The sequence below is a fragment of the Paenibacillus anaericanus genome (genome assembly GCF_003994475.1).
In the GTDB taxonomy this organism is placed as follows: Bacteria; Bacillota; Bacilli; order Paenibacillales; family Paenibacillaceae; genus Fontibacillus; species Fontibacillus anaericanus.
On record NZ_RZNY01000029.1, the window covers coordinates 1 to 57671 of the forward strand.

Below are 57671 nucleotides of genomic sequence, written 5' to 3' on the forward strand. Positions count from 1 at the left end.
ATTCATAAAGAAGGCTGTCGAGACTTTCTCGACAGCCTGAGCCCCATTTCTGGGGCTCTTCCCTTTCAATACGTTGTGGTTGGACTTAGCGGATAGAATAGTGATAACTTCATCTCAATGCGCGTACCAACAGCGAACATGTATTCACCCGAATTTTATTATTTAAGGCGACGGGTCAATACCCAGAATAGAAGAGCCAAAGCACTGACAATTGCACCTAACAAGCACACTCCATTCCAGCCTGAGTAAACATAGATACTGGTAGATGCGATTGACCCGGTGGCGCTACCAATGGAATAGAAAATCATGTAACCAGCAGTAAGCCTACTGCGTGCCTCAGGGCGCAAAGTAAGGATCATGCTTTGGTTGGTGACATGTACGGCTTGTACTGCCAGGTCAAGAAGGACAATACCGACGACTAATGCGAGAAGCGAATGTTGAGTATAACTTATTGGCAACCATGATATAAGCAACAGAATCAATGCCACGCCTGTGGTCCTCTGCCCTAAACCTCGATCAGCAAGACGACCTGCTCGCGCTGCTGCTAACGCTCCAGCAACTCCAGCAAGACCAAACGCTCCAATCGCAGTATGTGAAAGAGAAAGCGGCGGAGCGCTGAGAGGCAGCACTAGGGAAGTCCAGAATATACTGAAAGCGGTAAAAATCATCAAAGCTAATGCAGCACGGATTCGCAGGATTCGTTCTTGTGCGAACAATGTGAGCAGTGAATGAAGCAACTGTAGGTATGATAATGATTCTCTTTTCTGCTCATAATGCGGCAGTACCCTAAACAATACACATGCCATGATTAGCGTTAATACCGCAGAGACAAGGTAGACAGATCGCCAACCGGCTAAATCCGTTAATACGCCAGCGAAGGTTCGCGCCAGTAGAATACCAATTACGATTCCACTTGTCACAACACCCACGGTACGCCCACGTTCGGCTGGGGCAGCCAAAGTTGCCGCGAATGCAACGAGCGTCTGTGTCACTACAGCAAGCAATCCAACCGCAGCTATGCCTATAAATAACACCATGCTGGTGGGGGCGGTGCCAACCACGATCAAAGCCAGCACGGATACTAACATCTGTCCAGCGATCAGCCAACGTCGATTTAATAAATCGCCGAGGGGCACTAGCAATAGCAGTCCAAGTGCGTAACAAACTTGAGTGATTGTAATAACAATGCCGACGGATGAATGAGTAATACCGAACTCGTTTGAAATAGCGTCCAGCAAGGGTTGCGCGTAATATATGTTGGCGACTGCCAGTCCGCAAGCGATCGCAAATAAGAGTGCAACATTGCGAGATATTAAAGATGCGGGCGCTGATTCTGATGATATAAGCGCCTCTTGAGCTGGTTCAACGTGTTTGCCTATATAATCCACGGTAATGACTTTCGGTTCTTCAACAAACTTCCCCAAAGATAACGACTCCTTAAAATTATGTTTATCAGATTTGTAAAATAAAATACTGATTGGTATGAAATATTGCCTGATAAATATAACTCTAAAAAAAGATAACTGTCAAGAGATTACTGTAGAGGACAGCTGAACTGGAGCGAGAACTCTTTTTATTCTGATAATATATAGGATTTAAGAGATGTAAAAGCTTAATCTTATTGACAGGATACTCTTCACATAATAAAATTATAATATACCGTTCGATATGAAAAGAGGGAGTTACTATGGCTCGACGACGCGAATTTGATGAGGAAAAGGCATTGGATGCAGCTATGCAACTATTTTGGGAAAAAGGGTTCGAAGCTACCTCTTTAAGCGACTTGACATCAAGAATGGGCATTCAGCGTCCAAGCATATACTCCACCTTTGGAGACAAAAAAGGATTATTTGAAGCAGCGTTGCGAAAATATACGAGTTCCCATGCTGCCTATGTTCGCGCCAATCTTCAAAACAATTCTTCTGTTAAAGGGGCATTCTGTGCCTTTTTTGAAAATATGGTGGCAAAAGAATATGAAAAAAGTCCGAACTGGGGATGCTTTTGCATCAATTCGATGGTGGAACTTGCGCCTCATGATGAGAAATTTGAAATCCTAACAAGAGAACATCAGATGTATCTCTCGGTAATATTCCAAGAAACGATTGAACGAGGTTTGCGCTCAGGTGAGCTTGATAGCGGTATTAACGCAAAGGGTTTAGCGCAGACACTAGTCATATCGTTAATAGGACTTACTGTGTTCATGAAATCTCGTCCTGAACGAGTATTTGTTGATAATTGTGTGAAAGAAATACTTACATTGTTAAGATAGAATCAAAAAATATGGGAGTGCCATTATGATATCAGCAGAAGTAGTGCGCTATTTTTTGGAGAAGGTTCGTTCTGCTCGGGAGTTGGACGGTACACAGGTTGATGGCAGACCGTGTGCTTACCCATCAGATCACTTCAGAAATTGAGGTGACCGTAGAAAGGACTCCTTCTAGCTATGCGGATCATGTCCGTGAGATGATTGAGGCATACGGATCGTTAGCCTAAGCATTCAAGAATTCCTAGTCCAAGATGATCAGGTCTATGTGCGTTGGAAACAAGTTGGTTACCATATCGGAGTATGCGGATTGTATCCCCTATCGCCGATCATTGCGTCTACGAGCTGATCCTTCTCGTATTTGGGTACAGGCGTGTGGAGTAAGTGGTATCTCCACACAGAGGACGATGACGAGAAGACGAAGCGTGTCCATACGCTCCAAAAAATCTATGAAATGAAGACCAGCCCTGCGCAGGGTTGACTCTAAAAAAGAACTCCGAAAACCCTGAATGTAGTGGGTTTTCGGAGTTTCTCTCATTACTCCCATTCGATCGTCGCCGGCGGCTTACTCGTGATGTCGTAGACGACGTGGGGCACTCCAGTCGGTGAATCGACAGTGGAATTATCAAACGTTTACGAGGTCACATCGGAAGCTCCGATGTACGTCATCGTCGCTGGAAACTTCCTGGATTCCTGCCGACATTTTGCCTTAACTTCTTGGACTTGAGCTTCAAGGCTGTAGCCCTGCAATGCTTGCTTCTCAGTGCTCACTCTGATGTAGATGACAGCTCATGGCTGCGCTAACCTGCCCGTTAGCTTATCGACACTATGCTTATTCTGTAATCATGCCATACGCGGTAATCTTCTTAATTCTACGTGCTACCAGCATCGATATTAGATACGAGAATGCAACAATGCCAATGCAAAGGATCACGATGGTCGGAACATGTACTTTAAATTGGCAGTTTGAGATGCCCATGCTACGAACTAATACAGAAAGCAGAGGATTGGTTCCGATACAGCCTAGCAATCCACCCACGGCCGTTCCCACAATGACAACAGGAGCAAAACTTAATGCAATTTGTGTCATCAGTTGATAGGTTGTGTACCCCATCGCTTTATAAATACCCAATTCCCGTTTGCGTTTTACGATCATCGTTTTGATCACGAGATACAGAATTAAACTAACGACAACTGCAGTTACGAGCAGTACGATCACCACGACTGAATTCATCGCGGAACCAAAGTTAGACAACTGTGCTTCTCCCAGTTCACGCAAGTTTTGGACTTGTACGAGCTGATCTCCAAAAGTAGCTTTTACTTGCTCTATAAATGCTTGACTTTCCGTACGTTCTGTAGGATTGAGATATACATTAATGGTTGACAAATGATAGTCAGGAATCAGCTTTTGCATACCCGCTAAAGTGATATAAGCTACCTTTCCGGAATTATTCATCGTCTGTGTCAGTCCAGTAATCAAGTATTTGTCAGTCGTATCACCCAACTTCACTTCAATGGAATCCCCTACCTCCTTGCTCAGCGTATCCGCCATAACCCCCGTAATCACAACCTCATTATCATATAAGGGTAATCTTCCTTTATAAGCGGATAGGTAATCCATTTTACTGTAATCATCCGACACAAAGGTTGCCATGTCTATTCCACCCATAATTAAGGCTGCAGAATCAATTTTTGATGTTTTTCTCACGCCATCCATCGCCTCAAGCTGTTCAACTAAATCTTCCATATCAGTCGTCCCTTGTGCAGTCACGGCAGCATCCGATATTTCAATTCCAAGCATGTTATAAAAAGCAGTGTTGTCGACAGAAAAATTATAATAGCTAATCATAGCAAATGCAGACGCAAACGTGACACCAATAATAATCAATCCAATGATGATATTTTGTTTCATATGGGTAGCCATGGTTTTGCAAGCTAAAATCCACGTAAGTCCACCCTTTGCTTTGTTCAGCGGGAAATAATTTCGCTTAAAGCTGTGTGTAAGTATACCGCCGCGAAGCGCAACTACAGGTGGAAGTTTTATGATCTTGCGACTTGATATCAAAGTAACAATTAACAGCGATCCGATTACAAGCAGGATACTCACAAGATCCCTGCCCGGTTGAAAGCCACTCTGCCACACAATACCTGCTAAGCTAGATAGAGTCCCACTAAACAAAGGAGTTACAACATAAGACAGTACTACCCCGATGATTGCACCGATCATACCGATACAGGTGAATTGCAACACCATCGAAGCGATAATTTGTTTACTTGTATACCCCATTGCACCCAATGCCCCGATATTCGTCAGCGTATCATCAATACTGTTCACCACGCGGAATCGAATCACGATTAAGGATACAATGACAATAATTCCGGCAAAAGCAACTAATACCATAGAAATGATACTAATCATCATCATAGATGCCATGGCCATACCCGGCATATCCATATCATATGTATTACCAAACGATCCGATGGCAGACAGCTTTACATCGGTATTGTTCTTAAAGTCACGCAGCAATAGCGTAGATTGATCCACATCATCCAGTCTTATCGATAACAATTTACTGCTTGTCATCTCTCCGATAACATCATACATCCGCTGATACGCTGTATCCGGTAAGAAGTACTTCATAGCTGCTGCATTAATTGTCCCTAGCGTAGGTGACTCATAGAAACCCTCAATGGAATAATTAAATTCTTGCTCAAGATAGGTGAACTTTATAGAATCACCCAGCTCATACCCCCCATTTTTCATAGAGAGAGGCACATAAATGACATTGTCCTTCGCTATCTCTTTCCCTTCAACCAATTGAAATGGAGCCATGTTCCGTTCTTGATCAGCATTTAGAAATGCCCCACCTAGACCCATTTCGTTATCGCCAAATTTCATGCTCACATTGCCTAAATACATCATATCTTCCGTCTCAACTTCGTTTACTCTGGAATCACCCTGAAAAAAGTCTCCATATGCCTGCTTGTATTCCTTTTGATTCAAAATAACGATGGCATGTGGACTATGGCCTTCTTCGATTTTATCAAGGTAGAACGTATCCACCTTTGTATAAATACCCAGTCCTATGTTTAACAGAAGTGTGGCAATTAAGATCAATAGGCCAAGCGAACAAGCCGCACTTTTACTTCTCTTTATGTTGGCTAAGGCAAGATTAAGAAGATTCATCTTACCACCCCATTTCAGCCAAAAAGGACTGTAGCTGTTCATTTCGTGCATGATAATCCTGGGCATCGAATGCGCTTAGTCTCAACTCTCCGCACATAATACCATCTCGTAAGTAAAGGATTCGATTCCCTCTTAATGCTGTTTTCATATCATGAGTAACCATGACGATACTTTGTCCATTACGATTCACTTCAGTCATGACATCCAACACGCTAGTACTAGCGGCAGAATTGAGTGCACCCGTTGGCTCGTCTGCAAACACGATTTTGGGACTATTCATTAATGCTCGAACAATACCTGCACGTTGAGCTTCGCCGCCAGAAAGCTGGCTTGGAAATTTACCCCACGACATTTCTGCTAAGCCCACCTGCTGTAGCAACTTTTTGGCTTTCTCCGTCATTTCCCGTTTGTTCTTGCTCACCAGTAGGCCACTCGCCAAAGCATTATCTAGCACGCTCATGTTATCCAGCAGGTGGACCTGTTGAAATATAAATCCACAATGATTTCTTCTAAAGATGGCTAGCTGATCGTTATTCAATTTTGCGATTTGCTTACCCTCGAAATCGATTTCTCCCAATGTGGGTTTATCCATACCGGAAAGTGCATATAGTAAAGTTGATTTACCTGAGCCGGAGCTCCCCATAATGACTGTAAAATCTCCCTCAAATAGATCGATATCCAGGTTTTTCAGCACATGTTGTTGATGGCCCCCACTGGAGAAAGTTTTACACAATTTTTTAGTAGATAATAGAATTTTAGACATGATGACCGCATCCCTTATTATAAAATTTCAACGATGATATTAAATTAAAAAAGACTGTAACGTTGATTACAGTCCTATCATACGATGGAAACTCTTAATGGATCTTTGCCCAATTCTTAACCAATCCTTAATTATGAAAATACCTTTAAGAAAGAGGAATTTGTATCATAACGCTGAATCCGTCTGTCCGGTTATAACAGGTAATATAGCTTTCCATCTTCTCCATAAGATATTTAGAAATATATAGACCAAGCCCCGTACCTGATTGCCCCGTGACATCATGACCACGATAGAATTTATTGAATAAGAGCGGCAATTCATCCTCAGGAACACCCATTCCATAATCCATAATTATGACTTCTAAATAAGAGCTGGCGATCTTAAACGTAATCCGAACAGAGGTATTCGCATATTTGTATGAATTACTGAGGATGTTATCGAACACCTGTTGAAGACGAGCTGTATCCGTGTGAATAATACATTCTGGAATGTCATCCCATTCAATTTTTCCGTAATAATTACTACTTTCAATGAGTTTCTGTAGCGCACTACTATGCTCATCCACTACGGTTACTTTTAACTCTTCGAGCTCTTCTAAGGTCGCATGGAACATGTCTGTCACGAGTAGATCGATTTGCTCCGCTTTTGCATAGATGGTGTTAAGCTGTTTGCGTTCTTTCTCACTTGTGGTCAGCACCAGCATCAATTCACTCACAGCTTTGATGGATGCTACAGGGGTTTTGATATCATGGCTAAGACTTGCAACGAGTTCCTTTTTACTACGGTTTGCATGGTATTCGCTTTGACGTGCCGCCGCCAATTCCTCACGCATCATGTCAAAACTTTCGCTAAACGCACCAAACAGGTTGTTTTTATCTATGTCCAAAGGGATATCAAGATTGCCATTCGCTACATTTCGGGCGAAATCTTTGAGCTTGTGAAAAGGGCGTACAACGGTCCGATTTAAATACCTAACATAAGCGATACTTAGTAGCGCTACCGCCAAGAAGGCAGCTAATATCACGATGAGGAGCTCTTGCTGCCATTGTCGAAGGATATTATTACTGTTATTAGGTACAATCACTTTCCCGACTGTGGTTCCGTTAACCACCACATCGACGATTGTGTCTCTGTTCCTGATACCCTCATTTACGCTGCTAGCGAGATGATCTTCTGTTGTATAAAGTACCTTCTCTGTCAAATCCATGACTACAAATGGTTGACTTACGTTACTATAATCTCCCTGATCGATATACTCCCAATGGCTTTCAACTTGTTTCACAATGTTATTGATCGCAACCGTATCCACGTTGGTTTCTATTTGTCTATTCATCAACAACACTGACACGGTAATGCCTACCCCTAAAATAATAGCGATGAACCCGATCATCCACTTTGATTTCATACCTGTGGTTCCTCAAATACATAACCCGTTCCCCACACGGTTTTAATATACCTAGGCTCGTTAGGACTGACTTCTATTTTTTCGCGCAAATGACGAATATGTACGTTCAACGTTCCATCGCCTGTGATAGAATCACCCCACACCTCGCGGAACAATTCCTCTTTAGGTACAATGCGATTCTTGTTATTCACTAAATAAGCTAACAACTTGAATTCCATAGATTTAAGCTTAATCTCTTCGCCATGAACATGGACACGGCACAGATTTGCCTCAACAACAACAGGGCCACATGTTATCCTATCCGATGAAACGTTCTGTTGAAGCTGGCTTCTTTTCAATACTGCCTTTACTTTTGCAAGTAAGACGCTAAGCGTATAGGGCTTTTGGATGTAATCATCCCCACCGATATTGAGTGCAATAAGAATATCATCATCGCTGGAACGCGCACTTATGAACAAGATGGGGATTTGCGTCACCTGCCGCAGTCTTTTGCACAGATCAAAACCCGATGTTTGACCCAAATTAATGTCTAATAAAATCAAAGAGGTTTCGTTTTTTTCAAAAAACGACATACACCCTTCCGCACTGGTCACGTACGTGGACTCCACATCAAACATATTCAAGTATTCGCTTGTTGTCTCCGCTAGAGCTATTTCATCATCAACAATTAAGCAATCATACTTCATCCATATTCCCCATTCATATATGTAATGAAAAGCTTCCTCTATTTAAATTTAGATAGGTTTAGTAGCTTCTGAAGTAATTCCAGGAAACGCGCATAAACCCCCTTATTTTTATGTACAGCGTAGGTCTTATACCCCGCACCCTTAATTTCTAAGCCATTTAATTGGAAACCAAAACAGCAGCCCCCATCTATTCCAATCTTCTTATCGCCGAAATAGATCTTTGCTGAATTATGTATACGTTTTGTTGGTATATGTCCAAACACGATCGTCTTATTTAAAAGATTTGCATGATCTAGGAATTCTTCACTTCCCCACAAAAAAGATCGATCCGGTTGTGATCGGAAGTCCCCTGAAAAAGTAGGATCAATGCCCGCATGTACAAATATATGTCTATCATCCTCGGAATAAAGCGGTAATGATTTCAAAAAATCAATATGATGTTGATAGTATAATTTGATAAAAGTTTTGGCTTTATTATATTCGGGATAGTTAAACCCCTGCTTGAACCAGTCTGTACCGACATAACTTTTCAATGTGGACAGACCCCCATTTTCAATCCATATCGCATTTTCATTACTTTCCATTGCATCAATAAACATTTGGTCATGATTTCCGCGTAGTGCAATGACGTTCCCTTGTTCTACGAGTTGGATCACCTGTTCAATAACTTCCTTGCTCCGAAGACCTCGATCACAATAATCACCCAGTAGAATCAATTGATCTACTGACGGTTTATACTTTGCTTTGTTCAATAACTCAGTAAATTCATCGTAACAACCGTGAATATCACTAATCACCAGTTTCCTCATACCTCAAATCCCTTTCAATATATCCTATTAAAGACAAGATCCACCCTATCTTATCACCCAACTACATGAGATGTCTGTCAAAAATGTATATTTGCAGTGATGTACAAAAGGGATTACAATCTGAGGTAAACGTGTGTCTATTAGTAAATAATTGATCTAATAGTGCAGAAAGGAATCTACTTATGTTTCGCTCCTCCTATTCGATCCGTTCAGAAGAAGCTACGATGCTTCTATTTGATTCCATGGGTTGGGAACTGATCCAATCCCCTGCATATTCATTTGACGGCCAGACTAGGTCTGAGACCAGTAATGTCATTTTTCAATATACGCTGTCTGGAGAAGGCCGGATTGAAGTCGATGGATCGGTCCATCGTTTAACGAAGGACAACGCTTTTCTTGTGACCCTACCTAGTATGCACAAATATTATTATCCGGAAGAAGGTACGGAGCCTTGGGAATTCCTATGGTTAAACGTACGTGGTCCCTTAGCGATCCCATTATGGAATCAGTTAATTACGCATTGCGGCCCCATTGTTCAGCTCCCACAGGAATCTTCGCCTATCCGTCTATTATGGAGTATGTTTGAGGATATTCAGGTGCATGAGGAGAGAAATCTCCATGCCTTATCGGCAAAAGCGTTTCAATGGATATTATCGCTAGACAGCTTATTGAAGAAACCTACTATGTTAACTGATCATATTAAAAATGAAAAGCTTCATACAGCCGTTCAATTTATGAAAAATAATTTACACATGAATCTGAGTTTGGACGATGTTGCTGATCATATCGGTATTTCCAAGCATCATCTTTGCAGACTATTTCAAAAAAACCTCAACCTATCACCCTTCGAATACTTAAGAAGGCGGCGGATTGAGGCAGCGGCATCCAAACTCAAAACAACAGATTTAACGATTAACCAAATCGCTGTTGAGACGGGATTTGATAATGCCAGCTACTTCGGCAAGGTCTTTCGTTCTTACTTTGGGGTCAATCCTCTAGCCTATCGGCAGCAGGACGTGGAGTTTTCGGCCAAACATGTGTTTTTTGAAACTTAGCCTATGCAGATACAAAGAGGGCATCCCAAGCCATTTTTATGGCTTTTGGGACACCCCATATCCGCTTAAATCTCTTTTAATACAAAAAGTTGGCTTCTGAAATCACCCTCCAAACGTGGAATAGAGAGTCCGAAGTACATCAATTCATCACCTCTATATACCTCACCGTTGTGTTGAAGACAATACGATTTATCTGGATCGAGTCCTTTCAGACGTAATCTGTTTAGCGGTGCATTGGGCTCGGCAAGGACCTTAAAGTAAGCAGCAAAAGCTTCTTTCCTGTCCTCTGATACAAACATCCACGCCGTCTCATTCCCTTCAAAAGGACTGAGCAACCGATAGAAATCTCCAGACTGGATCAGCATGCGAAGTTCCTTATACTGCGCAACCTGCTGCCGGATGTCTTCGCACTCCGATGCAGAAAGTTTGGTTAGATCCAGTTCATATCCGAAATTTCCAGACATTGCGACATGACCACGCGTTTCCAATGGGGTATTCCGTTGAACCTGGTGATTTGGAATGGCTGAAACATGGGCTCCCATGGAGCTTGCAGGATACACCATACTTGTTCCATATTGAATCTTCAATCTTTCAACTGCATCCGTATCATCGCTAGTCCATGTCTGAGGCATATAATACAACATCCCCGGATCAAATCGCCCACCACCACCGGAGCAACTTTCAAATAAGATGTGTGGGAAACGGGTAACAATGCTCTCCATTACCTCATAAAGTCCAAGGATATAACGATGCCCCGTTTCGCGTTGACGTTCAGGAGGAAGCAAAGCGGAACCAATCTCCGTCATATTCCGGTTCATATCCCATTTCACATAAGTAATCGGCGCCGATGATAACACAGAGCTGACCGAATCTATGATATAGTTACGTACATCCTGGCGCGATAAGTCCAGAATTAACTGCTGCCGAGCCAATGTTCTTATATGTCCTGGCACATGTAGACACCAGTCTGGGTGCTCACGGTAAAGATTACTGTTGGGTGACACCATTTCCGGTTCAAACCATAAGCCAAATTGCATTCCCATCGCCGTAATATCTTCGCCCAGCTTTCCAAGTCCTTCAGGAAGCTTACGTCGATCCTCAACCCAATCTCCCAGCGAGTTATCGTCACTATCACGCTTCCCAAACCAACCGTCATCTAGGACAAACAACTCTAAACCAAGCTCTTTACCTGCGTGGGCAATTTCTTTTATTTTGTCCGCGTTGAAATTAAAATACGTTGCTTCCCAGTTATTAATGAGAATCGGTCTTTGCTCATCACGGAATTTGCCTCTACACAGCCTTGTTCGATACAGCTTGTGATAGGTTCGTGACATTCCACCTACCCCTTCAGCTGAACGTACAAGCACGGCTTCAGGAGCCTGAAATGCATCGCCCGGTTCTAGTAACCACTGAAAATCAAATGGCTGAATGCCTACACCAACTCTAGTCATCCCGTATTGATCCACTTCTGCCTGCGCTAGAAAGCTACCGCTATAAACAAGACTAAATCCGTAAACCTCACCGTGATGTTCCGTCGCATCTTTGGCCAACAAAGCCATAAACGGATTTTGTTGATGGCTGCTGGAGCCACGTTTGCTATCTATCCGATGAATTCCGGGTACAAGTGATCTCTTATGTACATGGCGTTCTCTGGCCCACGTACCCGACAATTGCAGCATGTCAAAGTCGGAATGATGGAAATCAACATTAGCGCTTAATACTCGATTCAGTACAACCTTGTCCTGTCCTAGGTTCTCGATACGTACGGATCGTGTGATTGCATCCAGATTGTTGAATGCTGTGTACAGAAGGGTCGCTTTTAGTCCACTTTTCACATCAAGCAGAACTATTTCCAGCGTATCCGCTTCATCTTCACTCTCAACATACGAAGAAGGTAGTCCCTCTAAACGTGGCTTTCCCTTTCTTACTGTATAACCTTCATAGCGGAAATCAGTCACTGTCGTACCATCCTGCAAGTAGACCTCGAGTGCTGGCTCCCGGAAATCCCCATTACCGTAGGATGGAAATTCGCGGGGCAGAGTATCTAGAGAATAGGTCTTATCCTCTTGAAGAAAACTTGGACTGAATGAGGCTCTTTCCACTAAATCTAGTGGATGCTGGAAGGACTCCCCTCCTAGCTTTGGGCCCCAATAGATATGGGCTGGAATTCCACCCTTAACGATTTGAATAATATAGCTGGAATTGTTGGATCGCAAATGAAACACGCGATTACTGTTATCATAATAAATGGACATGATATCCTCCCCAAATATAAAAGATTGTCGTATACCACAGACTTAATTTATTTAAACAGTGGCTTTAAGCCTTATTCTAGAGGCTTTGGAAAGCGTCTTCAATCTGAATATAAAAACATCTTGTAGTAAAATATTGATCTTACTTAAAAGACGTGGGCTCTTGGTGTGAACACTCGCGAACAACCAATACACCAGTCCCCAATCCCAAGTTATTCTAAAGATATTCCACAATTGAATCTTTTAACCTGTCAATGAAGTCTATATAAAAAAAGTAGTGAGTATACCTTTTACCGGTATGCTCACTACTCACCTATAGAAGTGCCAACTGCGGGTCACAGTTCCTATCACGACTTATCTGAAATATTTCCTAGAGGCTTGTTTCTAACTTCAACACTTCAAAAATAATTTTTGCGGCTTGCGCACGTGTTGCAAGATTCTTCGGCTGGAATTGTCCATTGCCGGTTCCTTGGATAATGCCATGTTCACTCATCACATGCACAGCATCCTGGGCATATCCCGAAATAGATGAGTCATCGGTGAAGGTGTTGTTGTAGGTCGTCCCAACGTTTAGCATCTTTAATGTAATGGTAGCACGATACACCAATACTGCCATCTCTTCTCTAGTTATTGTAGCATCACCATCGAAGGTTCCATCACCTTTGCCTGTAACAATACCCAATTGTTTAGCAGTCGATACCGAGCTAGCATACCAAGCGCTCGGAGAAACATCGGTAAAACTACTATCTGAATGTTCCCCAACCAAATCCAGTGCATTCATCATCATGTGCAGGAATTGTGCACGCGTGACAGACTGATTTGGCTTAAACCTTCCTTCTTCAAATCCATTTACCACTTGTCTGGAAGCCAGTGATTCGATCACATTACGTGCCCAATTAGCTTCTTCAAGATCCACAAATGAAGCAGCAACATGAACTACAATATAACTTCCTGAATGGGCCGGTTTAAACTTGATCTGCCCCGATTGAACATCGTATACTACCTTCTTAACAATTTCTAACTTACCATCAGCTGATTTATGATACACAACTACATGATGCGCTTGCTCACCAGCTTTTAATGAGTAAGGTAACTCAATCGTTGTAATTTGAGCCGTTTCAGCATCTGATAATATCCGTCCATCAATCGAAAGTTGATATTGATAAATAGGTTCAGTCTTCACGATATTCTGAATTTCATAAGAAAGCTCTTGTGCTGCGATTATGCTCAAGCTTAACTCTAGTTTATCCTTTGCGTTGGTCAGCAATTGTTGCAGGTTCTCGTTGCTCAGCTGCCAGGTTACTCCTCCTGCTTGAAGTACAACATTCTCAACACTTGCAGAAGTCGACTTCAGCGGCTGAACAGGTATTGAAATTATAATGTTATTTAACTTTTCTTCCTTGCCAATAGCTTCAATCAACAAGGTCTTATCCTTGAGTGACTGTAATGCCTGTTCCAAATCCTTAATCGACAACTCGGCAGTTGCCTTTCCATTCTGATCAAAAATAACGGTTACCTCAATTTGTCCATCCTTAATAACTGAGGTACTCCCCTTGTTCCCCTGTCCTGGATTTGATCCAGAGTCGGGTACTGGTGTCGGCGTCGGTGTTGGAGTCGGCGTCGGTGTTGGACCAGGATCTGGTTTAATTATTTGAGTTGTAGCATTCACTGCTACAGACAAATCAGATAGTCCGGCTTCATTCCAAGCACGTACCTTGTAGTAGTAGGTCGTTTTTGCTGTAAGACCTTTATCCACATAAAGGTTCTCAGGTACGCCTGTTACATTAAGCTTAATAAACTCTCCATCTTCATCTGCAGCGCGATAAACATCATACGTTACTGATCCAGGAACAGCATCCCAATTCACACGTATTGAATTGGTTCCAAGAACAGTTGCCGTTACCCCCTGTGGTGCAGTTGGTAACAACTCGTCTGCTTCTGTTGTCGCTGAAACGATGGAGGATCTCTCCGATTCTCCAGTACTATTTACCGCAGTGATCTGATAAGCGTACAAAGTATCTGCATCCAAACCTGCGTCATTATAGCTTGTTTCTGTAATTGGATTTTCGGTGATCCGAATAAAGTTATCATCCGCATCACTACGATAAATATGATATCCCGTTGCGTCACTTGCCAAATCCCAAGAGAGTTGAATTGATTTCCCATGGGCTGTCGCATGAACCTCTACAGGTGCACCCGGTACTTCTAATTGAGCAACCACATTCACTTCAATTTCTTGAGTAAACATCATTCCCCCATTAAGGTTTTCAAAGGAATCTACATATACAGTAATACTAGCACGGCCCGGCTGATGCGTAGTGATCTCTCCGGTCTTTGAATCAACGGATGCTACTTCTGGCGTATTGGACAACCAATAAATCGGTCTATAGTCCGAATCCCCCTGAAATACCGTAACACCCAGTTTCAATGTCGAATCTACTGCCAAATTAATTTTCCCATCAGTAGGTATACCGATACCATCATATCGATACATCTCAATCCCTTCAACGTAAATGGGTGCCTTGATACCAATCACTGCAGTAGCTGTCAGGCCACTATCTGTTCTTGCTGTGATCGTGACTGGCTTGATTTCTCCACCTTCACCATTGTGTTGTTTGGTAATTACAATTGCTGACTGACCATTATTGACGATGGTAGCAAGGGTTTCGTCACTAGATGTCCAGCTCACATTTTCATTGATAAAGGATGGTTGGAGAAGGGCCTTCAACTCCAAAATATCCGTCATTACAACCGTCTTGGTTGTCTCGTTCAATTCGATTGAATCCGCTTGTGTTACAAATTTCCCCATAGCACTGAACTCGGCGATAGCTGGCCAGGTTGTACCAGTCTGTTGAGAAGTTTCATTTATTGAAACTCTAATAAATTTACCCTTGGTTCCTTCAGGAAGCAGGTGCGACACATTTTTAGAAGCACTGAATTGACCTGAATTATCCACTACTTTTGTATAGTTCGTACCATTATTAGATACTTCAACTATATATTTCTGAGCACCCCAGAATTCCATATCGATTTGATTAATTTCAGCAATATTTCCCAGGTTAATCCACCATGAATATATTTTTCCCGCTGACGGAGCACCCGGTGACCAGGCAGTGCTTACATTTCCGTCAATTGCGTTACCGATGGGATGCTTTGCATTCGTCAGACTTGCTCCCATTTCCTTGTTCAACTGGAGTTTATCCGTAACAGAAACAGCTGCTTCTGCCGCATGACCGCCGTCCTCTGTAGTAACAGTAATTATAGCTGCTCCCGGATTGCTAGCTATAACAAATCCATCTTCATTTACCGAGGCTACTGCTTCGTCCGATGATGACCAGACCACGTTGGCGTTATCTGCGGACACGGGCAGAACTGTAGCTTGAAGTTGCTCATACTGACCTGAGGTTAGACTTAATTGTGACTTATTCAGTTCCACACCTGATACAGGAAGATTATCAGCGACTATTACACCTACCGTAATACTCGCTCCCCCGTCTGCCGAAGTAATCGTGAGTGTTGCAGTACCATCTGCGACGGCTGTGATTAAACCATCAGTTACGGTGAACACTTCCAGATTACTCGAAGTCCACTGAAGTGATTTATTCGCTGCGTCCGTTGGCAACACATTTGCCACAACAGTTTGTGACCCACCCGCACGTAGTTTAATCAAGGTTGTATCTAACTCTATAGATTCTACCTTTACAGGAACTACCGTTACCTTGACTGTGTCCTTAAAATCCCCATCATCTGTTAGCACATTGATCTCAGCTTCTCCTTCAATTATCGCTGTTACCAATCCACTCTCATCTACCTTCGCAATATTCTCATCACTTGACGACCATTTAACACCTGGGAAAGAAGCATTATCTGGTGTTATGATAGCCTGGAGTTGTTTGGTTCGGCCGAGCCCAAGTTCAATATCGTCGGACTTAATCTCGACATTTGTTACATCTACTTTGGTAGCTTTCAGTTTAAACGACTGAATCGCATTGCCATCCGCTGAAGCAATGGTAATATCAGCCTCTCCCTTATTATGAACAAGAAGAGTGACCTGCTTAGTCACATCCAACTGCTGTAACAACACTCCTGGATTAGCACTTTCAGCAGCCTCACCCAGAAAACTCGCTACTTCAGGGTTAGTAGATGTATAGATCATTCGGTTATCCGTCGGTTGATTAGAAGCTTTCGCTTCTATTGTAATCCGATCACCTACAATTGCCGAAATCTCGTTATCTGTTCCCAACTGAGGTGCAGCTACGACAATGGAACTTGCTAGTTCTGGAGACGAGACAATAACCTTTCGTGTAGCAGAGTACCCACCATCCACTGTTGTTGCCTCAATTGTCGCTTCTCCTTGTTTAAGGGCAGTAACAATACCCGCTTCATTTACCACGGCAACAGATTCATCGTTTGATGTCCATTCGATGTTGGTGTAAGCAAATTGATTATTCGGATATACCGTTGGAACAACTTGATTGCTTTGTCCAGCGAACAATTTGAGATCGCCCGCAGGCAGATCTATACCCGTAACCGCAGTAGGCTCAACCGCATAAGTCCCTGATATCCCACTGTGAGACAATTTGCCATTCAATGGCTTGGCTGATGCCTTGCCACGCCACAGGTAGGCATATATCCCATCGGAGGCATGTCCATCATAAGTAAATAGGGTTCGGTTATCAATCGTATTTCCATATTCGGAAGTACTTCCTCCTGGAATCCATGGACTGAACCATTCCCCATGGCCCTCTCCCTTGGCAATCCATTCAGCTGCCCAATAGAAAAATCCAATTTCTGCATCATAGGCATTCGGTACATCCCGGAAAGTCTGCATATATTCAAGCAACCAGTTGTACTGACCACGCTGTGATACTTCATAATATTTGTTACTCATTGCGGAGCCATTACCAACTGGATCAAAGTTATCTCTCGTATGAGCGAGTGCGGTTTCCGAGAAAATAACATCCTTACCCTTCCATTTGTTCAAATTGTTATTAAGCATCGATACAATGCTCCCGCTTTCGCGTCCACCGTACAAGGAATAAGCTTCTCCATCCCATTTCACACCACTAGATGAATTTGCGTCATACCATGAGTTAGTCGTATCAACATCATATCCGTTATTTAGATGTAGAAATCCTCGCGTCGTTGGTGAGGCATCCTTTACCGCCTGATATGACGCATTTATTAGCTTCGTAAAACCCGTTCTGTCCTTAGACGAAATTTTTCCTTCTGGCCAGACAACACCTGAATTTTCTTCGTTGCCCAATTTCACTGAATGAGGTGCCACGCCCTCATCTACTAACGACTTAATGAAATCATAGCAATAATTGTACATCGTAGTTTGCAGCTGATCCAAATCCTGATTGAACCATGATAGCGGTTTCCAGGCTTTAGCTTGGCTCATCCAATTATCACTGTAATGAAACGATACTTCAAAATCCATATGATGCTGTTTGGCCCGCTTGCCAATTTCCAACGCCTGTTCCTTACCAAAATAGCCCGGTATCATTTGAAGCGGAGCAAAAACCGTACCTAAGTGAGCCAAATCATTTATATATGTAATATCACTTCCTTGTTTTGGAAGATCATTACGAAGTCCCGCCTGATAATCCTTCCATTCATCTTCCTTATAGATATAATTTCCCGCTTCTACAAAGAACATAGAAGTTACAGCATTAACACCCCGATTTCGCATAATATCGAAGAAATCTTGTTCAACATTGTTGGCTTTATATTTACCACCGAAGTCTTCAACGATCATGAGAAATGACACATCAACACCTTTAACAATGGTGTTATCCATTTCAAACAAATCTAGGCTATCCGCGTAGCCGTAACCAGAGCCATCCGCTGTTCTTTCAACATAAATTGTTGCGGTTGTTTCGGCAGGTCCTGTGCGGAAGGCTACTGGAAGCAACGTGTAGCCTGTTGTCGCGGATGGGGCAACGCGTGACTCCTGAATCCCTTCCACGCCAATTCTCACTCGATCAGTAGAATTCTCCACCTTTGCACGAACGGTTGCCACATAATCCGTGTTCGGCTTTACGGAAACAGTCTGGGCAACTTTAGACCCTGTACCAAGCTTGGCTGCATAGTTTCCAGCATCCGCTTGTCCAGGAACTACGGATACGTCTCCGGTAACAGTCCAGGCATTTTTGGTTCCGCTTTCAAAACTCCAATCTGCAAGTGGATTATTATCTGAATGCTCCATAAAGAACTCCACTTCATCAACTTCAATGGAAAGATTTGCTGGAGCATCTTTTAAATAGATACCAATGGTTGCTTGACCGTTGTATACAATTACATTTCGAATAACTATTTGGTTCCAATCTGAAGCGCTTTCAGCAAACAAATTGACAAAGGCTCGCATCTCTGGGCTTCCTGTATTTTTGGCTTCAAGGAAGGCCGCTTGCTGTAATGTACTACTGGACGGATTAGGTGAAGATGTTCTAATCTTGGCAGTTAGTGTATAAGTTCCTTGCTCCAAATCCGTAAATACTTGATATAAGCCAACTCCCGGATTCTCAAAGCTGCCCGCCTGTTTGGTCGATGTCAGTCTCGCTGAAAAATTACCCTCACTGCCGCTTGCTTGCGTAGTTACTGTACCAGAAGTATTCAGCACCTGCCATCCTGCGGGACTTGAAGTAATACTACCGTCCTGCTCAAAGCTAGGGTTAGCCATCAGATTGGAACTTGCCGCAGATACCCTGTTATGAGTGGGCCCCCAAAAGACAAAAGAACTGAATAATAGTAATAAGCTCAAAGTCATGGCTGTTGTTCTTTTTAATCTTGTATGTATCAAATTTTGTGCCTCCTTTTATACATGGGGATAGGTATTGTTCTCCTGTATATAGCTTCATAAAGAACAATCCTATCCCCATAATTTCATTACTTATAGTCTGTAAGTCTGCAAATCTACTAATCTATGTTTCCTATTCCAATTCTCGCTTGGCAACAAGCACCTCATACGGTTCCAAGTCCCATGCCTTGCTTAGATCAACGTTGCGTGTAACAGACATCCATTCAGCATCTAGTGAAGGAACTGATGCTGACTTGAAGGTAAAGTTCTGAACAAACAAATATTGAACCTTATCATTAGAACGCGCAACAGCATATACGCCCTGTGGCATTTTGACATCCACGGGTCTAGTCAGCGTCAATGCGTCAATAAGATCAGAATACAAATCGTCATAGAAACCCTCTTCAAAGTGACTAGCAATATAGTAAGTTTCACCCTCACCAAAGCGATGATGGGTAAGCGCAGGTCTTCCAGCGTAAAAGTCATCATTATAGACCATTAACGACTCTGCCCCCTCCAGATGAAGGAGATCGCACAGTTTACTACATGTATAAGAGCCCTTCAGAGAACTTCCCTCTGATCCGCCGAAAGCTTGGATCACTCGCCCACTATTCTGCTCATGGTCATAGAGTCCATCGATTTCTTCACTCACTACCCCAGCAACATCACTTAATTGATGCGGCGCAGTTCCGAGGAACACTAGGTCATTTTCATTGACAATCCCACTCCAGTAGGTCATCACTAGGGTGCCACCCTGCTCAACAAATGCACGGAGTTTCTGCTCAAAACCACTACGCAACATATAGAGCATAGGAGCAATCACTACCTTATAACCGGTAATATCGCACTCCATATCAACAAAGTCTGTCGTAATACCCTGCTTCTGTAATGCACGATAATGCGATTGTACTTCTTCTATATAACCCATTCCTTTGTTGCGCGGGCCTTGTGAATTCTCAATAGCCCATTTGTTCTCCCAGTCATAGACAATCGCAACTTCAGCCTGTGAATTGGTACTTGCAACGTCCGATAACTGCTGCAATATGCCCCCAAGATCTGCTACCTCTTGAAACACACGGGTATCTGAGCTGCCGTCATGTGAGACAACCGATCCGTGAAACTTCTCACTGGAACCGCGGCTTTTACGCCACTGGAAATATTGCACCGAATTTGATCCATGCGCAATCGCCTGCAGTGAAGACAAAATATGCATGCCTGGTTTCTTCAGCTTAGAGACACTCTGCCAGTTCGTCATACTTGGGGAGCTCTCCATGAGTAAGAAAGGCTTCCCTTTAATGGACCTCATGATGTCATGATTCATCGCAGTATCTATGGCAATATCGAGATCTGCCGTCTTATGCCAAGTCGGATAACTATCCCAGGACACGATGTCGACGGTATCTTTGAATTTGAAGTAATTCAAACCGTCATAGTAATACATGAAGTTTGTGGTGGCCGGTAGCTCCGGATTGTACGATTTCACTGCGGCGATTTCATGCTGCATGAAATCAAGCGTCTGATCTGTAACAAACCGCCGCCAATCTAGGTTCATACCGTGCGTCCCATTTTCACCGTGTGGTGCAGGCGACTCGATCTGTGACCAATCCGTATAGGTATGACTCCAGAACGTAGTCCACCACTGCGCATTAAGCTGCTCAAGTGTTCCATATTTTCGTTTAAGCCATGCTCTGAACGCATCCTGACATAAATCACAATGACAATCTCCACCATACTCATTCGAAACATGCCATAGCTTAACCGCTGGATGGTTTGCGTAACGCTTCGCTAGTCCTTCATTTATTCCTTTGATCTTTTCACGATATATAGGAGACGTATAACAATGGTTATGACGCGCTCCATACAAATTTCTATGCCGATCACTCGAGACCCGCAGCACTTCAGGGTATTTCTGTGCAAGCCACACTGGGCGAGCTCCAGACGGTGTCGCCAGGAAAATAGAGATGCCGTTATCATGGAGTGATTGAATCACCCCATCCATCCACTCCCAGTTATAATGTCCTTCCTCAGGCTCCAACGCAGCCCATGAGAAGATGCCCACTGACATGACATTACATCCGGCCTTCTTCATATACTCTATATCCTGTTTCAATACCTGCGGATCATGTAACCACTGCTCTGGATTGTAATCTGCTCCATGCAGCAATCTATCACCAAATTGTGTATTCATATCCATCACCTCGATCTGTTACTTTACTGAACCCAACATGCCTTGTACAAATTGCTTCTGCAACAGGAAGAAGATCAGAACTGTCGGCAACGTTGTCACTACGATAGCTACCATAATGATTCCGTAATCCGGATTGTACGATGAAGCAAGCGACGAAACTATAAGTGGTAAAGTCTTCTTATCCTGAGTCTGCAGTGCTATCAACGGCCACAAGAAGCTGTTCCAGTAATTCATAAAAGTAATAATAGCTGCTGCCGCATATGTCGGTTTCATCGTCGGCATATAAATACGCGAGAATAACCGCCACTCGCCTAATCCGTCAACTCGTCCTGCCTGTAGTAGCTCACGTGGAAATGACTTCGTATTTTGCATAAAGAAAAAGATCATGAACGCAGTTGTAATGGATGGTAGTATAACCGCTGATGGTGTATTTAGCATTCCCATCTTACTAAACAAACGGAATAACGGAACCATAACTGCCGCAAATGGCATCATCATAGAAAGCATGAGCACTCCGAACAAGCGATTTTTACCTTTTGAACGATAAATCTCAAAGCCATAACCCGCCATGGAGCTTAGTAGCAAAGTACCGATTGTACCCACAATCGCAATAATGGCAGAGTTTCCAAATGCAGCACCCAGATTAGTCATATCCAGTAGCTTTGTAATATTATCAGAGAGCATCGATCCAAAACTGAACTTACCTTTAACGATATCAGAGGAGCTATTCGTCATACCGATTAACATCCAGAGAAAAGGAAATAGCGATATCACAGATACGATGATTAGAAACAAATGAGTCCCTGCTGCGCTCAGTTTCTTCATTCCTTCTCACCTCCTACTTTAAGCTGGAGAAATGCAAGTATGGCAACCATAATGACTATGGCATAAGACACTGTTGCTGCATATCCAAAGTTAGGTGTATAAACGAATGATAGATTATAAATATATTGCGATATCGTCATCGTTGAATTACCAGGGCCGCCATTCGTAATATTCACAACCTCATCGAACAATTGTAAGGTTCCATTCGTTGATATGATCGCTGTAAACAATAGAATCGGCTTTAACATTGGAACTGTAATTTTAAAGAATTGTCTGATCTTCGAAGCACCATCAATAGATGCTGCCTCATAGATACTAGGATCAATATTTTGCATCGCTGATAAATAGAAGATCATGTTATAACCTGTCCAGCGCCAAGTAATTGCTGCAATAATGACCACACGTGCCCAAATCGGATCCATGAGCCAGGCAACTGGCTCTTGGATTATATGAATCGACATTAACATCTGGTTCAGAACACCGTCTACGGCAAAGATACTTTTAAACAATACGGCATATGATACGAGTGATGTGACACATGGTAGAAAAATTGCCGTACGATAGAAACCTTTGAAACGAAGTTTTGGCATGTTCAGAAGGAATGCAATTACCAGTCCCAAAGCCAACATGATCGGCACCTGAACAATCAAATATAACAACGTATTCAATACAGCTTGTTTGAACATGGGATCTGAGAACAAACGTATATAATTGTTCAGTCCAACATAATGATATACGGTTCCTTTGCCCGACTGGAAAGACAATAATAACGACTGAATCATAGGGTAAAAACTGAATAATATAATAAGCGCTGATGGCAATATGACGAATTGCCATCCCATCAGGGAAGATTTATTTTTACTGCCCATAGGTAATCACCTGCTAACTTTAGATTTATTGCACCTGTTGTTCAAACAATTTCTGAATGTTAGCTAAGCTTTGCGTCAAATCTGCTCCATTCAAGATATTAGGCAATTCGTTCTTAAGAGCATCTTTTGCTTCTTGTGTATACATACCTAATGTAATACCTGGAACTTCTGTAGACCATTTCGTAAAGTCACTATAAATCGCTTGGCCACCGAAAAATTCCGATGTTTGACTATAAGCTTCACTTGAGAAGGACGGAATATAAGAACCTACACCACCATTTTCATTCAAGAAACGCTCGTAGAACTCACTGCTTCCACCAATTGTTTTCGCCAAGAAGTCGATCGCCAAATCTTTGTTAGCAGAGCCATCTAATACGAACCAGCTAGATCCGCCCTCGTTGGAAGCATTTACAGCACCTTCTACACTCAAACGTGGAATCGGAGCCACTTTCCATTTACCACTTTGATCCTTGGCATCCATAATCGAAGCGACTTGCCATACACCAGATACGACAGTAGCAACATCTCCAGCGTTAAAGCTTCCTACAAATTCACTCCATCCTGTTACAGGCTTAGCAATCCCGGAATCAGCAATTGCCTTGTAGATGCGAAGTGTATCTGTCATTGCTGGATTATCCACGAAATTCCCTTTGTTTTCTGGTGTGATGTACCAAGATCCGCCAGATTGAAGAAGAATCGAAGTTAACGCTTCATCGTTCGGATTAATCGTAGCCATGTATTTCCCTGTTTTCTCCTTCACAACTTTACCAATCTCGATGTATTCATCCCAAGTAATATTCTCCAGGTCTTCGGCCTTGTAGCCAGCTTGCTCTAAGTAATCCGAACGGTAGAACATTCCTGTTACTCCAATATCAAATGGAACGCCATACACTTTGTCATCAATACGAAGCGCATCAACCTTGTATGAAGAAAATTGGCTAAAATCTACTTTATCTGTAAAATCAGCGAATGTATTCGGATAGGAAGTAACATATTTTTGAATATTCGGATCGTTAACCAAGATAATGTCTGGAAGTCCTTCCTTAACCCCTGCTGCTAAATTGGTATTTAGCTTTTGCTCGAGATCGGTTTTCGCCATGTCAACGATTTCAAGTTCGAAACCCGGATGCTCTTTCTTATACAATTCTTCGGCTATTTTTAATGCAGCCCCGTTAAATGAAGGGTCCCATGCCCAAGCAACAACTTTTTCTGATTTTGTAGTACTTCCGTTACTCTTGTCTGTATTTGCAGAGTCGGACTTAGTGGACCCGCAAGCAGCTACTAGTGAAGCTGTCAACGAAACCAATAACATTACGGATAATAATTTTTTCATTCTTTACAACCCCTTTTTATGATTGTTTTGTAAGCGCTTTATGTGGTGATGTACTCATTTTAGGAAAATTAAAGCACGAAGTATAATAATAATTCGCTCTATATTAGCAGTAATTATTGCTCTCCAAGTAAATACGAAATTATCCCTAGTAAAAATTATGGATCATAGTATTTATTTTTTTAAATCAAATTTGAAACTATCCAACCGTACCTTTCTATTTCAGATTGTTATATGATGAAGATATTAGAGCGAGTTCAAAAAGTCAGGTTTTCAGCACCAAGAAGGTTGAATAAAGCTAGGGACAGAGGAGCGGAGCGTAGGCAAAACCTCCGTGAGCACCGAAGGTCCCGGCTGAATTCAAGATTCGCTGTCGAATATACTCCTTGTTTTACTTCGTGATCAAAAGATGACTTTTTGAACAACCTCTATTACAACATGCAATGAGGTGTATTTTATGAAAGAACAATCCGCAACTTATCGGGTCATGATTGTCGACGATGAGGCTATCTTGCGCACAGGTATGTTACATCTGTGTAATTGGAGCGAGTATGGAATTGAGATCGTCGCCCAGGCCTCCAACGGCCAGGAGGCGCTGCAATATATTGAAAAAGTTCACCCACATGTAGTGATTACCGATATTGTCATGCCGATAATGGACGGTGTAGAACTTACCAAAATCATTCGCATGCAATACCCTGAAATTAAAGTTGTTGTACTTAGTAGCTACAGTGAATTCAATTATGTGCGTGAGGTATTCAAATACGGTGTTACAGATTATTTACTTAAACCCAAGGTATCTTCTAGTGAGTTAATTTCGCTAATTCAATCCTTATGCAGTGACCTGGATCTCGTAAGCCTTGGTAGTCATTCTATTAAGAGTGACCCTTCGCTATTATTAGCCCAATGGCTAACCAACGATTCAACTCAGGCGGAGGAGACGCTACAAGAAATAACACAGCATTTCACATCAAGGTACTTTCGCATAGCTAAAGCTTCTACAAACTTAATTCTATCTAGAACGAACTGGACTCATAGTCAAATGGAACAAATCTTGATCGAGCTTGCGACAGAGCATTTAGCCGGTCTAGCTTATACATGCGTCTTTCTTAACAACGAGTTTCTGCTGCTCATCAATTATGAACTAGAGCAAACCGAGGCCATTTCATCCGCCTTGCAACGGTTCACGGATCATGCCAGAGAATCACTGGTTTATATTTCTTTCGTTCTCTCAAACGCATTCGAAACTTTCAATCTAATAAAGAAAGAACACGAACGCCTTACACCTTATCTTGGCAAACTCTTATATTTCCCTGAACATACTCTTGTAAATGAGGATATCATTCTCGTACAAAGTGATAAGATATTTTTTGACCAAACTCACTTTACAACAGCGTTACGAATTTTTGCATTTGATGAAGCAAGCGCAGAATTGAAAGCGTTTTTTTCGACAATTAATTCTAATCAGTCTTATGATGAATACAGCTTAAAGCGCTTTTGCCAAAACCTGATTTATACAGCAATTAATATGCTTGAACAATTGAAACAACCGATATCAGAGCTTAATTCATCCAAGCTGAAGCTATTCAAAATGATCGATCAGGCCTTTGATATCCATGAGTTAGAGAACATCCTGCTTGCGTTTCTGGATAATCTTAAAGGTATTGTTCGTCACTCTGATCAGCAGCAATCTATGATTATCCAGCAAGTTTATGATTATGTAAACGAGAACTATGCGAACGATATTTCATTGACTGAAATGTCCAACAAGCTCCACTTAAATTACAGCTATTTATCGTCTTATTTCAAACAGCGTACGCATGAGAATTTAACCTCATATATTAACCGGGTTCGGACAGATAAAGCAAAGGAACTACTTCTTGATTATAAACTTTCGATATCTGAGATCAGCCGTTTAACTGGATTTTCGGAGCATAACTATTTCTCTAAGGTGTTCAAGAAAATGACGGGAATGACCCCTGTGGAGTATCGCAATCAAATCTCTCAATGAAGTCAGGTGAACAACATGTTGCGAAAGAACAGCATTTTTATTAAGATTCTTATCCTGATGCTTGGAGGTACCCTTTTTATTTCTTTCCTATTAACGCTGGCGTCTTCAACAATATCAGAGCGTATTCTACTAAATCAGGTTATCCAGAACGCATCTGCCAATATGAATCTAGTTAAGGATGACTTGTTAAAATATAACGACCAGGTCGTCAATACGATGTTACAGATCAATAGCAGCAGAGAATTTAAAGATTATATTACCAAGCCTACAACTACATCTATAGAACATATTAATCTTGTCATCACTCTGGGCAGATACATCGATGTTTATAAAGATTATTTGAGTCCGGACAATTCTCATATCATCGTTTCTGCACTTCCAGGCAAAGGCGGAAGACATTATTCAAGCAATGCTCTGAAATGGGACAAGATCCCTCAAGATATCGTATCAAAATATATGACCGTTGACGGGACGATTCCAAATCGCATTCGATACTACAGCAGCCCCGATTTATTTGTTGAATCGGTTCCCTATGACAACTATATCTTTGCAACTAAACCGTTGGTGGACAGTGGGACGGGGTGGATGTATGGATACGCAGCAGTTGTTATGGATGAACTTAATATTTATCGAAAGTATAGTCCTTATATTTCAGAAGGTATTCATATTTCATTAATATCACCTGATGGTACTATATTGTCCAGCAGTGATAAAGACTCCATCAGCAAGAAAGACTTAACGCTCCTCTCCACCGCTACTAACGTTTCTCAGCAGCACGGAGGCATACTATCTGATACCGATGACAAACAAACCTATATTTCTTACTATTTACCGGAATTCAACGCATATTTGATAGAAGAAATTAATCAACTAACCGCTTTCGCTCCGTTATATACGATTTCATCTAAAATTATTAAGGTGGTTGGCATTGTACTCATCATCAGTATGTTATTTGTCTATTTCGTTAGCAAACGTATTACCAATCCACTAAACAAACTGGTAAAAACAATGAAAGCCTCCAAAGGGGATGATCTTAAATTTCATCCGTTACAAGAGGGTGGCAGCTATGAGACCAACGTATTGACCAAATCCTATAATCGTATGATTAAAGAAATCGACCAATATACAGAAAAACTCGTGTACGAGCAGCAAGAGCGCAGAAAAGCCGATCTCAATGCGCTTCAAATGCAGATTAATCCACACTTTCTGTATAATACACTCAGCTCTATTAAATATTTGGCCAAAATGCACCGTACGGATCAAGTAGACCAGACCATTAATAGCCTGATCTCTATGCTACAGAGCACGCTCGGTTCAACCGAAGATCTGATATCCATTGAAACCGAAATTGAAATCCTCAAGCATTATGTGTTTATTAACCAGATTCGTTATGGAGATCAGATTGAGGTCCACTATGAAATTATGGAGGACTGTCTACAACTCATGGTTCCTAAACTCATTATTCAACCATTTGTAGAAAATGCTTTCTTCCATGCTTTTCCGGGATCTGTTAATGGGAATATTCATATTTTTATTCGGAGCCAAGAGGAGAATATCCTAATTGAGGTTATGGACGACGGGGTTGGCATGTCTAGCAACATGGACGAAGTTAACGAACGAAAAAGACACCATTTATCTGGGATTGGCATTCAGAATGTCCATGGCCGAATTCAGTTATTATTCGGCTCCCAGTATGGTGTCCAAATCGAAAGCGAGGAGGGCTACGGTACTTCCATCAAGATTACGCTTCCAGTTATACAAAATCATGATGTTCAGGAATAAAAATAGCGCCACTCTCTTGAAATTCAGAAATTATCTTATCAATTGCTTCAGCAACCTAAGCGCTGACCGCACACGCGGACGTTTAAGATGCTCCTGCACATAACGATATTCTGTTAATTCAACGCCTGCATCACGCATCGCATAGGTAAAATCATCGTCAAAGGGTAGCCTAGATTCCCATATACGTTTCTCCCAATGGGGAATATTCGCCAGCATCCACGAATCTTCCATACCCGGATGAATATAGGTTTCACATACACCATCAGGGAGCTTATACAGTTTGTCGATGATCGACTGTTTGAAACTGTCATAGGTCTCCCCTTCTTGTAAGCCAAAGGGATGCGACAAAAGATAGTCTGGAATTTGTACACCAAATGTATCCGCGAGCGCCGACGCAAGTGCGACTGGACGTTCAATGTTACTCAGCGAGCCTAGAAGCGGATCTTCAGCATGGATATACCGGAAGAATCGCGATGGCAATCTCCAGCGTGATATTCTCCAAAACGTCTGTGGGAGCAAGCTGCGCCCGGTTTCCATTCCATATAGGCTTCCCATATGATTATCGACATGGCTGATCGTAATACCGGACTTCTTAACCAGCTCATATTGTGCATTGATCTCTTTCACCACGGCACCGGTCTGGGCACCCTGCTCAAATTCCTTCACCGTCTTATATTGATGACCACTCTCATCATGTAGAGATGGATGACCTGTTAAGCTACTCCATCTCAAGGCATCAAACTCACTTGTCATCGTCAGATGAAGCCCCACATTCTGCTTCCGTCTACGGGCACTCCAGGCCGCAGCTTCTTCAAACCCAGGAGCTACAGCCATGATGGTTGCTGAAGATACTTTACCTTCTTCCAACAGATGCATGATGGCTTCATTCATAGGAGCACTTTGCCCGAAATCATCACAATTGATGATTAATCTTTTGCTCAATATCGTGGTCTCCTCTCTTATTTTTCGAAAAATCGAACTTGACTGTATAAGAAATAATCACCGCTATTGCTAATAAACAAAGAGGTACGATACTCATTAAATAACGGAATGTTGATGTTGGATCAGGTCCCGGATTATCGCCACTTTCATAGCCAAAAATCATACCTACTACGAAAAATGCTAGTGCCGAGATGAGTCCGCTTGAACGTGTAATAAATCCACTGACAGCCGTATAAATACCTTCTCTTCGCAATCCTGTTTTCTCCGCATCCTCGTCAATAATTCGACCGCCTACGATCGCTGGAGTAACAAAGAATCCCGCCAATCCGAAACCAAATATTATGCCTGCTACGATACCGCTGACCAGATTACTACCAAACCAGAACGGAATCACAGCTAAGCCATACACAATAAGAGACAATCGCCATGCTTTGACCCCATCCATTTTACGAATGATCCAGTACCATACGAACACTAATGGAATAACCGAGATGAAGACAGCCGCCAACATGATGGATACTTGCGCTTCTGTGATATGAAGTACATATTTGGCGTAAAAAGGCATGATCGAGCTAACAAGTCCATTCACAGTTTGGGCAAATGAATTCGAGAAGTTAAATACCCAGAATTTTTTATTCTTAATCGTTTCCTTGAATGCAGCAACCAACTTGAGTGGTTTACCCTCTTCTGGCTCTCTCTTCTCTTTGACACTTATCATGCAGATGAACATAAATATACCGAAGACACTTGCAAATACGATGGCCATACTGGAAAAGTTGAGTGCCGTGTAAATAATAGGGGCTACTACAGTCGCAATAAGTAACGCTACAACCTGATAGCCCTGTTGAATAGCAGAGGCTTTGGCACGAATACGATCTCCACGGAAAAGTTCTGGGAATAAAGCTCCATAGTTCACCCACAGTACAGTAGCAACCGCCTCATATAGAATAAGCGTTACTAGAAACCAGGTGAATAGTCCATTTCCCGATAATCCGCCTGGAGGTGAGAATACAAGTATGAAAGTGATCATAAACAGCGGAATTGCCCCAAATACCCATGGCCTACGGCGTCCAAAGCGGGTATTCGTTCGATCCGACCAGTAGCCGAATAATGGATTATTCACCGCATCCCAGATTAGGAAGATCGTTCGAGCTAGTGTAGCAAGTCCAATCCCAAGACCTAACTTCTCCACATAGAAATAGCTATAAAATGAACTAAATGCCTGACTGGGAACCATCATTGCAAACATACCTAATGCAAATGTGTATGGCGAATTGATCCATTTAGCCTTCAAGCATATCCCCCCTAAATGGTAGAAAAATATTGCCTTGTTTCATACTATTCAACAAATTGACCATCTAATCATATCCCTTCATATTCATGTTCTAGAATTGGATAGCATCACGGCATTCTCCCATATTTACATATATTCTGTAGGATAAAGTTTCCAATAACTAATACTACCAAATTATACTTCTGCTCTCTCAATTCTGACAACAATAATATCAATAGAAGATAGCCAAAATTAAAATACCCCCTATTTACACATCAGAATGTTAATTCTTAAGTGCTTCTAAGGGGGTATAAATAAATAGAAATCAAATCGTTACTATACTACTCTTTGTCCTGTTACTACACTTTGTCCTGTCAATGAATAAGACACTTCCTGTGTAACATCTCGACCGCCGCGGAAATTGGTAATTAGAGCACCTATTGTATAAATGGGGCCCCATGGAATACCCCACCAACCAAATAACAAACTAAGTAACGTAAACCCTAAGCCCTTTCCAACGGAACTCATATGCGGCTTTATGTAATATATGCTCGAATTTCTTCGAAAGGTCATGAAAATAATAGAAATACAATACGAATAGACTACAAATCTCCCTCCTTGTTGCAATTGCATTTCCAGCGATTCTTTGGATATGCCATCCAATCCGATAATATCCATATTACTCCCCCTCTAGTCCACTTATTTACACAAATATCCAAACAGATTGTAACAGAATATCCACATACTTCAAAGGTAAATATTCTCTGTTTTCAATTAACCGGGTAAGCTTTTTAGAGGGTCTATCATTAATTTTTGGATAAAAGGAATAGGGAGTTAAACTATGTCTGATATAAGTAAACTAGCGGAGGGAACGAATGATTTCGGAAAAGCGGTAACGGTCGCCTTGGTCTCCGAATTTCACCCACTACTCGAGTTCAATCCAGAAATTTGGAGACCACAGCGATTGAAGATACGGTCCGTTCACGGAGTGTACATTAGAACACCTAACTTACACCTTAAACTTCCCTACCATTTCCTGAAGTTCACCCGCCATATTACTTAATGACTCTGATGATTTCGATATCTCTTCCATTGAACGATATTGATCCGTAACCGATTGCGAAACCGTGTCTAATTGAGTGGATCCCTCTTTCACGATGCCCACGACTTCTTGCATAGAAGCAGATACCTCTTCTGTTCCTGCGGACATTTGTTCCGAAGCTGCAGAAACCTCCTGGATCTGTTCATTTACATTTTGAATGGACTCTGTAATTTTATTAAATGCTTCCCCTACTCTTTCCACCCGTTGTACCCCTATACCCACTTCAGCAATGCCATTGTTCATGGAGCTTGAAGCTTTGCCGATGGCCTGCAAAATTTCGTTAATTATATTGGAGATCTCCCCCGTTGCACTTCCCGTTTGCTCTGCTAATTTCTTAACCTCTCCTGCAACAACCGCGAATCCCCGGCCATGTTCACCTGCTCTAGCCGCTTCAATAGAAGCATTCAATGACAATAAATTCGTCTGATTAGCAACTACAGATATAAGCTGAACCGTTTTGTTAATGGCATGGGATTTCTCTTCAAGTGAACGAATCGTTTCAGCTGTGTCTCCAACTGACTTCGCCACTTGATCCATTTGGATCACAGCCTCTTTAATATCCTGATTACCACGGACAACCTCTTCAACAGTCATATAAGCCGCTTCAGAAACGCCAGCTGCAGAACTAGCAATTTTCTGAATACCTACCGACATTTCCTCCATTGCGAGGTTAGTTTGGCTCAATGCTTCAACTTGTAGATCCGAGCCTTTTACAACAAAGTGAACCGACTTGGAAATCTGCTCAGCAGCTTGTGTTGATTCATGTGCAATCGCTGTAAGTTCTTCGGAGGAAGCAGCCACATGTTCTGTCGTTTCCGAAATCTTACGTACCATGATCGCAAATGATGCCAGCATGTCATTAATACCCCGTTTAATCTGTTCGATCTCATCCTGCCCTTTGATTCGTAATTGCTGAGTTAAGTCCCCCGCTGCTACTTTATGCATCACATTCGAAATTTTCAGCAACGGACGTAAGGTAAGCATGGACATGAGTACAGAAAGGATGGCTACGAACAAAAGAGAAATGCTAATAAAGATAATTGCATTCTGTCTCATCTTGTCTACAACTTGATACACTTCATCTTGCGGGGCTGTGACAAGGAGTTTCCACCCCGTAGTTTCTATCGTATGGAACGCCGCTTCTTTCCACTCGCCCTTTTCAGGATATGTTATATCCCCGCTATCATTCTGAAAAACACTACTTTGGAAGATCTCAATCTTTTCAGGAGTAGCCAAAGTCTTGTCCGTATAGTTCTTTCCAATCTTATTACTATCTGGATGAGCTAGATATGTCCCATCTTGGGACAACAAGAAACCATAACTATTCTCGCCTAGTTTAATTCCCTTAATCAGATCCATCAATGTGCTTGCATCAAGCTCTGGTTGGATCGCTCCTACAAACTCACCCTTTTCATTGATAATTGGCACATCAAAGAAAATAGTAAATTTATTCGTACCATCAATTTGAGTAATGTTAGAAATAACTGATTCTTTACTTTCTCTTACAGCCATTATATTGGGGAATTTTGAACCATCGATTTCTTCCCCATTAGAGCTCGTTACATATCCGTCTTTATCAACAAATGAAATCACGTCTATATTTGGATTACTTTGAGCCATGATCTTCAAAAAAGGCATAATATAACTAGCGTCTCCCTTATTCATTTCGGGATTCTCTTTAAGTATCTTTTCCACGGAGGCAATTTGTTCTTTCAACCAGTCGTTAATAGAATCCGCCTCATTAATAGCCGTACGCTCTCGTTCACCGTCTGTCTGCTTCTCTAAAGTAGAACTAAACTGTGATAATAAGATGAAGGTCACAACCATGAGCGGAATAATTGCTAACACAAGAAATATTCCGGTTAGCTTTACTTTCAATGAATCTAACTTTCTTAGCCACACTTTCAATTTTACTCCCACAATTGGCCCTCTCCTTGTCATGTCATGTTGATATTTACAAACCATGATTCTGCTTATAAATATGTACCACGACTAATATCGGTAAAATTTGAAGGGTTTGTTATACTAAGATTCGTAACCCCACAAATTACTACAACGTCTTCTAGAAAATATCCATGAAATAGTATGGCGAAGTAAATTATCGCAATTGGATACCAGAGTTGAGAGATCAAACACTTACGCTCGACCATTGCCATTTTATTAATTTCCATATACTTATTAAAATCGTCAACCTAAAAACCTTAATTTATAAGGTTTTTTTATGTTTTTATTTTTGTGAAGAAATTAATTTGAGGTTTGCTGAAATCGCCGAATTGAAGAAAAGGTATACGTTTCTTATAATCACGATGATCGAGTTCGTTACTGTCTATATCGAATGAATACTTCGGAGGTTGAGAGGAGAGTGAGTGATCGGTAATCCACTTATCAAAAACTTGTAAGCGCTTTATATTGTGGATTTAGTTCATTTTTTTTAGAAAAGCTTATATCTTGGTGGGGGCTTAGAGGGTGTCAGTTCGAAAATATGAATTAGTTAAGGAAGGAGATGTAAGTAATGAAATATATGCGTCTTGTTATACCAGTTATCGTGTTGTGCCTCATGATTACCGCTCCATTGAATGCAATTGCATCAGGGCAAACTAGGGCAATTACTTCTACAATTAGCATGGAGTCGGATACGAAACGAGTAACAACGGGTGATAAAGTAACGGTCAAGATTGTCGTTCGTGAGGTCTCTGATCTATATGGAATTCAATTCCTTATAAAGTATGACCCTTCTAAACTGTCTTTGGAGGATGTAAAGCCGCTTGGAGACTATAAAGATTTTAGCGGTCAAAAAGTCGATCATATTAATGGTACGATTTTGCTACCCGTACTTCGCGAGGGAGCATCCAGTACATCATCAGAAGCCCTTCTAAACATTGCAGAGCTTCGATTTACTGCCAAGGCGGCCGGTAATGCGAGCCTTGAAATACAACAACTCAAAGCGATTTCGAGCGATACCTATCAGAATACTGCAGGTTATAAAGATCTCCGGGAGTTTGCCATTACTACCAGTGGGGTCTTGAATATCGTAATTCAGAACTCAAGCACAATCGATCCCAACCCAAGTCCTGGTACGAGTCCAAACCCGAGTCCTGGCACTGTGACTACGCCGGGGTCTGAAGCAAAACAGAAGCTACAAAGTGTGGCAAAAGCGCTCAACGAGCAGAAGCCTCAACAAGCACTTGATGAATTAACTACGCTGCTCTCGAAAGGTGTCAGTGCCCTTTCTGTTGCGGAACGCGAGGAATTGAAGAGCTTAAGTCAACAACTACTGCAACAGTTGCAGGAAAGCGTTCAAACAACAATAGATTCTGCAGTCAACGCTAATAAGCTTGATGATGAGTCATTAATAATGGCTATACAAGCGATTAGTAAACTGACTGGACTTGCTACAACACATAATTTGCAACTACCAGCCGATAAGGAAGTCCACTTGCAACTGGCAAAAGGTAAGGCCGGTGCCCAATCTCTGTTGGTAACACTGAGTCAGGCTCAATTACTGGAGCAGTACAATGTTTCTCTCGTTCTTAACTATGATGCAACTAATTTACAGAAACATAAGTTGGGTGTATACCTGTGGAACGAATCTACTACTTCTTGGGACTACATTCGGAGTGCCAAGCAATACAAAGATGGGTTCAAACTCTCCACTAACAAACCTGGTATCTATGCAGTGATGGAGTTTCCAACAAATTTCGCGGATATAGATATGATTTACAAAGAAGCTCAGCATGCAATTGAGGCTCTATCTGCTAAGTATCTAATGTTGGGAACAGGAGATAACAAGTTTTCTCCTAATAAAGAGATTACACGAGCTGAATTTGTCGCTTTGGTAACTCGCATTCTAAATCTAGATCCATTATCTCAATATACAGATTCTTTTAAAGATGTTGATTTGAAGGCTTGGTACGCGGCTGAAGTGAATGCTGCTAAGAAAGCAGGGATCATTCAAGGGGATGGATCCAACTTTAATCCTAATGAGAAACTAACGCGTGAAGCCATGGCTGTCATGCTAGTAAATGCGGGTCTATTAAATACGAAAGCACAGGCAACAGACAAATTTGCGGATGATGCCTCCATTAGCGATTGGGCCAAAGACGCTATTTATCAAGCTAGAGAAAATGGTCTTATTAAAGGAGTTGGAAGCAACATCCTCTCGCCTAAATCCAGTGCTACTCGTGCGGATGTGGCAGTGATCCTGCTGCGCCTGATCGAACAACAATAAGGAGTGAGTCTATTGAAAATATTACGAAAAAAGATATTTGTAATTGTTGCCTTAGCGCTCATGGTATCTTCTGTCTTCACAGGCTTCCGGATCTCAGAGGTTAGTGCAGCAGATGAAGCGACTCAAACAATCAAGATTCCGTTGGTTAACCCTGGTTTTGAGGATGCAATTGGAGCGGATGGCAAGATATCTGGCTGGAATGTTAATTATACAGCTTCAGCAAATGTGTCTCATGCCGTCAGCACTGAACAAGTTAAATCAGGCAACTCTAGCCTGCATTTACATGACAATTCGAACTCAGAAACGATTATGATTACTAGCGAGAAATACGAAATTGTGGCTGGAAAAGTATACACACTGAGTACTCAGATTGCGCCAAACAAACCATCGAACTATTCAAGTGGATCAATAGGTGGATCTATTTACATCAATTACTACAACGAGAATGGTGAAGAGGTTAAGGCAGCATCCAAAAATAGAGCAGACTATCCTACAGCAGATAAGTTCGGCATATTTGCACCGCTCAGTTTAATGCTGGAAGCACCTGAAGGCGCAAAATATATAACGGTATCCGCTGCAGTAACTGTAGCATGGGTAGGCGACACCTATTTCGATGACTTCCAACTCACTTATGAGGCCCCTACAACCACACCAAACCCAACACCTCAGGACGGTATGATCCATATGGTTAATGTTGGTTTCGAGGATGAAGTTAGCTCCGATGGGGAAATTCCAGGATGGACGGTCAGCTATACAGCGACGGCAAGTACGTACCATGAATTAGATGATTCATTTGCATACGAAGGAACACATAGCTTGAAGATTACCGATCTAGTGACCTCAGCTAATGTTCTTTTAACGAGCAATGATTATGCGATCGAAGAGGGTGTAGAATATACCGCTTCTTCTATGATGTATTTAGAGGACCCAACGGTTGCGGCTTCGTTATTGCTTCGATTCGTTGATATTAATGGGAATGAAATACCGGGTGTAGAAGGTCTATTCCACTTTAGATCGCCGAAGAATGAGTGGTTTGAAGGAGAGGTTAAGGCTGTAGCGCCAGCTGGAGCTAAATATGCGCGTGTGTATGCTTCTGTGAGTAACTTCTTCCAAGCAGTTGCTTATTACGATAATTTCAAAATAACATACGAGGTTCCTGAAGTTCCTGAGGTCCCTGAAGTTCCCGGGGATACAGAGGTCAGTGATGGATCACCCATAACCGTTGAAGTCCCGATTCCAAACGCTGGTTTTGAGGATCCAGTGGGTAGTGACGGGTTAATTCCAGGATGGAGGCAATGGTGGGTTCCAACTGAAAATGCTAAGTATGAACTTACCACAGAGAAGAAATATGCCGGGAATTACAGTGTTAAAATTATCGACTCTGTAGAGAACGCTGGTGTAATACTTGAAAGTGACAAATTGGCAGTTAAAGCAGGCGTAGAATATAACGCATCAGTCATGCTGTATATGGAGGATCCAACAACTGCAGCTTCTTTATTGCTTCGTTTCTATGATGTGAATGACAAGCAAATCGGAGCAGAAGGTCTATTTCATTTTAGATCGCCAAAAAATGAGTGGTTCCAAGGGGACGTAAAAGCCATTGCTCCTGATAACGTCAGTTACGCGAGAGTCTTTGCATCCGTAAGCAATTTCTTTAAAGCCGTTGCCTATTACGATGATTTTAAGCTTACCTATCAACAGGAAGCCATGACACCTTCTCTTGTAGCCCCTGATAATGTTGGTAAAAACCAATCCTTCACAGCACAATTAGGCGCTAATCATGCAGTCAATCTCAATGCCGCTAAATTGAGTTTGGCGTATGACACAAGTGCTCTAGAGATTCTAGATGTTACGATACATCCGGATTTTACTAGCAGTCAAGCCGGGTCCATAACCTGGACGAATGAAAATGGCCTGCTTACGATTCAGGCTGCACAACCAGGAAATAATGTGGTGAGCGGAAATGTCGGAATTGCAAATGTAGAGTTTAAAGTATTGAATAAACCAGGAAATACCGTTCTTTCACTCAAAAGCAGCTCAATTCTAACATCCATAAATGGTGGCAACTCAAGCAGTGTTACTTTTACAAGTGATGTAAAAGCAAGAATGACGATTATGCTGAGTCTAGAAGATGTAAATCATGACGGGGTTGTTAGTCTGCTAGATCTTCTATTAGTAGCTAAAAACGTAGATAAGGCACTGGATAGCACAACTAAAAATTATGACGTCAATGGTGATGGAAAGCTTGATGCTGTCGATGTCACGCTGTTGGCTCAGTCACTAGCAGATAACTAGAATCCATAATAAACAATCACATTGATACAACATTATTTAAGGAGGGCTACGATGCATAAAGTACTAAAAAAGTGGATGATGTTATCAATTGCATGTTTATTGATTACATCTGCCACCTTGTCCGTCGCTCCGACTGCGAAAGCAGCAAGTGAAGATACTATTTTAAAAGGGCGAATATTTGGAGATCCAGAATCTGTTGCTACACCGATTACCAGAGCAGGAATCTCGGGTGCAATTGTTGGCAAAGAAGATGGAAGAGATGTATTCTATACGACTGTAAATGCTGAAATCGCTTCTTTTCAAGTTGTGGATATTAAAACGAATACGCTCCTTTATAACTTTCCACTAGAAGGAATTCAGCAAGCATGGAGTCATGTGATTACACCGGATGGTTCGGTTTATATTGGTGGAATTCGTACATCAGGGCAATCAAAAGGGATTTTATTGAAATACTCACCTGAAACTAAGACGGTCGTCTCTATCGGTGAACCTATTGCCGGGGAGAAATCGATTTGGTCTTTGACGGTAGATGATCAGGGGAATGTGTATGGCGGAACGTTCCAAAGCGGCAAAGTGTTCAAGTATGATCCAGTTACCAATAAGTTCACGGATTATGGAACAATGGTTGCTGGACAGGAATATGTTCGCTCTATCGCTTATCATGACGGCTATATCTATGCTGGAGTTGGAACAACAGGTAATGTTATTAAGCTAGGGGTGACTACAGCTACTCAGGGGTATAAGCAAAGTATAGCTGCTGATCTTCCTGCACTGCTTGGTGTAACCGCAGCTGAGGTACCTTTTGCATACGATATGGCTGTTGTGGGCGATCTTCTTTTCGTTAAGTTCCAGGGTGGCGACATCATGACACTGCTCTTCTACGATTTGGATGCACAGCAATGGCTGCCAAATAAAGTTGGAAAGGACAGCGTGAACGGTACAGGTGTAGGTGTATTCTCCTTTGCTCAATTAGTTACTCGTGATAACAAAGTGTATATTCCAGCTAATGGATTTCTAACCGAACTGGATCTTACGACTTTTGAAGTAACACCTCTTGTTAAATATGGAACCTCATTAAGAGGAGCTGGCTGGATAGAGTTTGATCATCTTGATGGGTTTGAAGGCGAATCCTTGGTTTCTATGAAGGCAAATGGTGATATTGCAATCTTTAATACAGCTACAAAAGCCTTATATACAATGCCATCCGCACTTATTGGGGCACCTAACCCAATTCATAATATTGAGGTTGGACCGGATGGAAATCTGTACATGTCAGCATACCCAGCAGGCATGGGTGCGGTATTTAACCCTCGTACATTACAAACAACAAATTTGATTATGGAGCAAGCAGAGGGTATGGTGGCCTATGGAAATGATATGTATTTAGGCATCTATCCTGGCGGCCATGTATATAAAATCGATACAACACAGAGCACTCCTACCGCTAAAAGCGTATTTACGATTGGCGAAGATCAGGATCGCCCCTACATCATGAAGGTGATGGAAGATAAAATTATAATGGGAACGATACCTGGTTATGGTCAGCTTGGCGGAGCTCTTACGATTTTTGATCCGGATACGGTCAAATACGAAGTATTCCGTAACGTAGTTAAAAACCAAAGTATTGTGGGTCTTGCCTACAAAGATGGTTACATTTACGGATCAACGACGGTTCATGGCGGTCTCGGTACTACCGCTACAGAGAGATCGGCAAAAATATTCGTGTGGGATGTTGCAAACAAACGCAAGGTAACTGAATTCACCTTAGACATTCCTGGACTCAGTAATCCACCTATGATTAGCGGTTTGTCGGTTGGTCCAGACGGCAACATCTGGGGAGGCGTAAATGGTATTCTCTTCAAGATGGATCCAACCAATTATGATATCATCGATTACAAAAATATTTATACTGACATTAACAATTATGGTTTGTGGCGTCCGTATCATACGCATTGGGGTAAAGATGGACTGCTGTACATGGACTTGGCTGACCGTATTACAGTGATCGATCCTAAAACGATGGAACATGTGCGGCTTGTAAAGGACAGCATTGAAGTGAAGTTTATGACGATTGCCGAGGATGCAAACGGTAACGAAAATATATACTTCGCGGATGCCTCCGATATGGGCAGCCTCAGAATGATTCCTGTTGCAGATGTTGAATACGAGCAAGCGGGTAAGCTGAAGCTAAGCGCTCCAGAACGTGCTGAATATAACGAGACAATCTCGATAGCGCTAGAGACTGACCAAGCCTCAGAGTTGTACGGTTTCAAAGCAAACGTCCGCTATGAGTCTGACAAATGGGATGTTGTGAGTGTGACTAGCTCAACAGCATGGAGCAAAGAAGGTATTCTAACCTGGTCAGCTAAAAATGGTGTCATTTCAATTGTTGGGACACAAATCAAAAATAGCAGTCTTAATGGAAATACCTTAGTTGCGAATATTGAGTTAGTAGCTAAACCTCTAAGTGCTGCATCTGTATTTACATTGCTGAAAGATTCGGAAATGATTCGAGCAGATGGAGATACGACAGGACGTACTCACTTACTTGGAACGGATAGAACAGCATCTGTCATTATTGGAAGCCCAAATCCATTAGATATTAATGGTGATGGTAAGGTTGATTCACTTGATTTGATGCAGATTGCTTCACAGATTGGTACAGCACTTCAGGACGGCAATCGCCATATGGATCTAAACGGTGATATGAAAATTGATATCGCAGATCTGGCACTTGTTGGACTAGAAGCACTAGAATAAAGAGAGTCGCTACTATTTCAACTCGTTCTTTGTGAAAAACAAAAAACTCTCTCAACCTAAGGTTGAGAGAGTTTTACTATTGTAAAACTAATATTTAATCGTAATATAACTGCTTAAACTACCCATTTTCAATTGAATTTAACAACTCCATTATCTTTTGCCTATTATTCTCATATTCCACCATGTTGTTATATTGCACTTTCCATACATAGGTATCAATAAAATGAAACAGCAATCGATACGTATCTATTTTTAATGCCTGAGTAGTATCATTCACTTTATCATGATGGCCATAACCTTTTAAGAAGGGTTCATTCGTAATCCATGGACTTGCAAACTCAAAATCCACATCGCCAAATAACGCTCTATCTGCATCAATGATAGCTGCAAGCTCATATTTATTCGTGATCGTATCTAGTCGAACAAGTATATTCCCTGCCCATAAATCAGCATGAATAAGTTGAGGAATAGTTATATTCTCGTACAGCTTTGAATGGTCTTCATATATCTTAATGATTCTGCTAACCACATTTCTATCAAAAACCTCGAATTCCAGGCACTTTTCTCCTGTCTCCATTGCCTGTACTCGTAAGAAATCATCCCAGCGATCGTACCCACTACCCTGCTGAATATCCGATAACCTACCGAATTTTGCACCTGTAATAGAATGGATCTGCGCAGTCCATCTACCCGCTTGTTCATACAATTCATCCTTAACGTCTTGTGGAATACTGTCATCTGATAATGGAACGCTCTGTATATATTCAGTTATCATATAATCTCTATTCACAATACTTTTAGTAGAATCACACACAAGAACTCTAGGACAAGGTATTTGATTCTCGGAAAACAATTTATACACTTCTACTTCGGCATTCATTAAATTTTGTTCAAAAGGTAACAGGTACTGCCTGTTCACGGGTCCCACCCTAAGAATGAATTCACGTAACGGCGAATCCAAAATCAGCTTGTAGGTTGTATTAAAGAGCCCGCCTTTTAGGAGGGAGAATTCGATATTAGTGAATGAGCCAAAATGCTTATGGGCGATCTCATAAATCTTCTGCGCAGATAACTCTTCATATAACTTGGAGTTTACATTCATTCCGTATCTCTCCTACAAGGTTAGTGATAGAGCAAGTGAAGTTATAAAGATGTATTTATATTTTTTGTAGAAAAATCCACCAATTTGTATTAAATCCATCAATATATATTTCTTTACACCCTTTTAGCTCTTGAAGCCATCCTCTTGTCATAGGAACCATTGTTTCGAACAACTCTGGCGGATAACCCCAATCCAGGTCTAACTGAAACATATAATGGTTCATGGCTATAATTCCATCTTTTCTCAAAGTTCTCAGAAGCGTGCTTATTAATCCTAAGAAGGGTCCTTTCGCATGCTCTTCCAGTGTGCTTTGTGTTATTTCCTGTTGAAGAATTTTAATCATTTTCGGTAGGGTCTCCATCCAGTCTGAATAGATTGTGTCTACTCCCACTCTTTCACATAATATAGCTTGTATAACATCATTAATGGCGTGCTGAAAAGCTATTATTCCCACAACTTCAGGCCCTAAATGATTTTCAACAGAAGCTGCATCATCTTCAATAATTTCTACCTCTAGAGGGAGATCTTTCGTTTTATTAAGTAAGCTTTTATTTAATGCTTTGTTCATATTAGCTGTGAAATAGTGGGCATCCGGATGTGTACGTGCCATAACTTGTGGAATCATATCAGCATCCCCAGTAGCAACCTCCAATAGCTTTAGGTTGTCATCAAGATATAGTTTTTTTAAAAGCTCAGCCCATCTTGCTCGGAAATAAACATCATTAATTATTGTGAAATTGGCTATAGGTTTTTCCAACAACTCTTTTAACTGTGTCTCTATTTCATTTTCAGTGAGTAAGCGAAATGCTTCAATTTCTGTCTCATTTAAATAAAGTTGAGCGCTTTCTGGCATTAAAGGCAACCATCGTTCAAAACTATCTAAAGGTATCATTAGTTAACCTTCCTTTCGATCGAATGTAGGGGTTACCAAATTTACAATCCTGAACTTTTGATATTTGATATATCATATTAGGATCAAAGCCTATATTAAGATATGCCATCTTGTTTGTCTAGCGCTTTTATTTTCTATTTTAATGAGTTTCGAAGCGATTACTCCTAAATTCAGCTTGAAAGGTCGTATATTTGGAAGTAAATAGTCCCTTAGCAATAGATAGCGAACTAAAGAATGTAGGTCATTTCATGCATCACATATGTCTTATCTATTGCTGAACCACCTATTCTATCGTATATTCTACATAATAACTTATTTTCATCAAAGAGGAAACATACAACTTGACTCACCCATTCCAAATATGGTATATCAAATTAAGCAAGGGGAATCACAATGGAACAAATTCCGTTATATCAACATATCGTAAACGCTCTTAAGGCGCAGATTGAATCTGGTGAACTAAAGATTGGAGATCAGCTCCCAACCGAAGCTCAAATATCGAAGACCTACAACGTGAGCCGGATTACTTCAAAGCGAGCTTTAACTGAGCTTGAGAATGAAAATTTGATCTATCGGGTTCAAGGAAAGGGAAGCTTCGTGAATGCTATGGAGTCCTCCCCTCGCCCCGTCACTAAGACCAGTAAAGAAATTTTACTCATTCTTCCATTCAGCCACAATCCAGGTCTTGGGGATTATGAGAAGGGCATCAACGAATATCTCATGGCGACAGACTACACATTAAACATTCAGTCCAGTACGATTGTCAGCCAATACAAACTGCTAGAGGCCGCACTTCAAAGTGCCAACTCGGGTCTGATCTTCTACCCGGTAAACAGCATTTCCGATCTGGGCATTTTGTATCAATATCATTTATCTAAATATCCGATAGTCACGATGGATAAATATATTGAAGGAATTCCGCTCCTATCCGTTGTCTCCGATAACTTTGAAGGAGGGTACCTGGCTTGCCATCACCTGATCGAGAATAATCACAAGAAAATTGCCTTTCTCTCCTCTTTGAAGGTTGAGAATTCCTCATCGATTAGGGAGCGTTATTTCGGCTATCTGAAGGCATTGTATGATAACAACTTAATCGATCACAGCGTGAGTGATTTGACCGAGCGTTATCTAATTCATGACAACGATAACGGCAGAGAATATTATATCAGTTTCATACAAGCCGTTATGGAGCAAGGGATTACGGGAATTGTAGCTGAGAATGACCTGATCGCCATTGAGATCATGCAAATTGCTAAAGAACTAGGACTTTCGATACCAGATGACTTCTCGATTGTAGGCTTTGATAACATTCACCTTTCCAGTTTTGTTGAGCCCAAGTTGACCACGATATCTCAAGATTTTGAACAAATGGGATACCAAGCTGCACAAAACCTGGTGGCGATCATGGAGAATCCTCAGAAGCAACCGCGAGAGAATGTTGGGGTTCCGGTAGAGCTCATCGAACGTCAAACCGTGAAGAGACTATGACGCCTATTACTAAATACAACTAAAGGAGATTCTACATGCTGCATTATATCGACACACGACAAGGTACCAACAACAAACATTCCTATTCCAACGGGAATACACTCCCTTATACCTCGGTCCCTTTCGGCATGAATCATTTTGTCGTACAAACAAACAATGAGGGCAGTTGGTTTTTTAATCCACATGATCGTGTCTTTCAGGGAATTCGTTTGACGCACCAGCCAAGTCCATGGATGGGAGACTTTGCTCATTTTCTCATGACACCTATTGCTGATGACAAAATAAGAGGTTCTGTTTTCTCTTGCCAAAGCTCTTATCGTCCGGAAGAAGCTACATTCAAGCCTCACTACGTCAAAGTGAAACAGCAGCGCTATAACATCACAACCGAGCTGGTTCCGACCTGTTATGGAGCATCCATGCAAATCCAATACAACTCCAAGCAGCAAGCTGGATTTGTGCTAAATGTTAAGGACAAGAGCGAGTTTCATATAGATGCAGCAAATCGCAAAATCACTGGCTATGCCAGCAACTTCGCAGGCTGTCATGATGATCAATTCCGGATGTATGTATCCATGAGTTTCAGTCATGATATCGATCTGGATGCATCAGGTTACTATAATAACGAAGGCGAATTAAGCAATGAGATGACTGTAAGCGGCATGGATCAGCATGTTGTTATTCGATTTAAGGACTGCGAGAAGGGTACTCTGAATGTTAAGCTGTCGACTTCATTTATCAGTATAGAACAGGCCGAGTTAAATCTTCAGCGTGAGCTACAATCGTCTTTAGCTGAATTGAAAGAACAAGCAGCCCTAGCCTGGAATCATTATTTGAATAAAATCCAGGTTACGCATTCGAACGAGGAATATTTACGGACCTTCTACACTTGCTTATATCGGATGTTCCTCTTCCCACAGAAGTTCTACGAACTGGATGCCAATATGGAGCCGATTCATTACGACACTACAGCTAGATCCGTCAAGAAAGGTGTTCTCTATACCAATAATGGATTCTGGGATACATACAAATCCGTTTATCCGCTCTATTCTATCATCGCGCCACAAGAATACGAGGAAATGCTCGAAGGTTTCCTGAACTCTGCCCGCGAAACTGGATTCTTGCCCAAATGGTTATCCCCGGATGAACGCGGCCTGATGCCAGGTACGCTTATTGATGCGGTTATTGCCGATGCTTCTGCCAAAGGAATTGGAAGTCACCTAATGCCCGAATTGCTTGATGCGATGTTGAATGCAGCAACGACACAAAGCGAGAAGGATTGTTACGGTCGGCAAGGAACGCTGGATTATATCAAATATGGTTACGTTCCAAATCACTATCATGAAAGTGTTAATCATACACTCGACTACGCCTATAGCGATTACTGTATCAGCCGCGTAGCAGAGGTTTTAGGCAAAGTTGATGTGGCTGAGCATTATAGACAAAGTGCATTGAATTACAAAAATATCTTTGATCCCGAGACAGGCTTCATGCGCGCGAAAGACCAAAACGGCCAATTCCGTGACCATTTCAACGATATTAGCTGGGGACTTGACTATGCAGAGGGTAGCGCCTGGCAGAGTAGCTTTGCAGTATTTCAAGACTTCCAAGGTTTGATCGAGGCGTATGGTTCTGAGGAACGTTTTTTTGATAAAATAACTGAATTGTGCAATAAAGCGCCGGACTTTGATGTGTTAGGATACGGGTTTGAAATTCATGAAATGAGCGAAATGGCAGCCGTGGATTTTGGCCAGGTAGCTATTTCTAATCAGCCGAGCTTCCACATTCCATATCTGTTCAATTACGTCGGCAAACCAGCTTCCTCTCAGGTCGTGATTAAGCAGATTTTAACCCATCTGTTCAACAGCGGCTTTGACGGATTCCCTGGCGATGAAGACAATGGCAGCATGTCGGGTTGGTATGTATTCAGCTCCATGGGCTTCTATCCGGTATGCCCGGGAAGTAATGAGTATGTGCTCGGCATTCCGCTATTTGATAGTGTCACGATTGAACTCCCGGATGGCAAGCATATGCAGATCCATACCGACAATAATAACCCGCAGTCCAATTTCGTTACCAACGTCAAATTAGAAGGTGAGGAATACACCAAATTGTATATTACTTACGATGATATTATGGAAGGAAAGTCACTAGATTTCCGCCTCGGATTAGCTCCAAGCTACCGTTCTTATGAACCGCAGGAGCTTCCATTCTCACTATCGAAACGTAACGACTAATCATAAGCACAATTAAAGGCAGGCCTAAACACAACCTAAAAAGTACCCCGAAGAGTCAACCCTAATAATGGTCACTCCTACGGGGTACTTTTCTATACTCAAAGAATCTATGGTAATTACCCGTCAGGAAATTTCAAAAAACTTACATTTAAAGCGAAGCTAGTAATATCCCCAGACTTTCTTGATAAATTTGTTCAAACTGCGATAAGGGAAGTGGATTAGTTCCTTGCCCTACTTCAATCGTAAAACCTGGCCTTCTCCAATCTTGGATGAACCAATCCTTGAATCCAGCCCAGCTTTCTACATACTCAATAGGCTCATAACCGCTCACTCTTGCAAACTCATTAACAATCACTTCAGATTCAGGTGGCTGTAGCCCTTCAAAGCCCCAATAAATGACCCTTCCCTGTGTATGAAAGGCTAACACACGGCTGAAGTTACTGTTCCACGTCAAATTCGCCATCGCTTGCGACTCTGGCTCTGTAAGCGGCGCCGTTCCCGGATAATCACGAGGGGCTGGTGCTTGCGGTCCTATTTCCGCTTGTCGTTCCCATAACGCTGGGAACTGGTTATTTAAATCAACGCCACGAATATTGGCCTTCCATCCACTGAAATCGCTGCTCTCTCCATTTATAGCAAGCACATCACTTCGATAAGGCTCTTCACTTGGCAGTCCATTCACCACTAAATCGACCCCATCAGGATCTACCATCGGAACCAATGATAACATCGTTGACTCATATAGCGGGTTCATCACGAGCCCACGTATGCTACCATTATTCGTTAATGCTAGTAAGTATTCATTAAGGAAACGAATGAGTACCGGTGTTGTAATCCACTCATTTGCATGAAAAGAGGCATTTGCGTGGACCTGCTTAGAACCGATGCCGATACGAATTTCAGGAAGCTCTTTACCCATGACCGAGGTACCTATGGATTGTATCCGGATGAACGGGTAAACCTCGGCGAGGGTGTTAAGGTCCTCCAGCATATCACCATAATCATAAGGTCTTGACGTATGCACCATGTAGTTAGTGACGCGAACTGGAATTTGAATGATTTGACCAACCCGGAGACTATTCGCTTGAATCGATGGATTCAGCAGCAGTAAAGTGTCCTGTGGTACACCGGCTGTCCTAGCAATCTGCCAAATCGTATCCCCAGGAACGATCTGATATTCTCGTGTCACATAACCCGGTATGTTCACCGTTTGTCCTATCATTAATGCTTGAGGATTAATGCCCGGATTTGAATCAAGCAGAAGCTGTATTGGAACCCCAAACAACTGACTATATCCCCAGAACGAATCACCGCCGCGTACCCTTATTTCCATACGGTTACATCCTCCTTAAAGTTTTACGTAGTAAAACTCACTTTGTAAGCATAAGCTTCGTTTTGTGAAACAAAACTTACATCGTAAGCATAGGCTTAGTTTTGCCTTGCATAACTTACATAAAAAGCATAGGCCGGTGCCCTCATTCTGACTCATTGTATGTTGAGGTTTGGTTGATGGTTCGCAATAAAGAGAGCAACGTTTTCCCATAATGTATGGAATATGAATAACGTCCGCTCAAACAATCAACTAAGACAAAAAGAGGGTGCCCCAGCAGCCATATGGCTTTTGGGACACCCTCTTCGTATTTCCGTATTCTATTTCATGCGAATCGACACAGACCCATTAATTCCATGGCTATACATATCAGGTTTAATTCCGATTAATACAGAGATGGTTACCTGATCATCAAGTTCAACTCCCTGAAGTGGAACCTCTAAGTCTACTGACCAAGGAATGAATTTCTTCAAATGTAGTTTACCATCAATATAAATCTCGATATCACCACTAATAGAATGGAACCAAATATATGGATTACTTGATTTTTCTTGCGCTGACATAGGTATACGGTTGCGATAGATCACATAACCATTCACCCCACGTAGCATTTGAAGTGCACCAAAGCTTACATCGACCTTTTCCCATGAATTCATGTCAGTCGGATGGATCGTCACATTTGGATCTGGACGTTCAGCTGTAGGCTCTTGCGTGACAAGCCAGTTATTAATATAACGTTCACTTATAGATGGCACAAAAGGCATTTCTTCAGCTGCGTTGACAGGGATTACATACGACACAGACTGCAATCCTTCGCCTTGAACTGTTAATTCGATATCCTCTTGTCCCACTTTACTCTGGACAATCAGCTGACAGCATCCGTTAAATAGGCTGCGTTCCATAGCATTATCAGGCTCATGACAATTCGGATTTCCATTGCCTACACCCAGAATTTGTCCACTCCCGTTCATGGAGAAGGATACTTTACTTTGATTCGTAGGAACAAATCTACCTTCTGCATCCACCGCATAGATGTTAACCGCCATTGCATCTCTTCCATCACCTAGCAAAAATGGTTTCTGAGTCTCAATACGCAAAGTATGGGCTTCATCCGTTGTCGTAATCTCCGACACTTTTACTAACTGACCATCCTTATATCCTTCCATCTTTAACGTACCTGGTTCATATACAACATCCCATTCATGTTGCTCATAAATATCAATGGTTTGTCGATCAACAAATACATCATTCAAATATAATGCGACTTCATCGCAATTCGTGTGCGTCATGACCTTAACGGTTTGACCTTCTTTGCCACGCCAATTCCAATGTGCCACAATATGCAATACAGGCTCATCTAGCCAGAAAGCTTGATACAGGTAATACGGATCTTTAGCAAATCCACATGTATCTAATATCCCAAAATGAGTGCTCACACTCGGCCATTCATATGGCGTAGGTTCCCCTCGATAATCAAAACCAGTCCATACAAAAGTCCCCATTACAAAATCACGAGTGTTAATCGCTTTCCAAGATTCTCTAACCGTATTCCCCCAACTTGCTTTCTCACGATCATAACTCTCAAATACTTGTTGTTCAGTATCACTAATATAATTACTGCGAGTTGCAAAGGAGCTCACCGTCTCAGAACCAATAATCGGCTGATTAGGATGTTTCTCTTTGAACTTGTCATAACCACCGTTCATATAGTTAAATCCTGCAATATCCGTAACATCAACCGTTCCTTCATCTTCCATAACCCCACCATTCATGGCACCCAAAATAGGTCTGGTGGAATCTAATTTTCTAACCGCGCGCATCATACGTTTTACCATCTTCCGTCCAATTGGTGTTCCTTGAAGTGGTTCTTCGTTAAATAGACTGTAGAAGACAACGGATGGATGATTGCGGTCACGCGTAACCATATTTTCAAGTTGAAGTAATCCTTCACGTGAACTATCAAAGTTTCTATTCTCGTCCATCACTAACATACCAAGCCTGTCACAAGCATCCAATAATTCTGGGGTTGGATTATGATGTGCACATCGATACGCATTACTTCCCATTTCTTTCAATCGCCCAATACGATATTCTTGAATTCCATCTGGAAGTGCAACGCCTACTCCTGCGTGGTCCTGATGGTTACATGTACCTTTGATTTTAAGAGGTCGTTCATTTAAGTAGAAACCTGTATCCGGACAAATGCGAATGGTACGATATCCATAATTCGTAACTACACTATCCACTTCTTGCCCATTGATCGTAACAATGGAATGTAGCTTGTATAAAGTAGGGTCATCCACATCCCATAATACAGGATGCTCGATTGGAAGGTCCTGCTTAACCACTACGGATTTCCCCGCTTCACTGGATCCTTCCGTACGTTGTTCTGCTACTATTTCTCCATTCGCATCTTCAATACGAGAAATAAGCTGATATGCTGCTATCTCTTCGGATTCATTCTTAATCGTTGTTTCTACATTCGTTAACCACTTGGCATTACTTTGTTTTATAGGATTAACCCATACTCCACGATCAGCAATATGAACAGGTGCTTTCTTTGTTAACCATACATGTCGATAAATGCCTGCACCTTCATACCACCAACCCTCTGATACTGTTGCATCTACTTTCACTACTAGTAAATTCGGTCGATCACCAAAATAAGCACGATCTGTAACATCAATAACAAAGCTCGTATATCCACAGAAATTTCTTTCCAGTATACTGCCATTAAAATAGACCGTGGCATGTGTGGCAATGCCATCAAATTCTAATAACAACTGCTTTCCATTATCGGCAGGATCTAATTTGAATTTTTTACGATACCAGCCCATCCCACGAGTGTTATACCCGAAGTCAGCAACCCCATTTTCACGATCAAATGGCTGCTTATAGGACCAATCATGCGGTAATTGCACCGTTTCCCACTCGTTATCATTCCATTCGATGCTCGCAGCCCCTCTACTTCCGCCTGCTTTAGCATTCCCATACACCGCATCATGGCTATTATCATTCAACAGTACCGCATCACCTAAATGAAATTGCCAATCTTTATCCATACTTAGTCTTTCTCTCATGTCCTCAAACCCTTCTTAGTATGATATCCCTATTCTAAGAAAGTTCAGTTATGAGCAGTTAGTACAAAAGCGGAGGAAAAATAGTATAAAATGAACATTTCACAACTTTACTATTGTTCTTTTACCTCAATAGGTTTAAGACTATAGTAGTAAACTATATTTTCATGTCACATTTTGGACTGGAGAAAGCAATGTTATTACCCTTCCGATTGTTTCCAAATCAGTCTTCATATCAACTACCTCTAGCGTTATACAGTTGTGGCTTACATGATCAAAACTATCAATATAGGCCTATGGGATATCCTACATTGCAATGTTTTATTAACTTTGGTGGATATGGTACATTTCACTTTCAAAATAATAAGGAACTCGTATTAGCTCCCTATCACGCATTACTATTACCTGCCAAAGTCGGTCATGAATACTTTTCTAGTTCCGACCAGCCTTGGCTACTAGGATTTATCGGCATTCATGGAACAACAGCGGAAGACATCATTAAAGGTTGTAATATACCACTGATGAGAAGTATCCCGCTAGATCATTCCTCCGTTACTAAGTTAGAAAATAAACTAACAACGATATGGCAAGCAAGTGCATTAGATTCCGCTAATATTGAGGGGCAACTATCTGTACAGTTATATGAATTTCTGATTCTATTCTCAGAACAAATCGTTCGTAACAAGAATCCACTTCTGCCAAATCAGTCGAATATTTCGCAAGACGCATTACAGCTTGCCATTCAATATATGAAGCAACATTATGATGAGAACTTACTAATCGCCAATATTGCTCATGCTGTAGGTTACTCTGTACAACATTTTCAGCGGATTTTTCGTGAAGCCTACGGGATCAATCCTCATGCTTATTTACAACGTATTCGCTTGCAACAGGCAGCAACTTGGCTAGAGAATAATCCTGACGATTCCATTCAAGAAATATCTAATCGACTAGGAATGGAAACTAGCTATTTTATCCGTATTTTTAAAAAGCAATTTGGGTTAACACCAGGAAAATTTAGAGCTACCTATATACATAACATTCCTGATCCTATTTCATTTACATAAGGAGATCTACTATGTTATTCAAAATTAAGAGAAATAGCATCATGGTCAAAATGATTATTATGTATACCATTCCATTTATTCTGCTATCGCTTATTCTTTCTTGGAACAACCATATCTCTACACAAAATATTCAAGATAATTTTATTACGAATATGTCCCATGCATTTGATCAAGCTTCTGGGGAAATCAATAATCGCATTGATATGGCGTATGATTTAACGGAAATGGTTAGTAGGAATAATAAGATTATTGAGTTCATTAATGATCCTTACCTAGGAGATGAAGCTGAATTTCTAAGTACATATCTGGACAGTGTCATCCCCATTATTAAGTATGCAACCGCTTTTACGGAGACAGATGACTATGCTATGAGAATTTACATGGTTGATGATCATATTCCTGAATCATGGCCCTACTTTTTGCGTCTAAACAATCAATTGTCCAATGAAAAGCTGCAAGCCTTTATTGCGAAAGAGGATGAAACTCAGATGTGGCTTACTCCGAGTGACCTTGGGCTGGGGCCAAGTTCATTGAACTCAGACCGCAACAAATATACACTTCTCAGCAAACTATATTCACCTGCGCGTGAAATGTTAGGACTTGTAGCCGTTATGGTAGCTGAGGATAGCTTGCTAAGTACCGTTGAGGATGCTTCCTCTTCGGACAACACACAATTTTTATATCATGATCAAGGCATTACTTTTACAACGACAGATATTGATGAAAAGGCTGAATCTGAGGTATTGCAACATCATCTAGTAGAGACGGAGCCCTATTTCATCTACGAGCAACATCTATATTTGTATAAAACATTCGATACGATCAACCAAACGTTTGTGTACAAGGTATCCCTTGAACAACTCAATCAATCGATTCATAGAAGTACGATAAACCAACTACTGCTCATCGTATTTAGTGTTCTCCTGCTTATTGTCACGTGTTACTTCATGTTCAAAATGATCTTCCTCAGGCTGAATCGAATCGTATCTATTATGAGGAAGGTCATTAACGGTAGTACATCCATGCGTATTATAGACAACAAGCAAGATGAGCTGGGTCAACTTGCGCAAGACTTTAATGGTCTGATCGAAATGAACAATAACTTAATTCACCGAGTGGTGATGAAAGAACGATTAAGAAAAGAAGCGCAAATTAAAGCCTTACAATACCAAATCAATCCACATTTCATCTACAATACACTTGATATTTTCCGGATGAAATTAATCAAGGAACGCATGTTTGACACGGCAGATCGTATAGCCGATTTCGGAAAAATATTAAGATACAATCTCAGCGATAATACACTACACACAACGCTTAAAGAAGAGATCGAGCTCATTCAAAAATATATCAACCTTCAATCTTTGAGTAGTAGTAAAACAATACAACTTGATATTGAAGTAACCGAGCAATTAAAAGCCTACCCCGTTATTAAGTTCTTACTTCAACCTATCGTTGAGAATAGTATTAAATACGGAAAGTCAGTTCCCAAAGATTCCTTGTGCATTCAAGTCCATTGCTATGTGCATGGACAACAAGTCTGGATTGATATCATTGATGATGGTGCGGGCATGACCGCAGAGAAGATGAGAACATTAAATGACCAATTTCGAGCTCCGCTCAATTATGATGAGGTAACCACGGATACACCCGAGCGGTCTATTGGACTCTATAATATCAATTCCCGATTACGTTTATATTATGGGGAGTCCTACTTTATCACCATTGAAAGTAAGGATCATAAGTATACAAAAGTACAGATCAAATTACCCTACGAATGAGAGGCATTCCGTTATGTATAAACTGTTAATCGTTGACGATGAGGAAATGGTACGCGAAGGATTACGCGACATCATCACTTACTTACAAATTCAGCATATCGATCAAATATTAACTGCAAAGGACGGAGCAGAAGCGCTATCAATTATTGTATCGGAAACGCCACAGATCATATTAACGGATCTCAACATGCCCGTTATGGATGGAATTGATATGATTAAGCAATTAGGAGAAAAGCATCCTCATAAAGTTATTGTGATTAGTGGACATGATGACTTTCATCGTGTAAAAGAGAGCTTTAAACTTGGCGTACGAGATTATTTGCTGAAGCCAGCCCCCTCAGAGGATTTAATAGAAGTATTGAACAAAACCGTCCGTGAACTTCAGCAAGAAGAGCAACAATACATAGAGGGAGAGTCAGAGAAGAAATTAACTCAAATGGAAAGAGTCAGTCGACGTATGAATTGGGTGATTCAAAGTGGAGAACATGATGAACATGCCTTCGAGCGTGTATTCGAGGAATTAGGCTATAGCTTACCCTATTCTACAACTACTGTAGCTGTTTTATCTCTCATTCACTCTACATCAAATGCCAAATCACTAGGCGCGAATTGGGATAAATATCTGATCACACCCGATAGGGACAATCCCTCTATCAAGTTATATTCCTTCTACAACAGACAAAACGATCTCGTTATATGGATCAATTTCGATGAGCAGAATCATAATATGATCACTGTTAAGCAAATACTACAACAATTTCTAACGGACAATTCTGAACTATCGATGGTAGTTGCTGTAGGTGAAGTGGTATCGAAAACAACGAACCTAGCGTACGCTTATCAAAGTGCGTTAGACGTATTGTGTTATAAACTTACCGCAAACCAACAATCCATTATGACTTATGGCGACATAATAAATAGAACAGACAATAAGATCGGACCTATAGACTTGAGGAACTTAGTTGAAATTATTGATATGGGCCGTAAAGATCAAGTACTCTCCTTTATTCAGAAATATTTCAGTGATGACTTTTTAAGAAAGAGTACTCTTGAAAGTATTCGGAATAATTATGATATGATCCTATTAACGATCGGCTGGCTACCCAATAAGAAGCAAGACTTCTCTACCTTTGAACAAAGCGAACAATTACGCTTATACCTCAAAACCTGTATGCTACAAATGATTACTGCACGCGAAAGCTTAATTCGAAGCTACGATATCGTTGAAATTGCCAAGAAGTATGTACAAGATCAATTACAAAATGAGATTAATATGGCCGTCATCGCCAACTACTGTAACGTAAGTTATACCTACTTCAGCAAGATCTTTAAAGAGAGCACCGGTATTAATTTTCAAGATTATGTCACGATGAAACGGATGGAATATGCTAAAGAAGCTTTAAATGGCATCAATATAAAGGTTCACGACGTTGCAACAGCCTTGGGATACAGTAACCCTAAAAATTTCACTCGTGTATTTAAAGGTTACTATGGGATCAGCCCAAAGGATTACCAAAAAATAATGAAATAATTCCATATTATACTGGCCTTCACGTTCGTTATGACGAATGTGGGGGTTTTTTCTATTGGAGTACATCGTAAATCTACCAATGATTAAATATGATACCTTTTCGTAAACCCGAATCCTATCGCCTAAAATATAATGCGCTTACAATTTAGATGTACAGCATAAGAGAAAGGGGTTAGACAGATGGCAGATTCAAAAGCTTCAATATCAAATGTGGACCAACATTTGATTCGAAAGAATCGATCATTCAAAAATCGTGATCAATTATCACTACAATCCATGATCATTCCAGGTATTCTATTTATTCTGATTTTTACCTTTATTCCACTCTACGGCGTAATTATTGCTTTTAAAGATTACAGTATCATCACCGGTATTAAAGGTATTTTTACAGCAGAATGGGTTGGTCTAGATAACTTTAAAGAGTTTGTTACAGATATTAACTTTTGGAACATGTTGCGTAATACAATCGGAATCAACTTATTAGGGCTAATCATTACATTCCCCATAACGATTCTGTTCGCGCTCATGCTGAATGAATTAACTTCTGCACGTTTTAAGAAGCTTACCCAAACAGTAACTTATCTTCCACACTTTATTTCTTGGAGTATTTTTGGAGGATTAATTATTAACATCCTGTCCCCAAGTAATGGGGTCGTGAATTATGTGCTGATGTCACTTGGTGTCATTTCTGAACCTATCCATTTCCTTGGCGAGCAGGACTACTTCTGGTTGCTAGCTGTTCTTACCCAATTAGTGAAAGATTTAGGCTGGGGCGCCATTCTATATCTTGCAGCGATTGCGGGTATTGATCAGGAAATGTTTGAAGCAGCTTACATGGACGGTGCCTCACGATTCCGCCGAATCTGGCATATTACACTACCAGCTATTTCAGGTACAATCGTTATTCTTTTAGTCTTCGCCATTAGTAATATTCTGAACAGTGGCTTTGACCAATTCTTTGTTCTACAGAATCCGTTGAATATAGATGCTAGTGAAGTTATCGATACTTATGTTTACAAAATAGGCCTACGACAATTCAGAATGGAATACGCAACTGCTGTTGGTTTAATGAAGACTGTTATTGCGATATTTTTACTTTACATTGCGAATTTCTCAGCTAAGAAAATAACAGGAAAAGGGATCTTTTAGGGGGGACACTTATGGTTAAAGATAATTCTTGGTCAGATAGAATATTCAATATCTTCAACGGTCTAATCATGGCTGTACTAGTCATTATCACTTTATATCCTTTTTGGTACTCCGTGATCGGATCATTTAATGAAGGTCTCGACTACGCAAGGGGGGGAGTATTTCTTTGGACAAGAAAATTTACATGGGCGAACTATAGCGCACTATTCAGTGATACTGCCTTAGTTAGATCCTTTGGTATTACTTTATCCAGAACAGTTATTGGTACGATTACCCATGTTATCTTTACGGCATTGTTCGCTTATGCCTTCTCACGCAAAAACCTGAAGTTTAAAGGCCTCTACTCCACACTTGGGCTTATGAGTATGTACTTAAGCGGGGGTCTGATTCCGTATTTCATCCTGATCAATGCATTAGGACTATACAATAACTTCCTGGTATTTATTATTCCGACGTTATTTAGTTTCTGGAATGTCATTCTATTCCGTTCCTATTTCGCTGAGCTACCAGAAGCATTAATCGAATCCGCAAAAATTGACGGTGCAGGTGAATATAAGATATTTTTCCGCATCATTATGCCATTATCAAAGCCTGTAATCGCTGCCATTTCTCTGTTTACGGCGGTTGGACATTGGAATTCATACTACGATGCCATGGTCTTCACACTGGGAGATCACTTGCAAACGGTCCAACTATATATCTTGAAATTAATTCAAAGTACGGAAGCCGCGTTACTGCTTGCGAATATGTCAGGTTCAATTGGAGCTGCACAAAGCACAGTAACAACATCTACTCTACAGTTAGCTGCAATGGTTGCTGCATCACTACTGATCGTGCTTGTTTATCCTTTTGTACAGAAGTTTTTTATTAAGGGAATGCTTATTGGTTCTGTAAAAGGCTAGGCATGCATTGAGGTTTGATGATATAAGACTATACTATTTATAACAGGGGGAAATACTATGAACAAAGCTACAACAAGATTACTGACCATTGTTCTCGCTCTATCCGTAATTATGACAGGCTGCTCTAGCAAAAATAATTCTAGCAATAATGCATCAAATGCACCCGATTCATCCCCAGAAACAACAAACAGCTCCCTTTCTTCCAGCGAGCCTGGTTGGAAATCGAACACTTCACCTGTATCTCTCTCTTGGTACACTGGAGTAGCAGGATATTCGAAAAAGTGGGACGCAAAA

At 41.3% G+C, this 57671-nt stretch carries 37 protein-coding genes and 2 pseudogenes (1 of these 39 running past the window's edge); 17 read left to right on the forward strand and 22 right to left on the reverse strand.

Translation table 11 applies throughout. The features are described 5' to 3' along the window. Window positions 1–158: 158 nt before the first annotated feature. Window positions 159–1343, reverse strand: coding sequence for an MFS transporter (locus EJP82_RS23165; protein WP_246054402.1), 1185 nt, complete (start codon window positions 1341–1343; stop codon window positions 159–161). A 344-nt stretch (window positions 1344–1687) separates the two neighbouring features. On the opposite strand from EJP82_RS23165, the gene EJP82_RS23170 reads away from it, so the two are divergent. The 3 genes and pseudogenes from EJP82_RS23170 to EJP82_RS28525 all read left to right on the forward strand — a co-directional run. Beyond that, on the forward strand, window positions 1688–2269 hold the full coding sequence (locus EJP82_RS23170; protein ID WP_127194447.1) for a TetR/AcrR family transcriptional regulator: 582 nt from the start codon (window positions 1688–1690) through the stop codon (window positions 2267–2269). A 98-nt stretch (window positions 2270–2367) separates the two neighbouring features. Continuing rightward, window positions 2368–2493 (forward strand): hypothetical protein, encoded by a 126-nt coding sequence (locus EJP82_RS28930; RefSeq protein WP_425464366.1) that lies wholly within the window; start codon window positions 2368–2370, stop codon window positions 2491–2493. Between the two features lie 63 nt (window positions 2494–2556). Beyond that, window positions 2557–2744: pseudogene (locus EJP82_RS28525) on the forward strand (aminoglycoside phosphotransferase family protein); the annotation flags it as partial. 56 nt (window positions 2745–2800) lie between these two features. Here EJP82_RS28525 and EJP82_RS28935 read toward each other — a convergent pair. The 7 genes and pseudogenes from EJP82_RS28935 to EJP82_RS23210 form a co-directional block, all read right to left on the reverse strand. Beyond that, window positions 2801–2869, reverse strand: a pseudogene (locus EJP82_RS28935) (GMP synthase (glutamine-hydrolyzing)); the annotation flags it as partial. A gap of 27 nt (window positions 2870–2896) precedes the next feature. Further along, window positions 2897–3046, reverse strand: a complete 150-nt coding sequence (locus tag EJP82_RS23185; RefSeq protein ID WP_127194486.1) for a recombinase family protein — start codon at window positions 3044–3046, stop codon at window positions 2897–2899. A gap of 49 nt (window positions 3047–3095) precedes the next feature. Continuing rightward, a complete protein-coding gene (locus EJP82_RS23190) occupies window positions 3096–5450 on the reverse strand; it encodes an ABC transporter permease (protein WP_170220280.1) in 2355 nt (784 codons plus the stop codon). Window position 5451: 1 nt separating this feature from the next. Continuing rightward, a complete protein-coding gene (locus EJP82_RS23195; protein ID WP_127194449.1) occupies window positions 5452–6213 on the reverse strand; it encodes an ABC transporter ATP-binding protein in 762 nt (253 codons plus the stop codon). A 145-nt stretch (window positions 6214–6358) separates the two neighbouring features. Next, window positions 6359–7618, reverse strand: coding sequence for a HAMP domain-containing sensor histidine kinase (locus EJP82_RS23200; protein WP_127194450.1), 1260 nt, complete (start codon window positions 7616–7618; stop codon window positions 6359–6361). Then, the gene (locus EJP82_RS23205; protein ID WP_127194451.1) at window positions 7615–8304 is read right to left on the reverse strand and encodes a response regulator transcription factor; all 690 of its coding nucleotides are present in this window, start codon (window positions 8302–8304) and stop codon (window positions 7615–7617) included. The genes EJP82_RS23200 and EJP82_RS23205 overlap by 4 nt, the downstream gene beginning before the upstream one ends. Window positions 8305–8342: 38 nt before the next feature. After that, window positions 8343–9113 carry a metallophosphoesterase family protein gene (locus EJP82_RS23210; protein ID WP_127194452.1) on the reverse strand — a complete coding sequence of 257 codons (771 nt, stop codon included), beginning with the start codon at window positions 9111–9113 and terminating at the stop codon, window positions 8343–8345. A 182-nt stretch (window positions 9114–9295) separates the two neighbouring features. Between EJP82_RS23210 and EJP82_RS23215 the strand changes: the two genes are divergently transcribed. Further along, window positions 9296–10168, forward strand: coding sequence for an AraC family transcriptional regulator (locus EJP82_RS23215; RefSeq protein WP_127194453.1), 873 nt, complete (start codon window positions 9296–9298; stop codon window positions 10166–10168). A gap of 65 nt (window positions 10169–10233) precedes the next feature. Here EJP82_RS23215 and EJP82_RS23220 read toward each other — a convergent pair whose 3' ends face one another. The 6 genes from EJP82_RS23220 to EJP82_RS23245 all read right to left on the reverse strand — a co-directional run bounded on the left by EJP82_RS23220 (window position 10234) and on the right by EJP82_RS23245 (window position 24434). Continuing rightward, window positions 10234–12423, reverse strand: a complete 2190-nt coding sequence (locus EJP82_RS23220) for an alpha-galactosidase (RefSeq protein WP_127194454.1) — start codon at window positions 12421–12423, stop codon at window positions 10234–10236. 367 nt (window positions 12424–12790) lie between these two features. Next, entirely contained in the window at window positions 12791–19222 is a 6432-nt protein-coding gene (locus EJP82_RS23225; protein WP_127194455.1) for a glycosyl hydrolase 53 family protein, read from the reverse strand. A 130-nt stretch (window positions 19223–19352) separates the two neighbouring features. Continuing rightward, a complete protein-coding gene (locus tag EJP82_RS23230) occupies window positions 19353–21407 on the reverse strand; it encodes a beta-galactosidase (RefSeq protein WP_127194456.1) in 2055 nt (684 codons plus the stop codon). Between the two features lie 18 nt (window positions 21408–21425). Continuing rightward, window positions 21426–22232, reverse strand: coding sequence for a carbohydrate ABC transporter permease (locus tag EJP82_RS23235; protein WP_127194457.1), 807 nt, complete (start codon window positions 22230–22232; stop codon window positions 21426–21428). Beyond that, window positions 22229–23101 carry a carbohydrate ABC transporter permease gene (locus EJP82_RS23240; protein ID WP_127194458.1) on the reverse strand — a complete coding sequence of 291 codons (873 nt, stop codon included), beginning with the start codon at window positions 23099–23101 and terminating at the stop codon, window positions 22229–22231. Before EJP82_RS23240 ends, EJP82_RS23235 begins: the two co-directional genes overlap by 4 nt. 25 nt (window positions 23102–23126) lie before the next feature. Then, window positions 23127–24434 carry an ABC transporter substrate-binding protein gene (locus EJP82_RS23245; RefSeq protein WP_127194459.1) on the reverse strand — a complete coding sequence of 436 codons (1308 nt, stop codon included), beginning with the start codon at window positions 24432–24434 and terminating at the stop codon, window positions 23127–23129. A 454-nt stretch (window positions 24435–24888) separates the two neighbouring features. On the opposite strand from EJP82_RS23245, the gene EJP82_RS23250 reads away from it, so the two are divergent. Both EJP82_RS23250 and EJP82_RS23255 read left to right on the forward strand, forming a co-directional pair. Further along, complete coding sequence (locus tag EJP82_RS23250; protein WP_127194460.1) at window positions 24889–26442, forward strand: response regulator; 1554 nt, start codon at window positions 24889–24891, stop codon at window positions 26440–26442. Window positions 26443–26457: 15 nt separating this feature from the next. Further along, window positions 26458–28224, forward strand: a complete 1767-nt coding sequence (locus EJP82_RS23255) for a sensor histidine kinase (protein WP_127194461.1) — start codon at window positions 26458–26460, stop codon at window positions 28222–28224. A gap of 30 nt (window positions 28225–28254) precedes the next feature. Here the strand turns inward: EJP82_RS23255 and EJP82_RS23260 are convergent, their stop codons facing one another. The 4 genes from EJP82_RS23260 to EJP82_RS23275 all read right to left on the reverse strand — a co-directional run bounded on the left by EJP82_RS23260 (window position 28255) and on the right by EJP82_RS23275 (window position 33461). Further along, window positions 28255–29166: a polysaccharide deacetylase family protein gene (locus tag EJP82_RS23260; RefSeq protein WP_127194462.1), complete on the reverse strand. Its 912-nt coding sequence runs from the start codon at window positions 29164–29166 to the stop codon at window positions 28255–28257. Further along, window positions 29138–30460, reverse strand: coding sequence for an MFS transporter (locus tag EJP82_RS23265; RefSeq protein WP_127194463.1), 1323 nt, complete (start codon window positions 30458–30460; stop codon window positions 29138–29140). Before EJP82_RS23265 ends, EJP82_RS23260 begins: the two co-directional genes overlap by 29 nt. A gap of 315 nt (window positions 30461–30775) precedes the next feature. Continuing rightward, the gene (locus EJP82_RS23270; protein WP_127194464.1) at window positions 30776–31117 is read right to left on the reverse strand and encodes a hypothetical protein; all 342 of its coding nucleotides are present in this window, start codon (window positions 31115–31117) and stop codon (window positions 30776–30778) included. Window positions 31118–31448: 331 nt separating this feature from the next. Continuing rightward, complete coding sequence (locus tag EJP82_RS23275) at window positions 31449–33461, reverse strand: methyl-accepting chemotaxis protein (RefSeq protein WP_170220281.1); 2013 nt, start codon at window positions 33459–33461, stop codon at window positions 31449–31451. Window positions 33462–34053: 592 nt separating this feature from the next. Here EJP82_RS23275 and EJP82_RS23280 point away from each other — a divergent pair. The 3 genes from EJP82_RS23280 to EJP82_RS23290 are packed head-to-tail and all read left to right on the forward strand — an operon-like array spanning window position 34054 to window position 40824. Then, entirely contained in the window at window positions 34054–35769 is a 1716-nt protein-coding gene (locus EJP82_RS23280; protein WP_127194466.1) for an S-layer homology domain-containing protein, read from the forward strand. 12 nt (window positions 35770–35781) lie between these two features. Continuing rightward, window positions 35782–38064, forward strand: a complete 2283-nt coding sequence (locus tag EJP82_RS23285; RefSeq protein ID WP_127194467.1) for a dockerin type I domain-containing protein — start codon at window positions 35782–35784, stop codon at window positions 38062–38064. Window positions 38065–38115: 51 nt separating this feature from the next. Continuing rightward, window positions 38116–40824, forward strand: coding sequence for a dockerin type I domain-containing protein (locus tag EJP82_RS23290; protein ID WP_127194468.1), 2709 nt, complete (start codon window positions 38116–38118; stop codon window positions 40822–40824). Between the two features lie 118 nt (window positions 40825–40942). Here EJP82_RS23290 and EJP82_RS23295 read toward each other — a convergent pair whose 3' ends face one another. After that, window positions 40943–41926, reverse strand: coding sequence for a phosphotransferase family protein (locus EJP82_RS23295; protein ID WP_127194469.1), 984 nt, complete (start codon window positions 41924–41926; stop codon window positions 40943–40945). A 55-nt stretch (window positions 41927–41981) separates the two neighbouring features. Next, on the reverse strand, window positions 41982–42818 hold the full coding sequence (locus tag EJP82_RS23300) for a hypothetical protein (protein WP_127194470.1): 837 nt from the start codon (window positions 42816–42818) through the stop codon (window positions 41982–41984). Between the two features lie 393 nt (window positions 42819–43211). On the opposite strand from EJP82_RS23300, the gene EJP82_RS23305 reads away from it, so the two are divergent. Both EJP82_RS23305 and EJP82_RS23310 read left to right on the forward strand, forming a co-directional pair. Beyond that, window positions 43212–44306, forward strand: coding sequence for a GntR family transcriptional regulator (locus EJP82_RS23305; protein WP_127194471.1), 1095 nt, complete (start codon window positions 43212–43214; stop codon window positions 44304–44306). A 35-nt stretch (window positions 44307–44341) separates the two neighbouring features. Beyond that, window positions 44342–46540 (forward strand): GH92 family glycosyl hydrolase, encoded by a 2199-nt coding sequence (locus tag EJP82_RS23310; RefSeq protein ID WP_127194472.1) that lies wholly within the window; start codon window positions 44342–44344, stop codon window positions 46538–46540. 148 nt (window positions 46541–46688) lie between these two features. On the opposite strand, the gene EJP82_RS23315 is transcribed toward EJP82_RS23310, so the two are convergent. Together EJP82_RS23315 and galA are read right to left on the reverse strand one after the other, a co-directional pair. Beyond that, a complete protein-coding gene (locus tag EJP82_RS23315; RefSeq protein ID WP_127194473.1) occupies window positions 46689–47873 on the reverse strand; it encodes a M14 family metallopeptidase in 1185 nt (394 codons plus the stop codon). A 317-nt stretch (window positions 47874–48190) separates the two neighbouring features. After that, a complete protein-coding gene (gene galA, locus EJP82_RS23320; protein ID WP_127194474.1) occupies window positions 48191–50950 on the reverse strand; it encodes a beta-galactosidase GalA in 2760 nt (919 codons plus the stop codon). A gap of 191 nt (window positions 50951–51141) precedes the next feature. Between galA and EJP82_RS23325 the strand changes: the two genes are divergently transcribed. From EJP82_RS23325 to EJP82_RS23350, 6 genes are all read left to right on the forward strand, one after another. Next, window positions 51142–52014, forward strand: a complete 873-nt coding sequence (locus EJP82_RS23325; protein ID WP_170220282.1) for a helix-turn-helix transcriptional regulator — start codon at window positions 51142–51144, stop codon at window positions 52012–52014. Window positions 52015–52025: 11 nt separating this feature from the next. Continuing rightward, window positions 52026–53795 carry a sensor histidine kinase gene (locus tag EJP82_RS23330; RefSeq protein WP_127194476.1) on the forward strand — a complete coding sequence of 590 codons (1770 nt, stop codon included), beginning with the start codon at window positions 52026–52028 and terminating at the stop codon, window positions 53793–53795. 13 nt (window positions 53796–53808) lie between these two features. Then, entirely contained in the window at window positions 53809–55326 is a 1518-nt protein-coding gene (locus EJP82_RS23335; RefSeq protein WP_170220283.1) for a response regulator, read from the forward strand. A gap of 180 nt (window positions 55327–55506) precedes the next feature. Then, window positions 55507–56475, forward strand: a complete 969-nt coding sequence (locus tag EJP82_RS23340) for an ABC transporter permease (RefSeq protein ID WP_127194478.1) — start codon at window positions 55507–55509, stop codon at window positions 56473–56475. An 11-nt stretch (window positions 56476–56486) separates the two neighbouring features. Continuing rightward, on the forward strand, window positions 56487–57377 hold the full coding sequence (locus EJP82_RS23345) for a carbohydrate ABC transporter permease (protein WP_127194479.1): 891 nt from the start codon (window positions 56487–56489) through the stop codon (window positions 57375–57377). Window positions 57378–57434: 57 nt separating this feature from the next. Beyond that, window positions 57435–57671: the beginning of an extracellular solute-binding protein gene (locus EJP82_RS23350; protein ID WP_127194480.1), read on the forward strand. Its footprint extends 1512 nt past the window's final position; 237 of the gene's 1749 nt are visible here — the first part of the coding sequence; it begins with the start codon at window positions 57435–57437; its stop codon lies off the right edge, out of view.

Excerpts from the sequence above, each read along its gene's own strand:
- EJP82_RS23310 (WP_127194472.1), top strand. The coding sequence starts at position 44,342 with ATGCTGCATTATATCGACACACGACAAGGTACCAACAACAAACATTCC.
- EJP82_RS23295 (WP_127194469.1), bottom strand. The coding sequence starts at position 41,926 with ATGAATGTAAACTCCAAGTTATATGAAGAGTTATCTGCGCAGAAGATT.
- EJP82_RS23290 (WP_127194468.1), top strand. The coding sequence starts at position 38,116 with ATGCATAAAGTACTAAAAAAGTGGATGATGTTATCAATTGCATGTTTA.
- galA (WP_127194474.1), bottom strand. The coding sequence starts at position 50,950 with ATGAGAGAAAGACTAAGTATGGATAAAGATTGGCAATTTCATTTAGGT.
- EJP82_RS23215 (WP_127194453.1), top strand. The coding sequence starts at position 9,296 with ATGTTTCGCTCCTCCTATTCGATCCGTTCAGAAGAAGCTACGATGCTT.
- EJP82_RS23245 (WP_127194459.1), bottom strand. The coding sequence starts at position 24,434 with ATGAAAAAATTATTATCCGTAATGTTATTGGTTTCGTTGACAGCTTCA.
- EJP82_RS23210 (WP_127194452.1), bottom strand. The coding sequence starts at position 9,113 with ATGAGGAAACTGGTGATTAGTGATATTCACGGTTGTTACGATGAATTT.
- EJP82_RS23280 (WP_127194466.1), top strand. The coding sequence starts at position 34,054 with ATGAAATATATGCGTCTTGTTATACCAGTTATCGTGTTGTGCCTCATG.
- EJP82_RS23220 (WP_127194454.1), bottom strand. The coding sequence starts at position 12,423 with ATGTCCATTTATTATGATAACAGTAATCGCGTGTTTCATTTGCGATCC.
- EJP82_RS23305 (WP_127194471.1), top strand. The coding sequence starts at position 43,212 with ATGGAACAAATTCCGTTATATCAACATATCGTAAACGCTCTTAAGGCG.
- EJP82_RS23170 (WP_127194447.1), top strand. The coding sequence starts at position 1,688 with ATGGCTCGACGACGCGAATTTGATGAGGAAAAGGCATTGGATGCAGCT.
- EJP82_RS23345 (WP_127194479.1), top strand. The coding sequence starts at position 56,487 with ATGGTTAAAGATAATTCTTGGTCAGATAGAATATTCAATATCTTCAAC.
- EJP82_RS23205 (WP_127194451.1), bottom strand. The coding sequence starts at position 8,304 with ATGAAGTATGATTGCTTAATTGTTGATGATGAAATAGCTCTAGCGGAG.
- EJP82_RS23250 (WP_127194460.1), top strand. The coding sequence starts at position 24,889 with ATGAAAGAACAATCCGCAACTTATCGGGTCATGATTGTCGACGATGAG.
- EJP82_RS23335 (WP_170220283.1), top strand. The coding sequence starts at position 53,809 with ATGTATAAACTGTTAATCGTTGACGATGAGGAAATGGTACGCGAAGGA.
- EJP82_RS23255 (WP_127194461.1), top strand. The coding sequence starts at position 26,458 with ATGTTGCGAAAGAACAGCATTTTTATTAAGATTCTTATCCTGATGCTT.
- EJP82_RS23195 (WP_127194449.1), bottom strand. The coding sequence starts at position 6,213 with ATGTCTAAAATTCTATTATCTACTAAAAAATTGTGTAAAACTTTCTCC.
- EJP82_RS23315 (WP_127194473.1), bottom strand. The coding sequence starts at position 47,873 with ATGGAAATAAGGGTACGCGGCGGTGATTCGTTCTGGGGATATAGTCAG.
- EJP82_RS23235 (WP_127194457.1), bottom strand. The coding sequence starts at position 22,232 with ATGAAGAAACTGAGCGCAGCAGGGACTCATTTGTTTCTAATCATCGTA.
- EJP82_RS23190 (WP_170220280.1), bottom strand. The coding sequence starts at position 5,450 with ATGAATCTTCTTAATCTTGCCTTAGCCAACATAAAGAGAAGTAAAAGT.
- EJP82_RS23325 (WP_170220282.1), top strand. The coding sequence starts at position 51,142 with ATGTTATTACCCTTCCGATTGTTTCCAAATCAGTCTTCATATCAACTA.
- EJP82_RS23200 (WP_127194450.1), bottom strand. The coding sequence starts at position 7,618 with ATGAAATCAAAGTGGATGATCGGGTTCATCGCTATTATTTTAGGGGTA.
- EJP82_RS23270 (WP_127194464.1), bottom strand. The coding sequence starts at position 31,117 with ATGGATATTATCGGATTGGATGGCATATCCAAAGAATCGCTGGAAATG.
- EJP82_RS23230 (WP_127194456.1), bottom strand. The coding sequence starts at position 21,407 with ATGAATACACAATTTGGTGATAGATTGCTGCATGGAGCAGATTACAAT.
- EJP82_RS23330 (WP_127194476.1), top strand. The coding sequence starts at position 52,026 with ATGTTATTCAAAATTAAGAGAAATAGCATCATGGTCAAAATGATTATT.
- EJP82_RS23340 (WP_127194478.1), top strand. The coding sequence starts at position 55,507 with ATGGCAGATTCAAAAGCTTCAATATCAAATGTGGACCAACATTTGATT.
- EJP82_RS23300 (WP_127194470.1), bottom strand. The coding sequence starts at position 42,818 with ATGATACCTTTAGATAGTTTTGAACGATGGTTGCCTTTAATGCCAGAA.
- EJP82_RS23240 (WP_127194458.1), bottom strand. The coding sequence starts at position 23,101 with ATGGGCAGTAAAAATAAATCTTCCCTGATGGGATGGCAATTCGTCATA.